Raw genomic sequence first — 42,954 nt, forward strand, 5'->3', positions numbered from 1 at the left:
CCCCACCCTACCCCCGCCCCCCCATTGCTCTTTTTTGGCTCGTTCGCTGGCCACCCCCCCCCTTTTTGGGCCACTCGGGGGCCCCCCCCCCGGGGGGGGGGGGCCACCTCGATGCCGGGGTCAGCGCACCGTGCGGTACGCGTTGTGGACGGTGCCGGTGTAGGTGTTGCCGTCGGTGTCGGACAGGGAGGCCCGGAGGGTGACCGTGCCGGCCTTCTTCGGGTGGGTGAGGGTCAGGTACCGCTTGCCGGTGCGGTCGGTGTGCACGGCCGCGGACCTGAAGGTGTGCCCGCCGTCGTACGACACGCTCACGGTCAGCGACTTCAGGTGCCCCTTGGCCGCGGCCGGACCCTGGAGGGTGAGCGGCACGGTGAGGCGGGCGCCCGACTTGGCGGTGGCGGTCAGGCTCAGCTTCGGGTGGAAGCGGACCACGGAGAGCGGGAAGTGCACGGCCGTGGTCCCGCCCGCGTCGGCGGAGGTGAAGGTCCACACCGCGTCGACCCGGTCGCTGACCTTGACGTCCGCACCGCGGTCCGCGCTGATGGACAGCCGGTAGCGGGTCTTCTGGGCGAGCAGGCGGCCGTACGTGATCGGGCAGGTGTCCTCCGTGGAGGAACCGATGACCCGGGAGCCGGTGGTCAGCCGGGTGGTGATCTCGGTCCTGGGGAAGTAGCCGAAGTTCCCCGCGCCGTCCGCGAACATCGGCACGCACACGTTGTAGTAGCCGCCGGACCGCACGGCCCCGATGCTCGCCCCGACAGCCGGTCCGGCGACGCCGCCGCCGAACGCGACCCGGTAGGCCCGGTTCGGTGCGAAGCGGCGCGCGGTGAGCGCGGAGACCGCGTCCTCGTTGTGCATGCCGTTGGCGATCCGGGCACCCAGGGACCAGTTCAGACCGCGGTCGGCGCTCAGGTACTGCACGAGCGAGGCGGTCGGCGCCGCACGCAGCACGCCCGTCACCCCGAGGGAGGCCCGGCCGAGCTGCGGCCAGCCCGCGTAGGACCAGTCCGCCTGGGGAGCGGTCTCGGCCCGGGACAGCGCGGTGGCGACCGAGGCGGTCACCTTGGCCATGCCCTTCGTGGAGGCGAACGTGCGGGTCAGACCGTTGAGGTAGCCGCCCTTACGGGTGCTGACCAGGTCGTACACCGGCGAGGTGGCCGTGCGCTGCCACATCCCGCCGAGCTGGGTGACGAAGGAACCGGCCAGCGCACCGGAGCCGATCTGACCGAGGTAGGTGGTGCTGTCGACGGTGGTTCCGCCGACGTAGTCGTAGGCCGACTTGGCGCCACGGGCCGCGAAGAGGACCTGCGCGTCGCGCAGCTTCGCCCTGCGGTCGGGGGCGGTGACCTTCACCGGCTTGGTCCTGCGCCCGTCGAGGGCGAGCGAGGTGTCATGGTCGAGCACCAGGCGCGGCGCCACCATCAGGGCCTCGCGTCCCGTGTCGTCGATGCTCTGGGCGTCGATCACGTAGTGCCCCTTGGGCAACCGCACGGTGGCCGTGCCGCCGGGGTGGTTCCTGCCGTCGTCGAAGGGCGTGTACTGCCTGCCGGTGTCCAGGTTCGCCACGGTGAGACTGGGAGCGTCGTCGCGCTTGCCGTCGCGGCGGGTGACCGTCAGCTTCAGCTTGTACGACTCTCCCGCCCGGACGACGCCCAGTGCGGTGCGCGTGCTCTGCCCGCCGCCGCTCGCGGTGACCGCGCCCGAGTAGGCACCGTCGGCGCTGCCGAGGCGGGGATCGGCGGTGGCCGTGGCCTGGGCGGTGCCGCCGGCCGGGACGGTGAGCCGGGCCGGGGAGACGGTGAACATGCCCGTGGGCGCGCTCTTGCCGTCGGGGCCGGCGCCGGCGGTGGTCAGGTCGAGGGTGACGGGCCGGGTGCCCGCGTTGCGGTAGGTGAGCGTGCGGTTCACCGGCTTGTCGTCGGTGTGCGGCCAGGCGGCCGTGCCGAGGTCGACGGAGGACGGCTCGGTGGTGACCCCGGTGCCGGTCGCCCGGGTCAGGTCGACGCGGCCCGCGCCGGTCTCGTAGGCGGTGGTGCCGGTCAGCGGCTTCGCGGAGGCCGTCAGCGCGGCCTTGACGCGGTCGCCGGTCCAGTCGGGGTGCTCCTGGGCGAGGATCGCGGCGGCGCCCGCGGTGTGCGGGGTGGCCATGGAGGTGCCCGACATCGTCACGTAGCCGGGTGCGACCTCCTCGCCGAGGGCGCCGTGGACGGCCTCCGCGGCGACGGTGTCGACGCCGGGCGCGGCGATGTCCGGCTTCAGCGTGCCGTCCGCGGTCGGGCCGCGGCTGGAGAAGGAGGCGAGCTCGTCGTTGCCGTCCACCGCGGCGACGGTCAGGGCGGAGGCGGCCGAGCCCGGGGAGTCGACGGTCGTGTCGGACGGTCCCTCGTTGCCCGCGGCGATCACGAAGAGGGCGTGCGAGGAGGCCGACAGATCGTTCACGGCCTTCTCCATCGGGTCCGTCCCGGTGGTGTCGGTGGAGCCCAGGCTCATGCTGACGACCTTGGCGCCCTGGGCCACGGCCCACTGCATCCCGGCGATGATCGCCGAGTCGTCTCCGGCGCCGGTGTCGTCGAGCACCTTGCCGACGAGGAGCCGCGCGCCCGGCGCCACCCCCATGTACTTGCCGTCGCTCTCCGCTCCCGAGCCGACGACGGTGGAGGCGACATGGGTGCCGTGTCCCACCTTGTCGTCGGTGGAACCGGAGCCGGAGAAGTCCTTCGCCTTGAGGATCCGGTCCTTGAGGTCCGGGTGGGTGGCGTCGACCCCGGTGTCCAGGACGGCGACCTTCACGCCCTTGCCGTCGTAACCGGCCTTCCAGGCGGAGGGGGCACCGATCTGAGCGACCCCGCCCTTGGGATCGGGGGCACCGGCGGCGGGAGCACCGGCTGCGGTCTCCGCGGTCGTACGGACCTGCCCGTCCAGCCAGACGTGGTCGATGCCGGGTGCGGTCGTCACGGTGCTGCCCCGGTCCGCGGGCTCGGTCAGGGCCTGCCACACCTTGGCGGTGTCCGGCTTGTCGGCGGTGACCGCCTCGCCGTGGACGGCGGGCAGATCCAGCACCGGGTCGGTGTCGGCCGCAAGGGTGCTCCGGGCGGCGGCCCGGGTCCCGGCGCTGCCCTTGTAGGCGACGATCAGCGGCAGCTGCTCGCGGTGGGCGTCGTCGTACTTGTCCTTGACCAGTTCCGTGACGTCGAAGAGCCGTCGGTCCAGCTTCCCGCGGGCCAGCAGCCGGACCGCGTCCCGGGGGATGACGTAGGTGTGGCCGTTGAAGCTCTGCACCGAGTAGCCGATGCCGCCGCGGCCCCTGCCCGGCCGGACGCCGGTGAGCCGGCCCTGGCTGTCGACGCCGACGGTGTCACCGGTCAGCAGCGTCACCTGGGCGGTGGCCCGGAGCGAACTGCCCGGTGCCGCGGCGGACGCGTCGGCCGCGGCGGGGGTGACGGCGGCGCCGGCGGTGAGCCCGGCGACGGCCAGCAGCGCGGGTATCCCGTACGCGGCACTTCTGCCGGTCCGGCTGTGCTTGTTCAGCAAGGTGAGGTCTCGCTTCCCCGTGGGTCGGTGGATGGTTCCCGGGCACGTCGACGAGGGGGATTGCCGACGGCCGGAACCGAGTCTCGGGCCGCGGGGAATTGGTCAGTAGCCCGTCACGGGCACTGAAAAATGAGAAAGAGACGCGGACGTCGTCAGAGAAGCGCGACCTTCGTGAAGTGGCCCGCCGCCCGGAGTTCCGTCTCGATGCGGCCCGCCGTCAGGCGCAGTTCGGGGAGGAGTTCGCCGAGGCATTCCCCGGGCGTGCGGCCCGCCGCGTGCAGGGCCACGTTCACGGCGGCGACCACCCGGCCCGTACGGTCGCGCAGGGGGACGGCGAGGGTGCGCAGGCCGTCCTCCCACTCCTCGTCGAGCAGGGCGTACGCCTCGGTGTCCGACAGCAGGACCCGGCCCAGGGAGGTCGCCGCGGCCGGCAGCCGGGTGCCCACCCTGATGTCCACGCTCATGATCCGCGGGGACATCGCCCGTGCCGTGTACTGGATCTCCGCGGTCGGCCCCGAGGACACCAGGACCGCCAGTGCCGTCGACTCGCCCACCCGCGCCGACAGGTCGGCCAGGTGCGGTGTCGCGATGCGGGGGAGGGAGGTGCGGGAGAGGGGCGGGAAGCCCAGGGACAGCACCCTCGGGGTCAGGGTGAAGGTCCGGGACTCCGGGTGCTGGCGGACCAGGCCCAGGTGTTCGTAGGTGATCAGGGCCCGGCGGGCCGTCGCCCGCGCCAGTCCCGTCGCCCGCGCCACGTCCGTCAGGGTCAGCGCGGCCCGGCCCTCCCCGAACGCCGTCAGGACGGTGAGGCCCCGCGCGAGGGACTCGATGAAGTCCCGGCCCAGTTCGCTCTTGGACGCGCCGATCCAGGAGGCGAGGTTCGCGGGGGGCGGCCCCGGGTCCGGCTCCGGGGCGGACGCCAGCTCGCGTTCCATCTCCGCCACCGTCGCCCGCAGCCGGGGCAGCAGGGTGTCGCGCAGATCCGTCGCGGTGTGCCGGCTGGTGTGGCTCACGACGTTCGCCACACAGGCGATCCGGCCGGTGCGCGGATCCCGTACGGGCACCGAGACCGCGACAAGGCCCGGCTCGATCAACTGGTCGTCCAGCGCCCAGCCGTCCCGTCCCGCCCGCTCCGCCTGCCGCTCGAACTCCGCGTCCGGGGAAGGGAGTTCCCGATGCGGTACGGCCGGAAAGCCCCGGTCCTGAGGGTCCGCCGCCCGGCGCTCGCGCCAGACCCGCCAGTCCCCGTCGGTCCACTCGGACGCGAACAGGGGCCCCGGCGCGGTGCGTTCGGCGGGGAGCAGGTCGCCGATGCGGAAGCTGAGGGACATCGCGCGGCGGCGGGTGGCCTGGTGGATGAAGCGGATGCCGTCCCGGTCGGCGACCGCCAGCGACACCGACTCGTCCAGCTCGTCGGCGAGCGCGTCGGCCCGCCCGGACAGCAGCGCCGGCAGCCGCAGGGCGGCGAGATAGGCGTTGCCGAGTTCCATGAGCCGGGGGGTCGTCACCGCGTCCCGGCCGTCGAGACGGACGTATCCCATGCGTGCCAGCGTCGAGGTGATGCGGTCGACGGTGGAACGCGCCAGGCCCGTCGCCCGCTCGAGGCCGCTCGGGCTCAGCGTCCCGCCCGCCTCGGTCAGCTCCCGCAGCACCCTGACCCCCCGGATCAGCGGGGCGACCGCCTCGTCGGGCACGACGGGCTCGGGCACCACCGGGGAGGTGGTCGTATCAGCGGGCATCGGTTCTCCGGTACGGCGGTCTGGGCACGCCTACGGTAGTCCGAGCCGTGGCCCCGGCCCGCCCGGCCGCCTCAGTCCGGGTCACCAGGACCCGGTTCCCGCGGCTAACCCCGTGTGACCGAGACCCGGTAGTTCCCCTCCGTGTCCGCCCCCGTCACCCGCACCAGGATCCCCCTGACCGGATCCCGGAACTCCTCCCCGGCCGTGAACGGCGCGTCCGAGAGTTCCGCGTGGACGTTGGGGCTGCGCGTGCAGCCGCCGCTGTCGCGCTGCGAGTCGTACACCCGTACCGGCCCCTGCCCGGTGTCCACGCCCGCGTCGACCTTGTAGACGAGGACCCCGGGCCGGCACACCGTCTCGTCGTTGCCCTCGCGGGTGCGCAGTTCGACGGCGTAGCCGGTGCGGTTGCCGAGCGGGACGAAGAGGAGCTTCGTGCCGGGGCCGGACCGGGCCAGCGGGGTCAGCGTGTACTCCGAGGTCCCGCGCTCCGTCACGCAGTCGACCTGCGTCGCGTCCAGCCAGCCCAGCTTCCACTTGTGCCAGCCGAGCAGGTCGTTGTCGGCGCCCCAGTCCTCGCTCATGATGTCCCAGTGGCCCACCGCGCCCCCGCCCGCCTGGGTGTAGAGGTCGGGCAGGCCGAAGACGTGGCCGTTCTCGTGGGGCAGGACCCGGTAGCCGGTCCGCGGGTAGGAGCCGGAGCCGTCGTCCTGGCGGGAGTAGACGAACGAGGTGTTGGCGACGGGCACGCCGTCGGCGACGGGGGCGTCGGTGTTGCCGGCGAAGGTCACCGACAGGACGGTGTCGAGGGCGGACGGACCGGCGTTCGGGGTGATCAGCACGTTCAGGAAGTCGTAGGACCGGAAGTCCACCTGGGGGTCGGCGGTGGCCACGATGTCCTGCACCAGGCGGCGGTAGCCCGGGTCGAAGGGGGCGCCGCGCTCTATGCCGTAGGACCTGAAGGACCTCGGCATGCGCAGCCAGTCGGTGATCGGGGTCTCGGGGCGGTAGTCGAGACGGCCGTAGGAACTCGTGCGGAACCAGTCCTGGGTCTGCGGGAAGAACTCGTGGAAGCGGTCCAGCGCGCTGCCGGAGCCGGGTGCGTCGGAGAAGTCGACCATCAGGGTCAGGGCGTGGACGGTGCCGGTGGAGCGGGAGTAGCCGCCGGGTGTGGGCAGGCCCTCGGACATCTGGACGGTCGGGCCGCCGCGGATCAGACAGGCGCCGTGGCCGTCGGAGCGGGCCAGGGCGACCGGGCCGGCCGCGGTCGGGGTTCCCGTGACGAGGTGTCCGGTGCCGGCGGAGGTGCTGAGGGCGAGGGTCAGAGCCGTCACGGACGCGAGGGCGGCCACGCGGCGCGGGCGTATGCGACGGCTGGTCCACGGCATGCGGGCACCCTTCGGAGCGCGGCAGCCGCTGGTCGGAAGGGCTGCACCTTTTCGATCACCCTCTGCCGGGGGCGGGGTGGACGCGCGCTGGAGGAGACCGAACGTGGGTACCGCAAACCATGTGACTCAGGTCACATCACCTTTTCTCCTCAACCCGAAATAACCGGGGAGCGTCTCCCCGTTTAGACCAGTGTCCGAGCGAAACGGGGAACGAATCCCCGGATCACCCGTCAACCGAGGAGCACACCGTGCAGACCGCCCTCCCTGTGCAGCGAAAGGCCCCCCGCGCCGACGCCCTGCGCAACCGGGAGCGGATCGCCACCGCCGCCCGTGAGATGTTCACCGAGTTCGGCCCCGACGTGCCGCTCGACGACATCGCCCGCCGGGCCGGCGTCGGCAACGCCACGGTGTACCGCAACTTCCCCGACCGCGAGGCGCTCGTCCGCGAGGTCGTCTGCTCCGTCCTGGACCGGACGTCCGAAGCGGCCGAGCTGGCACTCGCGGAGACCGGGGACGCCTTCGGTGCCCTGGAGCGCTTCGTGCACACCTCCGCCGACGAGCGGGTCAGCGCGCTGTGCCCGATGCTCCAGAGCACCTTCGACCAGTACCACCCCGATCTCGTGGCCTCACGCGAACGGATCGAGCAGCTCGTCGAGCAGCTCATGGACCGGGCAAGGACGGCCGGTCAGCTCCGTGCGGACGTGAGCGTCGGCGACCTGATGGTCGTGGTGTCGCAGTTGTCCCGGCCCCCGGCCGGCACCGGCTGCCTCACCCTCGACGGGTTCGTGCACCGCCACCTTCAGCTGTTCCTGGACGGACTGCGGGCCCCGGCCCCGTCCGTGCTGCCGGGCGCGGCGCTGACCTTGGAGGACCTCCGCCAGGCCTGACCGATGAGTTCAGAGCGTCAGAGCAGTCTCTAGTCACGTCTTTCACCAGCCGTCACCGATGACGGACTGTCCCCGTTCCACGCACTTTTCCGTTCCGAAGTCCCGAAGTGGGTATCCCCATGTCTGAAACAGCCGCAAAGGCTACCGGCGCACCGGCCGTGTCCGGTGACGCCAACCGCTGGAAGGCGCTCATCTTCATCGCGCTCGCCCAGCTGATGGTCGTCCTCGACGCCACCATCGTGAACATCGCGCTCCCGTCCGCCCAGACCGACCTCGGCATCTCCGACGGCAACCGGCAGTGGGTCGTCACGGCCTACGCCCTCGCCTTCGGCGGTCTCCTGCTCTTCGGCGGCCGCATAGCCGACCTGTGGGGCCGCAAGAACGCCTTCGTCGTCGGCCTGATCGGCTTCGCCGGCGCCTCCGCGCTCGGCGGCGCGGCCACCAACGAGGCGATGATGTTCGGCGCCCGCGCCCTCCAGGGCGCCTTCGGTGCCCTCCTCGCGCCCGCCGCGCTCTCCCTGCTCGCCGTGATGTTCACGGACGCCAAGGAGCGCGCCAAGGCGTTCGGCATCTACGGCGCGATCGCCGGTGGCGGCGGCGCCGTCGGCTTCATCCTCGGTGGCGTGCTGACCGAGTACATGGACTGGCGCTGGACCTTCTTCGTGAACATCCCGTTCGCGATCGTCGCCGCGCTCGGCGCGTACTTCGTCATCCGTGAGCCGGAGGGCGGCCGCAACCGCAACCCGCTCGACATCCCCGGCGTCCTGCTCTCCACCCTCGGCCTGGTCGCGCTGGTCTACGGCTTCACCCGCGCCGAGTCCAACGGCTGGGGCGACTCCACGACGGTCGGCATGTTCGTCGCCTCGGCGGTCCTGCTCGTCGCCTTCGTCATCACCGAGGCCAGGGTCAAGGCCCCGCTGCTGCCGCTGCGCGTGGTCACCGACCGCAACCGCGGCGGGATCTACCTCTCGCTCGGCATCGCGATCATCGCGATGTTCGGCACCTTCCTGTTCCTCACCTACTACCTGCAGATCGTGAAGGGCTTCACGCCGATCAAGACCGGCTTCGCCTTCATGCCGATGATCGTCGGCATGATGGTCGGCTCGACCCAGATCGGCACCCGCCTGATGACCCGCCTGCCGGCCCGTCTGCTGATGGGCCCCGGCTTCCTGGTCGCCGCGGTCGGCATGCTGCTGATGACGCAGCTGGAGATCGGCTCGTCGTACGCCTCGACGATCCTGCCCGCCATGCTGCTGCTCGGTCTCGGCATGGGTACGGCGTTCATGCCGGCCATGTCCCTGGCCACCCTGGGCGTCGAGCCCCGGGACGCCGGTGTCGCCTCCGCGATGGTCAACACCTCGCAGCAGGTGGGCGGCGCGATCGGTACGGCCCTGCTGAACACGATCGCCGCGTCGGCCACGACCTCGTACATCAAGGACCACATCGGCTCCGCGACCTCCAAGTCGCAGCAGCAGCTGGTGGCCCTGGAGGGCCAGGTGCACGGCTACACCAACGCGATCTGGTTCGCCGTCGGCATGCTGGTGCTGGCCTCGGTCATCGTCTCGGTCCTCGTCAACGCCGGCCGCCCGGACACGACCACCGTGACCGGATCCGGGGAGGGCGCCGAGCAGGAGCTGGCGATCCCGGTCGTCGCCCACTGACGGCGACCGCCCCGCCGGTACCCCTTCGGGAACCGCGTACGTACGGGGACGGGGACGCTCCGTACGTACGCCACCGGGACCTGGCCCGGCCTCGCTGAGTGAACGGCTCAGCGGAGCCAGGGCAGGTCCGCACCCGCTTCGTTCGGCTGGAGTCCCTCGGCGACGATCTGCATGATCTCGCCGAGGGACTTCTGCTGTTCCGGGGACAACCGGTCGAAGACGGCGTTGCGCACGGCCCTCACATGGCCCGGCGCGGCGCCCCGCAGCATTTCCAGGCCCGGATCCGTGAGCACCGCGAACTGGCCGCGCCTGTCGTCCGTGCAGTCCTCCCGCCGCACCCAGCCGTTGCGCTCCAGACGGGCGATGGCGTGCGAGAGCCGGGACCGGGTGATCTTCGCCTTCATGGCCAGCTCGGTCATCCGCAGCCGCCGTTGCGGGGCGTCGGCGAGCGCGACGAGCAGCCCGTAGTAGATGTGCGGCATGCCGGCGTCCCGTTGGAGCTGGCGGTCGAGGTGATCCTCGAGGAGGGTCGTGGCGTGCACGTAGAAGCGCCAGACGCGCTGCTCTTCGTCGTCGAGCCACTGCGGCTCTTCATCGGGGACGGGGACGGATGCCGTGTTCATGTACTCCACTCTACGAGCTCTCTCCTTGAAGCTTAAACAAATGAGGCGTACAGTCGGATCAGAAAGCTTTAAATTTGAAACACTGTGCCGCATCGTACGTACCGCACGTACCGCAAGTACTGGAGGAGTCCCCGCAATGTCCGTCGACACGCAGGAGCGCATGCCCGCCCTCTACCTGAGCCACGGCGCCCCGCCGCTCGCCGACGACCCGATCTGGCCCGGTGAGCTCGCCGCCTGGTCCGCGGACCTGCCCCGCCCCAAGGCCATCCTCATGGTCTCCGCCCACTGGGAGGAGGCCCCCCTCGCCCTCGGCGCGGTACAGCCCGTCCCGCTGGTCTACGACTTCTGGGGCTTCCCCGAGCACTACTACAAGGTGACGTACGACGCTCCCGGCGCTCCCGAACTCGCCGAGTCCGTGCGCAAGCTGCTGCGCGCCCCCGGCATCCCCGTGCAGGACGTCCCCGACCGCGGACTGGACCACGGTGCCTACGTCCCCCTGGTCGAGATGTTCCCCGAGGCCGACATCCCGGTCCTCCAGGTCTCCATGCCGACCCTCGACCCGGTCCGGCTCATGGAGATCGGCCGCAAACTCGCCCCCCTGCGCGACGAGGGCGTCCTGATCGTCGGCTCCGGCTTCTTCACCCACAACCTCGCCGCCCTGCGCCACACCGGCCCCGGAGTGCCCACCTGGTCCTCGGAGTTCGACGACTGGGGCCGCCGGGCCCTGGAGGCGCGCGATGTGGACTCCCTCCTCGACTTCCTGCACAAGGCCCCCGCCGGGCGCTACGCCCACCCGCGCACCGAGCACTTCGCGCCCCTCTTCGTCACCATGGGCGCGGCCGACGTGACCGGTGAGCTGGACGCGCAGAAGTCCGTCATCGACGGGTTCTGGCTGGGGATGGCGAAGCGGTCGGTGCAGTTCGGCTGAGCCTTTCCGGCTGTCCGTGGCTTTCCGTGGCTTTTCGTACGGGCGGGCCTACAGGTCCTTCTCGTACCAGGCCACGTCCCAGTAGCGGCCGAACTTCCGGCCCACTTCCCCGTACGTGCCGACATGCCGGAACCCGAAGCGTTCATGCAGCCGCGTGGACGCTTCGTTGGGCTGGGCGATGCCCGCGTAGGCGCGATGCAGGTCCTCCCCGGAGAGCGCCGCGAACAGCGCTTCGTAGAGCAGCGTGCCGACCCCGCGGCCGCCCGCGTGCGGGGCGAGGTAGGCGGAGACCTCCACCGAGGTCACGTACGCGGGTTTGGCGCGGAACGGGCTGGACGTGGCGTAACCGAGGATCTCCTGTGAGGTTCCTGTCGGGTCCGCGGCCGTGGCAACCATCAGCCGGTACGGGCCGTCTTCAGGGTGGGAGAGCAGCCAGGGGCGGCGCTCCTCGGGAGTGAGGACGACGGTGTCGAATGTGATGGCAGTCTCACGTACATAGTGGTTGTAGATGTCGGTGAGGGCGACGAGGTCAGCCTCGACTCCCGGTCTGACCTGCACCTCTGTACGTTCCGACGGCATCGGACCCCCTCTTGTGGCGGCACAGGGTACTGCAAGATCAGAAAAATAGGGGGATGCGCCGGGAATTCTGTCCGGTTTCCAGTCGTTGTTTCCAACGGATGCAGGGCACCCGAGGAGAGTCCGGAAGCAACCGGAGACGGGGACCGGCGTCCGAAGCACCACCCGCTGACCGCACACCATCGCAAGGGAGCACGCATGGCAACCCGTGCCGTCGCCCGTCGTAAGTCCGCCACCGGCGGGTCTACCGACGCGGCACGCAGTGTTCGCGTCCATGGCGGCGAGATCGCCGACCGCGACCTGGTCGGCATGTACCTCGACGAGATCGCGCGTACGCCGCTGCTCGACGCCGCCAAGGAAGTCGAGCTGTCCCAGATCATCGAGGCGGGTGTGTTCGCCCGCCAGGTCCTCGACGGGTTCGAGGAAGCCAAGGCCGACGCCAGCCGCGAAGAGCTGGAGGCCCTGGTGGAGGAGAGTGAGCGCGCCAAGGACGTGTTCATCCGCTCCAACCTCCGCCTGGTCGTCGCCGTGGCCCGCCGGTACCCCCGCAGCGGCCTGCCGCTCCTCGACCTGATCCAGGAGGGGAACGCCGGCCTGGTGCGCGCGGTCGAGAAGTTCGACTACCGCAAGGGCTTCAAGTTCTCGACGTACGCGACCTGGTGGATCCGTCAGGCCATCACCCGCTCCATCGCCGACCAGTCCCGCACCATCCGGCTGCCCGTCCACCTCGTGGAGGAGCTGGGCCGCATCCGCCGCGTGCAGCGCGAGTTCAACCGCGAGCACGGCCGCGACCCCGAGCCCGCGGAGATCGCCGCCGAGCTCGAGTCCAACGCGGCGCGCGTGACGGACGTCCTGGACTGGGCCCGCGACCCGGTCTCCCTGAACATGTCGATCGACGACGACGGCGACACGCAGTTCGGCGACCTCCTCGAGGACACGTCGGCGGTCTCGCCCGAGCAGTCCGTCCTGACCCTGCTGCGCAGCGAGGAACTGGACGACCTGATCGGACGGCTCGACCAGCGCACGGCCTCCATCATCAAGATGCGGTACGGCATCGACGACGGCCGCGAGCGCACGCTGACCGAGGTCGGCAAGGAGCACGGCCTCACCCGCGAGCGGATCCGGCAGATCGAGAAGCACGCCCTGATGGAGCTGAAGAAGCTGGCGCGCGACACCGGGTTCGACGCGGCGGCGTGAGCCCGTGCCCCGCGTACGCCGGGTGGCGAAAGACAGCGCAAACATGGCTGTAGGAGGCCGCTTTAACCCGCCGGACTCTGGGCACAAGACTTCAGGGTCCAGATGTTCGGGTCCCGGCCCCGCCTGAACCAAGTCCCGACGCAACCCCCCCCGCGCCGGGACTCTCCCCGAGCCGGACTTCGGCGCCCCACCCCCCCCTGGGCGCCGGGGTCCGGCTCCACCCGTACAGGACCGCACAGCGGAACGGCAGGTCACCCCGTACCTGAACCACGGGGTGCCCTGCCGGACCCCAGATTCTGTCACACGCCCACAACCCCCACGGCTCCCTTCAGGGCCGCGGGGAACGGCGCGACCAGCCCCCACCGGCCGACAGCCGCCCAACTCCCTTGAGGGGCGCGGGGAACGGCGCGACCAGCCCCCACCGGCCGCCAGCCGCCCAACTCCCTTGAGGGGCGCGGGGAACTGCGCAACAACCCCCCACCGGCCGTCAGCCGCCCAACTCCCTTGAGGGGCGCGGGGAACGGCGCAACAACCCCCCACCGGCCGTCAGCCGTCCAACTCCCTTGAGGGGCGCGGGGAACGGCGCAACACCCCCCCCACCGGCCGTCAGCCGTCCAACTCCCTTGAGGGGCGCGGGGAACGGCGCAACAACCCCCCACCGGCCGGCAGCCGCCGAACCCCCCGGCCCGGCACAACCTCACGCGCCCGGCTCAACCGCCCCCGCGGACGCGGACCGCAGCAACCGCCCCCCCAACTCCCGCACAGCCGCCACAAGCGCCGCAGGCTCCCGCACGGTGAACTCCACCCCCGTCATGGCCAACCGCACCGCCATCCACTCCACCGCGTCCCCCACAGTCGCCCGCAACCGGCACCGCCCCTCCCCGAGAGACTCCGGCACCCCCATCCACGCCGGCACCCGCGCACCCACCACCGTCGCATCGGCCTCGAACGTCACGACGACCTCGTACGTCTCCTGCCGCCGGTACATGGACTGCCGCAGATACTCCGCCGCACTCCCCGTCGGCAGCTCCCGCGGAGCGAACCGTGCCCCGGTGGCGAAGGGGTCGTTCACCCGGTCGACCCGGAAGGTCCGCCAGTCGCCGCGATCGAGGTCGTAGGCGACGAGGTACCACCGCTGCCCGGTGGAGACCAGACGGTACGGCTCCACGACGCGTCGCGACTCGGCGCCGTCGCGCGCCCGGTAGCCGAACCGGAGCCGCTCGTGCCCGGCCACCGTGGACGCCATCACCGTCAGCGTCTCCGTCGCGATGCTCGCCCCGTCCCCACTGAGCAGCGGAGTCGTCGCGGCCTGGAGGGTGGACACCCGGTGCCGCAGCCGGGAGGGCAGGACCTGCTCCAGTTTCGCCAGCGCCCGTACGGACGCCTCGTCCATGCCCTCGACCGCGTGCCCCGCTCCCGCCCGCAGCCCGACCGCGATGGCCACGGCCTCCTCGTCGTCGAGGACCAGCGGGGGCATGGCCTTGCCCGCGACGAGCCGGTAGCCGCCGTCCGACCCCTTGGTCGCCTGCACGGGATAACCCAGTTCGCGCAGCCGGTCGATGTCCCGGCGGACCGTGCGGCGGGAGACCTGGAGGCGGTCGGCGAGCTCGCCGCCGGGCCATTCGCGGGGTGTCTGGAGGAGGGAGAGGAGCGTCAGGAGCCGTGCCGGGGTGTCCGTCGTCATGGGTTCGAGGATGCCGTAGGAGTAGGACACGATCTGACCTAATGGGGTCCTAGCTTTACGGCATGACCTCAAGCGAGACCACCCTTTCGGGCACCCCCGGTGCAGAACCCGCCGCAGGCGACCGGCGTCGTTGGTTCGCCCTAGCCATCGTGATGACCGCGGCCTTCATGGACCTCGTCGACGTCACGATCGTCAACATCGCCATCCCGTCGATCCGGCAGGACTCGGGCGCCTCCGTCAGCCAGATCCAGTGGATCACCGCCGGTTACGCCCTCGCCTTCGCCGCCGGACTGATCACGGGCGGGCGGCTCGGTGACATCCACGGGCGCAAGCGGCTGTTCCTCGTCGGGATCGGCGGCTTCACCCTCGCCTCCGCGCTGTGCGGCCTCGCCGCGAACCCCGAGGTGCTGGTCGCGGCCCGGATCCTGCAGGGCGGCATGGCGGCGTTGATGGTCCCGCAGGTGCTGTCGATCGTGCACGCGACGTTCCCGGCGCACGAGCGGGGCAAGGTGTTCGGACTGTTCGGCGCCGTGGTCGGGCTCGGCGCGGTGTCCGGACCGCTCCTCGGCGCGCTGCTGACCGAGTGGAACCTGTTCGGACTCGAATGGCGGCCGATCTTCCTCATCAACCTGCCGGTAGGCATCGCGGGGCTGATCCTCGGCAGCCGTTTCATCACCGAGTCCAAGGCGCCGCGGGCGCTGAAGCTGGACCTGGTGGGCGTGGGCCTGGTGGTGCTGGGGCTGCTGATGCTGCTCTATCCGCTGACCCGCGGCGAGGAACTGGACTGGCCGGTGTGGGGGAACATGTCGATGGCCGCCGCCCCCCTCGTCTTCGCCGCGCTGGTGGCCTACGAGAAGCGGAAGGCCGCGCGGGACGGGTCACCGCTGGTCGAGCTGTCCCTGTTCAAGGTGAAGAGCTTCGCCGCCGGCATCGCCGTGCAGACCGTGTTCGGTGTCGGCCTCGGCATCTTCTTCCTGGTGTGGACGCTGTACATGCAGACCGGCCTGGGCTGGAGCCCGCTGCGGGCGGGACTGACCGGGGTGCCGTTCTCCCTCGCCGTCTCCACGGCCGCGGGTCTCTCGGTGCAGCAGCTCGTCCCGCGCTTCGGACGCAAGGTGCTCCAGGCCGGCGCGCTGCTGATGGCGGTGGGCGTGCTGCTCTACCTGTGGGAGGCCCACCGGTACGGCATGGGGATCAGCTCCTGGCAGATGGCGTTGCCGCTGGTCGTGATGGGCGTGGGCATGGGCCTCATCGTCGCCCCGCTGACGGACGCCGTGCTCTCGGAGGTACCGCGCGAACACGCCGGTTCGGCGTCGGGGCTCATCAACACCGTGCAGCAGATGGGCAACGCGCTCGGGCTCGGCCTGGTGTCGGTCGTGTTCTTCGGAGTCGTCCCGGACGACGTGCGGCCCGCCGACCTGGGACCGGCCTTCGTGGACGCCTTCCAGCACGCACTCGGGTGGGTCGCCGCGGTGATGGCCGTCATCTTCCTGCTGATGTTCGCACTGCCGAAGCGGCCCGCGCAGCATGTGGAGGGTGCCGAGGGAGCCTCGGAGCTTCCGGTGGCGGCGGAGGAGCGTGAGCCGCAGCCGGTGTGACCTCCGCACCCCGGGCCCGGCATCTTTCGAGATGCCGGGCCCTCCTGTCGTGTCCGAATGTCGCGTCCCGGCGCCGCCGGAAGTCCGTTCATGCCCGAACCATGCCCGAACCTGTTTACTTCCTGGAAATCCAGGCGTAGCCTCCGACTGAAACCACACGTTCGGGCACAGGTCGGAGGCGAACGGACATGTACGCACCGGAGCGGCAGCAGGAGATCCTCCGGCTCGCGCGTGACGGCGGGCGGGTGGACGTCGTCTCGCTGGCCGAGGAGTTCCAGGTCACGGCGGAGACGATCCGCCGTGACCTGAAGGCCCTCGACCGCGCGGGCCTGCTGCGCCGGGTGCACGGCGGGGCCATCCCGGCCGGGCGCCTCGACTTCGAGCCGGACCTCGCCGAGCGCGAGACGACCGCGGCCGACGAGAAGGACCACATCGCCAAGGCGGCCCTCGCGGAACTGCCCACCGACGGCACCCTGATCCTCGACGCCGGTACGACCGTCGCCCGCCTGGCCGCCGCCGTACCGCTGGAGGCCTCGCTCACCGTCGTCACGCACAGCCTGCCGATCGCGGCCCGTCTCGCGGACCACCCCGGCATCCAGCTCCACCTCGTCGGAGGGCGCGTACGGCACCGTACGCGCGCGGCCGTCGACGCCTGGGCGCTGCGGGCGTACGGCGAGATCCGGGCCGACGTCCTCTTCGTGGCGGCCAACGGCTTCTCCGCCGAGCACGGTCTCACCACCCCCGACCTCGCCGAGGCCGCGGTCAAGCGCGCGGCGATCGGCGCGGCCCGCCGCGTGGTCCTGCTCGCCGACTCCGCCAAGCACGGCCAGGAACACTTCGCCCGCTTCGGCGACCTGAGCGACGTGGACCTGCTGATCACCGACAGCGGGCTGAGCCCCGAAGACGCCGCCGCCATCGAGCGCGGCGGCACGGAAGTGCTGTGTGTCTAGGAACGAGTGCGCATGATCCTCACCGTCACCCCGAACCCGTCCCTGGACCGTACGTACGAGGTCCCGTCCCTGGAGCGCGGCGAGGTCATCCGTGCCACCGGTGAACGCATGGACCCCGGTGGCAAGGGCGTCAACGTCTCGCGTGCCGTCGCCGCCGCCGGGCAGCGCACGGTCGCCGTCCTGCCGCTCGGCGGTGCGCCGGGAGCACTCGTGGCCGATCTGCTCGACGCGCAGGGCATCGAGGTCGCACCAGTGCCGGTCGCCGGAGCGACCCGGTCGAACATCGCCCTCGCGGAGTCGGACGGGGTGCTCACGAAGATCAACGCACCGGGGCCCGAACTGTCGGCCCACGAGCAGGAGTTGCTCCTGGAGACCGTGCGCGAGCAGTCGCGCGACGCCGCGTGGATCGCGTGCTGCGGGAGTCTGCCCCGGGGGCTCGCGCCGTCCTGGTACGCCGAGGTGGTCGCGCGGGCGCACGCCGGGGGAGCGCGGATCGCGCTGGACACCTCGGGACGCGCGCTCCTGGAGGCCCTGCGGGAACGGCCCGACGTGGTGAAGCCCAACGCCGAGGAACTCGCGGAGGCCGTCGGACGCCCCCTCGCCACGGTCGGCGACGCCGTGAAGGCCGCCGAGGAACTGCGCGAGATGGGCGCCCGCGCCGTACTCGCCAGCCTGGGCGCCGACGGACAGCTGCTCGTCGACGGCACGGGTGCCTGGTTCGGCAGCGCGCACGTCGACGCCGTACGCAGCAACGTCGGCGCCGGTGACTCCTCCCTCGCCGGTTTCCTGATCGCCGGCGGCAGCGGCCCCGACGCCCTCGCCTCCGCGGTCGCCCACGGCGCGGCGGCCGTCCAGCTGCCCGGCAGCGTGATGCCGACCCCGGACGACCTGAACCCGTCCGCGGTGACCGTCACGGCCGAGGTGCCGGTGGACCGCGTACTGAAGGAGCCGGTGACATGACGGCCCACCCGCCGGGCGGAACGGCCCCGGCCCACCCGTCGTGCGGAACGGCGCCGGAGCGGCGCGGCTCCCCGTTACCCGCCTTTCCCGTCCCCGCCTCCGCAACACCCCACCGCATCACCCCCGTCCCCACTCCTCCCGCCCACTGCACTCCCCGGGCGATACGCGTGCGAAGGAGCCCGCGATGAGCGACATGATCACCGCGGACCTGGTCGACCTCGACCTGTCCGCCGAAACCAAGGAAGCGGCGGCGCGTGCCCTCGCCGAGCGCATGGTGGCCCTGGGCCGGGTGACCGACCTGGAGGGCTTCCTCGCCGACGTGGCCGCCCGCGAGGCGCAGATGCCGACCGGCCTCGACGGCGGCATCGGCATCCCGCACTGCCGCAGCGAACACGTCACCGAGCCCACCCTCGGCTTCGGCCGCAGCGCCGCCGGCATCGACTTCGGTGCTGCGGACGGCCCCGCCGACCTGATCTTCCTCATCGCCGCACCGGCCGGCGCGGACGACGCCCATCTGACGATCCTGTCCTCGCTCGCACGGCAGCTGATGAACACCGAGTTCACGGACGCCCTGCGGTCGGCGGGGGACGCGGCGAGCGCGGCGGCGCTGATCCGGGGAGACGAGGCGCCGGCGGAAGGCGCCACCGAAGACCCCGTTGCGGCATCGGCGGCGGCCTCCGCCGATGCCGCAACGGCGGACACCACTCCCGACGTTCCGGCGGCCCCCTTCCGGATCGTCGCCGTCACCTCCTGCCCGACCGGCATCGCCCACACCTACATGGCGGCCGAGTCCCTGGAGAACGCGGGCCGCGAGGCGGGCGTCGAACTCGTCGTCGAGACGCAGGGCTCGGCCGGCTTCGACCGGCTCGACCCGGCGGTCATCGCGGCGGCGGACGGCGTGATCTTCGCGCACGACGTCCCCGTACGCGACAAGGACCGCTTCGCCGGGAAGCCCACCGTCGACGTCGGCGTGAAGGCGGGCATCAACCGGCCCGCCGAGCTGATCACCCAGGTGCGCGGGAAGGCCGAGCGCGGCGAGGTGACGGCGGGTGCCGCCGCGGGCGGGGGGACGCCGGTCGAGCGGGCCGGCGAGTCCGGCGACAGCTACGGCACCAAGCTCCGCAAGTGGCTGATGACCGGCGTGAGTTACATGGTCCCGTTCGTCGCCGCGGGCGGTCTGCTGCTCGCCCTCGGGTTCGCGATCGGCGGCTGGCAGATCGCGAGCGCGCCCTCGGTCATGAAGCACTTCTCCTGGACCGAGATCGACAGCTGGGGCGCCCTGCTGTTCCAGATCGGCCAGGTCGCCTTCGGGTTCCTGATCCCGGTCCTCGCCGGATACATCGCCTACGGCATGGCGGACCGCCCCGGTCTCGTCCCCGGCTTCGTCGGCGGCATGATCGCCTCCAACATCGCCGCGGGCTTCCTCGGCGGCCTGGTCGCCGGTCTGCTCGCGGGTGCCGTGGTCCTCTCGATCCAGCGGATCAGGATCCCACCGGTGCTGCGCGGCATCATGCCGGTGGTGGTGATCCCGCTGATCTCCTCGCTGGTCGTCGGCTTCCTGATGTTCGTGGTGATCGGCAAGCCCATCGCCGAGGCCCAGAAGGGCATGACGGACTGGCTCAACGGCCTCTCCGGCACCAACGCGATCCTGCTCGGCGTCCTCCTCGGCCTGATGATGTGCTTCGACCTCGGCGGCCCGGTCAACAAGGTCGCGTACGCCTTCGCCACCGCCGGAATCGCCGTGCAGGACCCGAGCGACTCCGCGATGAAGGTCATGGCCGCCGTGATGGCCGCGGGCATGGTCCCACCGCTGGGCATGGCACTGGCGACCACCGTCCGCAAGAAGCTCTTCACCGAGACCGAGCGCGAGAACGGCAAGGCCGCCTGGGTCCTGGGCGCCTCCTTCATCTCCGAGGGCGCGATCCCGTTCGCCGCGGCGGACCCGCTCCGCGTCATCCCGGCCTCGATGGCGGGCGGCGCGGTCACCGGCGCCCTGTCGATGGCCTTCGGCGCCACCCTGCGGGCCCCGCACGGCGGCATCTTCGTGGTCCCGCTGATCGGCAGCCCGTTCCTCTACCTGATCGCCATCGCGGCGGGCGTGTGCGTCACGACCGCGCTGGTGATCGTCCTGAAGAGCACGCGCAAGCCGGCGCCGGGGACCACGGCCCCCGCGGCGACGGAGCAGGCCGACGCCGCGACGACCGAGCGGAAGCAGCCGGTCGCCGCGTAGTCCCTGCCCCTTTGGGCGGCTGTGAGTCGTTCACGGCACCTGCGAGATACGTCACGGTCCGGGGCCGAAGTCCCGGACCGTGGTGTCTACTGGACCGCATGCCTGAGCACGTCTCCGTCTACCAGTTGCTGGCGATGACCCTGCTCGTCCTGGTGACCCTCGCCTGGTCGGCCGGTCTGGTCCTCATGCTGCGCCGCGGGCGCTTCGAGGCCACCGTCTGGCGAGCCGCCGCCCGCTCCCTGCCCGCGCTCCCGCACCAGCGCCGGGACGGTCCCCATCTGGAGACCGTCGAGCTGACAACGGCGGAGAAGGACGCGTTCGCGCATCTCGTACGACAACTCGTCACCGGTCGCTGACACTTCACCGGGGGTGGTCGGGTGGGGGTGGCCGGGCGGGGGTGCAGTCGGGGGCAGGCGCTCGCTCAGGAGACCCGCGCGCGCCGCTCCATCGCCTCTCGGGCCGCGTCCTCGCTGACGTACACCTCGCACATGTGCCGTCCGTCGGGCGTCGCCGTGTGCTCGACCTCCCACAGGGAGATCTCCGTACCGTCGTGCAGCAGGAACGCGTGCTCGTACAGCGAGAAGCCCAGCCCGGCGCTCCCCGCCCGGCACGGGCGCCCGAACGCCTGCGTGATCTGGTGCGCGACCGCCTCGGTCAGCAGGGCGGCCGTCTCGTGGCCCGGCCGGTCCGCGTTCTCCGCGCGGCGCAGGAGCCGACGCGCGTGGTCCGCGGAGTCGTCGGGGACGTAGGCGGGGCGCGGCGGGCGCACCGGCGTGAGCTGCACCGTCACCGGCAGCTCGAAGTCAGGTGTGTCGGGCGGTAAGGGCAGTCGCGCGGTCGCCGCCCGCAGCTCTTCCTCGTCGACGTACACCTCGTGCTGCGGGACGCTGTCCCGTGCCGTGTTGTGGACGAGCTCCCACAGAGTGAGCGCCGAGCCGTCGTCGAGCAGCCACGTGTGCCGGTACGTCTCGCGGTGCAGCCCCGCGCTGTGGTGCGCGGAGTGCAGCGAACTGTCGTACGCCAGCGCGCAGTCGAGCCGTCGTATCGTCTCGTCGGGCAGTTCGAAGGAGTTCAGGGCACGACCGAGGAGTCGCGCGAGGTGCTCCTCCGGAGACTCGGGCGACTCGGGTGGTTCGTACGCTGCCGTCTCGTACGGAACGCTCAAGGTTTCTCCCGGCGTTGCTGCATGTCACCTTGTGGGTGCATACCGTAGCCCCTCGGTCGGACATCATGTCCGGGAACCGAGAAAACGTACGCCCGGAAAACTCCCGGGCCGCGCAGGAAGTTCCCACGCGACCCGACGATCCGTCAAAAGGCCCTGTTCAGAAGGGGGTTGCGATGATCAGGACGTGCCGTCCGCACTGCCCGCGACCCACTCGTTCCACGACAGGTTCCAGCCGTTGAGCCCGTTGTCCGGTGCCACCGTCTTGTCGGGCGAGTTCTTGACGATCACCACGTCCCCGACGAGCGAGCTGTCGTAGAACCACTTGGCCGGAGTGTCCCCCTGGCCGCCCTTCACGTCCCGCAGTCCCACACAGCCGTGGCTGGTGCCCTGGCGGCCGAAGGGCGGGTTGGCCGTGTTGTACCAGTAGTTGCCGTGGATGAAGGTCCCCGACTGCGTCAGACGCATCGCGTCCGGAACGTCAGGGATGTCGTACGCGTTGGCGAGGGCGACCGTCCTGCTGTCCATGCGGATCTTCTTGTACTTCTCGGAGATCACCATCTGCCCGTTGTACGTCGTGAACTCCGGGCTGCCCGTGGAGATCGGCACCGACTTGACGGTCGTGCCGTCCCGCACGACCTTCATGGTCTGTGTGTCGGCGTCCACCGTGGACACCTGCGAGCGCCCGATCCTGAAGCTGACGGTCTTCTCCTGCACCCCGCTGATGCCGTTGGCGCCCTCGACCCCGTCCAGGTCGATCTTCATCGTGACCTTGGAGCCGGCCTTCCAGTACTCCTCGGGCCGGAAGTCGAGCCGCTGCGAGTTGAACCAGTGCCCGACCACCTGCTGCCCGCCGTCGGAGCTGACGGTGATGTGCGACTGCACGGCCTTCTTGTCGCTGATCTCCTTGTCGAAGGTGAACGACACCGGCATCCCGACGCCGACGGTCGTCCCGTCGTCCGGCGTGTACGTCCCGATGAAGCTGTTCGCCTTGGAGACGGTCGTGAAGACGGACTTCGACGTCACGGACCTGCCGCCCGAGTCCTTCGCCGTCGCGGCTATCTCGTACTTCGTGCCGCGCTCCAACTGCTCCTTGGGTTTCCAGCTCCCCCCGTTCGCGGCCATCGCGCCCGGAACGTCCCGCCCCGTGCCCGCCACCGTCATCCTCACGCCGGTCAGGGTGCCGTCACTGACCTTCACGCCGGTCGAGTTGATCGACGCACCCGTCGAACCGTTCTTCGCGGAGATGGCGATCTCCGCGCTCGATGCCTTGGCGGCCTCCTTGCCGCCCTTCTCGTCGTTCTCCGCGTTCGAGCTGCCGCCGCACGCCGTGAGGGCGAGGGCGCCGACCATCAGGACGGCACAGGCCCCCAGTGCGCGCCGTGCTGCTGTGTCCGGCGTTGTCACGGGCTGCTCCAGGTTCTTTTGGTGTGCGTTGTCCGCTCCGGTCCGCGAAGGAGGAGGGACCCGGTCCCCGCCCGGGTTCCCCCACAGCCCGTCAAATGCCCCCACGTGACAGAACCGGGACGAAACACGGGCGTGGACGTGGGGTCCACGCGGTTCCGCACACCCCTGCGGGCACCGCGGCCCCCAGGGGCGCAACGCACCCGCGGGCAGACACCCGTCACGCCATGGGCAGCACGCTTCAGCCCTCGCCGACGCTCCCGTACAACTCCTCGTACGCCGGCCACACACCCCCCGCCCCCTCCACCGGCTCCGCCGCCCGGACGCCCCGTACGATCGCCCGCGTCACCACGTCCGCCGCCGCAGCGAGCACGGCGTTGAGCGCGAGGGGATTCCCGACGTCCAGCGGCCGCGCCCCCGTGGCCAGCGTGAACACCGTGTCGCCGTCGTGGAGCAGATGCACCGGCCGCACCGCGCGCGCGATGCCGTCGTGTGCCGTACCGGCCACTTTCTGCGCCTGCGCCTTGGACAGTTCCGCGTCGGTGGCCACCACCGCGAGCGTGGTGTTCAGCGGGGGCGGTCCGGTCGTCGCCGCGGCCTCGGCGAGCCGCAGACGCGCGGCCTCGTGCACCCCTGGTTCCGGACGGTCCACCCGCCCCTGGAACAACTCCCCGTACAGAACCCCCGTCTCCGGATCCATTACCGACCCCGCCGCGTTGACCACCACCAGCGCCGCCACGGTGATCCCCGAGTCGAGCAGCATGCTCGCCGTGCCCACACCACCCTTGAGCGCCCCGGCCGCGGCCCCCGTCCCCGCCCCCACGCAGCCCTCCCGCACCGCCGCACCGACGGCACTGGCCGCGGCGGCCTCGACGGCGGCCCGCCCGGTCGCCGCGTCCGGCCTGGCCCGGAAGTCGCCGCCCCGCCCGAGGTCGAAGACACAGGCTCCGGGCACGACCGGCACCACGTGCGCGGGATCCGGCCCGACGCGCACCCCGCGCCCCCGCTCCTCCAGCCAGGCCATCACCCCGGAGGCCGCGTCGAGCCCGTACGCGCTGCCCCCGGTCAGCACGATCGCCTCGACCTTCTGCACCACGTTGCGCGGGTCGAGCGCGTCGGTCTCCTTGGTGCCGGGACCACCGCCGCGCACGTCCACCGCGGCGACGGCCCCGCCCTCCGGGGCGAGCACGACCGTGGTGCCGGTGAGCCAGCCGCCCCCGGTGCGCGTCGCGTGGCCCACGCGCACCCCGGCGACATCCGTCAGAGCGTCGACTGTCATGGCATCTGTCATGGCACCAGTCTCGACCAGCCGCCCTCCCGCACGGCCCGACGGGATCACACCGCGCGAACCGTGTTCCGCTGCTCCCGTGCCACCATCCGCGCGGTCAGCGTCGTCCCGGTCACCACGGCCAGCGCCGCCACGACGCCCGCCGCGACCACCGCCCGGTCGCCCAGGAAGGTGCAGCAGATCACCAGCACCGCCGCGACCGGCAGCACCAGCTGCTGCGGGACGCCCACCTTGAAGTGACGCGAGTGCAGCAGCCAGACGGTCAGCAGATACAGCGCGGTCGGCAGGGTCACGGCGGCCGACGCGGCCTGTGTGGAGATGTGCGCCTTGCCGACGGCCTGCTCCACGGCGACCTCCAGGCCCGCGCCGATCGCGGCGGCCGAGGCGAAGACCAAGTAGTGACCGTAACCCCACAGGAACGCCTGTCTGTTGGAGCGCAGATGGCCATGGATGGGCACCACGAAGTAGATCCACCAGGCGGCGAAGACGATCAGCAGTCCGCCCGCGGCGATCGGCAGCACTTCGCCGAGCGCGTCGTTCTCGTCGATGCCGGACTTCACGGCGACCGTGGCGGCGGCGATCGTCTCGCCGAGCACGATGATCGTGAACAGCCCGTAGCGTTCCGCGATGTGGTGCGGATGCCACGAGGTCGGGTGGTCCTTCTCGGCGAAGGCCGGCACACACATCTCCAGCGGCGCCATCACCAGGAAGACCCAGGCCCGCCCGCCCTCCGGCAGGACCAGCAGACCCAGCCAGCCGACCTGGCACAGCAGCACGCCGAACGTGTACCGCAGCGCCGTCGTCCGCTCCGCGCCCTCGCTCGAACGCGCCACCCGCAGCCACTGCACGATCAGCGCCAACCGCATGAGCATGTATCCCAGCCACACGGCCAGGAACTCGTGCTCCTCGAACGCCCTGGACACCCCGGCTGCCAGGACCAGGACACCGGCGATCTGGAGCAGGGTGACGACCCGGTAGAGGGCGTCGTCGTTGTCGTACGCCGACGCGAACCAGGTGAAGTTCATCCAGGCCCACCAGATGGAGAAAAAGACCATCGCGTAGTTGAGGAGCCCCTGGCCGGCGTGTGCCTCGGCGACGGAGTGCACCAGGGCCACGCCCGCCTGGGCGATGGCCACCACGAAGCACAGGTCGAAGAAGAGCTCCAGCGGCGAGGCGACCCGATGGGCCTCGTCCCGGCCGCGGGCGGTGAGCCTGCGCAGAGGGCTTTGCCGGCCGGCAGGTCGTGCGGGAGCGGGCGTGGGAGTCGGACTGGACGTCATGCGGCCAAGCACAGCAGATGGCGCGCGGAATTGCTTGGGCGGGGATCCGGGAGAGAGGCCGGGCGGGGATTCGTGACGACGGGTCGAGGTCCGGGAGTGAGACGGCCGGGAAGGCGGCACGGTCGGATACCGGCACGGACTCCGGTTCAGCCGCGAGCACCGGCACCGGCACCGGCACCGGCACCGGTTCGGTCATGAGCGCGAGCGCGAGCACGCGCAAGGACGCACGCACGGACCCGAGGCCGGGAGCGGCGGGGCCGTACCCTGGACGCATGAGTACCGCCCCCGATGCCGAGCCGCGTGAGCCGAAGTCCGCGCTGATCTTCGACGACCCGCTGGACCAGCAGTCCTCGGACGACACCGACCGGGGCTGGGGCGACCGGCCGCGCGCCGACGGTGACAGCGCGGCCGACCTGAAGCGCTTCCTCGACGAGAAGCCGCCCCACCACCTCTGAGCGAGCCGCAGCGCGGCCCGCGCCGGCCGATGGCCCCAAGGGCCTGTCGTCGAATGTCCGCCTGGGTCGCGGCGCCCTGCACGCCCTCTCGCCGCACGGGCCGCAGACCCACGTGCAACCAGTGCGAGGGGTTCCTGCTCCTGGCACGCCGAGAGCACGCACCTGCCGCCACGAGGCCCGCCCGCCGGGCGGACGACGTGAACGTGACGACAAGCCTTGGCGCCTAGCGCCCGTCGTGCCCCGAGCCCCGCTGCGCCACCAACGCGTCGCGGATCTCCTTGAGGACCTCCAGCTCGGACACCTCGATGATCTCGTGCGTGCCCTCCTTCGCCTTCCTGCGGGCCTCCGCCCGGGCCAGGTACTTCGACATCGGCAGGACCATCAGGAAGTACACGACGGCCGCGGTGATCACGAAGCTCAGCGTGGCGCCGAGGACGGAGCCCCACATGATCTGGATGCCGCTCTGCACGGTGCCGTCCGCCGCGACCTTGCACGGGTGTTGGAGACACGAGCTGTAGCTGTCGAGGTTCTTGGTGCCGATCGCTCCGACCAGCGGGTTGATCACGCCCTTCACCACCGACGTGACGATGTTGGTGAAGGCGGCGCCGATGACCACCGCTACTGCCAGATCGACGACGTTCCCGCGCGTCAGGAAGGCCTTGAAGCCCTCCCAGACGTTCGGCTTCTTCTCGCTCACCCAGGGGCCTCTTCTCGCACGTACAGCTTGTGGAACAAACAGCTCCGCAACCTACGTCAACGTGCGGTGACCCTGTCCAATTGGGTAGCTCGAAAGGGCGACTTGGTACAAAGGTGCGCACCGGACGGAACGTTGCGCTCACCACACCGTCACCGCCAGCCGTGCCGTCGCGCTCGCGCCCGCGAGACGGGCCGCCGTCGACCGAGGCACCGTGAGCACGACCAGCGCCCCGCCCTCGCTCACGCCGTCCACGGGCTCCGGCACCTTCGTCACCCGCGCCCCGCGCGCGACCACTTGGGCCTCACCGCCCAGGGCCGAGTCCTCGGCGGCGATGACGTCGACCCGGTCCCCGGGGCGCAGCAGCCGGACGGTCGCCCCGTCGGCGATCCGCACCGGCGCCGACACCGTCTCCACGGCACGGGAGCCTCGTACGGGCTCGGCCACCCGATGCCCCCGTGCCCCGTCGTCGCCCCGTGGACCCGCCGCCACCAGTGCCGCCGCGGTGACGGCGAGACCGACGGCCACGGCACGCCTGCGGTGCCGTACGAGCCGCCGTAGTTGATACCACCCGCCGCGCACCCGCACGGGAGCGAAGTGCGGCACCTCGCAGGTGGGCGGGGCGTCGGCGCCGGGCGGGCGCGGAGCGACGGGGGAGGGGAACCCGGAAGGCGAGGGAGCGAAGGAGGACATGAGGGCCACCACCTGTGACGAGGCATCGGTTTGCCCTGCCACGATGAGGCCTCGCGCCGCTTCCCGCCGGAGCCGGTGGACTACCGACGGGTTGTGGAAAACTCCCTCACCCGAACGAGAACCTCCGCCCCCACTACGGCAGTTCGAACCCCGGATCCATCCCGCCCAGCGCGTTCACGCACAGACAGTCCCGCGCATCCGGCGAGGGCAGCGCGGCCACCGCGTCGAACAGCACGCCCCGCAGCCGGTCCACGTTCGCCGCGAACACCCGAAGCACCTCGTCGTGCGAGACGCCCTCGCCGGTCTCGGCCCCCGCGTCGAGATCGGTGACCAGGGTCAACGACGTGTAGCAGAGCTCCAGTTCACGGGCGAGGGACGCCTCGGGGTGGCCGGTCATGCCCACCACCGACCAGCCCTGCGCCTGATGCCACAACGATTCGGCACGAGTCGAGAACCGGGGCCCCTCGATCACGACGAGCGTGCCGCCGTCCACCGCTTCCCAGTCCCGCCCGCGGGCCGCCTTCAGCGCGGCCGCCCGCCCGACCGGGCAGTACGGGTCGGCCAGGGACGTGTGCACCACGTTCGGTACCGCGCCGTCCGGCAGCGGCAGCCCGTCGAAATACGTTCCCGCCCGGGACTTCGTACGGTCGACCAGCTGGTCGGGCACGAGCAGCGTGCCCGGACCGTACTGGGGGCGCAGCCCGCCCACGGCACACGGGCCGAGGACCTGCCGGGCTCCGACCGACCTGAGTGCCCACAGATTGGCCCGGTAGTTGATCCGGTGCGGCGGCAGATGGTGGCCGCGTCCGTGCCGGGGCAGGAAGGCGACCTGCCGGCCGGCGACCTCGCCGAGGAAGAGGGAGTCGCTGGGCGGGCCGTAGGGGGTGTCCACCTGGACCTCGGTCACGTCGTCGAGGAACGAGTAGAAGCCGGAGCCTCCGATTACGCCGATCTCTGCGTTCGCCATGACCAGCACAGTATCCGGCGCCGAAATGGGGCGGCGAGCGGCTCGGGGAACGCCGAGGACCCGGCCGTCGTACGACGGCCGGGTCCTCGAAGTGAGACCTACGCGGCGGAGCTGCTGCTGGACGAGCTGCCCGAACTCGACGACTTCGACTCCGAGGAGGACGACTTCGACTCGGACGCCGACGAGGTGGACGGCGTGGACGTCGCCGGCTTCGAGGTCGACGGGGTGCTGCTCGACGAGGAGCCGCGGCTGTCGTTGCGATAGAAGCCGGAGCCCTTGAAGACGATGCCGACCGCGGAGAACACCTTCTTGAGGCGGCCCTGGCAATTGGGGCACACGGTCAGGGCGTCGTCGCTGAACTTCTGCACCGCCTCGAGGCCCTCGCCGCACTCGGTGCACTGGTACTGATAGGTGGGCACTGTCTTCCTCCTGGCACTCTCACTCAGTGAGTGCTAACGAGGGTCCATAGTGACGTATTCCCGAGGATCAGTCCACTGCCACCGGCACTCGGTGACCGATGCCACGTGCGACGGTCCGGCTGCGGGGCCGTCCGACAAGGTGGGAACGCAGCGCCAGCAGGGTCGCCAGGGCCAGCAGCGTGCCGCACATCGGCACCAGGAATCCGGCGCCGTCCCAGAAGCGGTCCTCCAGCTGTCCGGCGATCGTGACGGCGGCCGCCTGGCCGAGTGCCACGGCTCCGGTGAGCCAGGTGAAGGCCTCGGTGCGGGCGCCGGCCGGGACCAGGTCCTCGACCAGGGTGTAGCCGGTGATCAGGGTGGGCGCGATGCACATGCCGACCAGGAGACCGAGGCCGGCCAGGACGAACACCGAGTGCGCGGCCCACAGGCCGGAGGCCGTCAGAGCCAGGGCGCCGTACGCGAGGACCAGGCGGCGCTGCGGGGCCACCTTCCAGGCGATGGCTCCGCAGACCAGGCCGGAGAGCATGTTGCCCGCGGCGAAGACGCCGTACAGGACGCCGTTCAGGCCGGGCTCGCCGATCGACTCGCTGAACGCGGCCAGCGAGACCTGCATCCCGCCGAACACGGCACCGATGCCCAGGAACGTCACGATCAGGACCCGTATGCCGGGGACGCGCAGAGCGGAGGAGCGCTCCACGCGTGCGTGCCCGTCGACCGCGGTGACCGACGGCTGCGTGCTCCTCTGCGCGGCGAACAGCAGGCCGCCGAGCAGCGTGAGCGACGCCTCCGTCAGCAGGCCGACGGCGGGGTTCACGGCAGTGCACAGGGCGGTAGCCAGCAGTGGGCCGAAGACGAAGGTCAGCTCGTCCGTGACGGACTCGAAGGCCGCGGCCGTGGTCATCAGGGGTGAGCCCTGGAGCTTCACGCCCCAGCGGGCGCGGACCATGGGGCCGATCTGCGGCACCGAGGCACCCGTGGGCACGGCCGCCGCGAACAGCGCCCACAGGGGTGCGTGCGAGAGGGCCAGCGCCGTCAGGGACAGTACCGACAGGGTGTGCGCCAGCACACCGGGGATCAGGACGGCGCGCTGACCGTAGCGGTCCGCGAGACGGCCGCTGTAGGGGGCGAACAGCGCCATGGCGACGCCTGTGGCCGCCGCCACGGCGCCCGCGGCGCCGTACGAGCCGGTGGTGTGCTGCACGAGCAGCACGATGGAGATCGTGAGCATCGCGAACGGCTGGCGTGCCGCGAAGCCGGGGAGCAGGAACGTCCAGGCGCCGCGGGTGCGCAGCAGCTGTCCGTATCCCGGACGGGAGGTGGTGACCGTGGATGCCACGGCCCGTGCCTTTCTGCCGCCTGGTGGCGTGGTTCCCCTCGGAAGGGATGGCGCCGAGAGCTGTCCTCTTGCGCGGACTGCGGTAGATGCCGAAGGTCACTGCTCAGGGACGTCTCGGCCGCCATACGGTCGCGCCAGCTCTGCGTCAGGCAGAGTTGGTTCGATCAGGGGTGCTTTCATCCTACAGGGAGCGCGAAACGCACCTGTAACAACCACCCTCCGTGGCCGCTCTCAGCGTCCGTTGCCGATGCCGCCTGTACCCAGCCATCCGGCCAGCTTGCCGCCGTGGCCCACCGCGCGCAGCCGCCGCTCCGCGGCGTCGCGGACCGGGTCGGTGGCCACGACGAGCAGTTCGTCGCCGCGCCGCAGCACCGTCGTGGGCAGCGGAACGAACGATTTTTCATCGCGGACGACCAGGGTGACCGCGGCCCCGGCGGGCAGCCGCAGCTCGTTGACCTCGACGCCGTGCATCCGGGACCCCTCGGGGATCGCGACGGACAGCAGATGTCCGCGCAGCCGCTCCAGGGGCGCCGATTCGATGCCGAGGTCGGCGGCCTCGGGGTCCCCGCCCAGCTGCAGCTTGCGCGCCAGCCAGGGCAGCGTCGGACCCTGCACGAGGGTGTAGACGACGACCAGGACGAAGACGATGTTGAAGATGCGACGGCTGCCCTCGACGCCGCTCACCATGGGGATGGTGGCCAGGATGATGGGCACGGCGCCGCGCAGGCCGGCCCAGGACATGAGGGTCTGCTCCTGCCACGGCACCCGGAACGGTGTCAGGCACAGGAAGACGCTCAGGGGTCGCGCCACCATGGTCAGCACCAGCCCGATGACGAGCCCGGGCAGCACGTCGTCGCCGAGTTCGTGCGGGGTGACCAGCAGGCCGAGCAGGACGAACATGCCGATCTGGGCGATCCAGCCGAGCCCGTCGGCGAAGCCGCGGGTGGCGGGCCAGTGCGGCAGCTTGGCGTTGCCCATCGCCATGGAGGCGAGATAGACGGCGAGGAACCCGCTGCCGTGCGCCAGCGAGCCCGCCGCGTACGCGGTGACGGCGATGGCCATGACCGCGATCGGATAGAGGCCGGAGGCGGGCAGGGCGACGTGCCTGAGGCCCCAGGAACCCAGCCAGCCCACCGCGATGCCGATGGCCGCGCCGATGGCCAGCTCCAGGGTTATCTCGCCGATCAGCGCGTACCAGTGGTCGACCGGTCCGGCCTGGGAGAAGGCGACGACGAGGATGACCACCGGGGCGTCGTTGAAGCCGGACTCGGCCTCCAGCGTGCCCGTCACGCGCGTGGGGAGGGGGATCTTGCGCAGCACCGAGAAGACCGCCGCCGCGTCCGTCGAGGACACGACCGCCCCGATGATGAGCGCCTGGCGCCACTCCAGCCCGATCAGGTAGTGCGCGGCCGTCGCCGTGACCCCGACGCTCACCGCGACCCCGGCCAGTGCCAGCGCGGTGGCGGCCGGCAGAACCGGCTCGATCTCCTTCCACTTCGTGCCGAGGCCGCCCTCGGCCAGGATCACGACCAGGGCCGCGTACCCGATGACCTGGGTCAGCTCGGCGTTGTCGAAGTGGATGTCGCCGATGCCGTCCTGGCCCATGGCGATGCCGATCCCCAGGTACACGAGCAGGCTGGGGAGCCCGCTGCGCGAGGAGATCCGGACCGCTGCCACGGCGACGAGCAGGACCAGCGAGCAGACGAGCAGGAGCTGGTTGAGGTGGTGGACAGTCAGCGGCCGTTCCCTTCCCTGGCTCACCGGCATACGCGCGTGTGAGCTCACGTACATAGGACACGAAGTGACGGGACTCCGCATCCAAGTACTTCGTTACCTTACCTAACTCTTGACGATTTCTTGACGCTTCGCGAGGCAAGATCGAACGCCCGTCCGCGCCGGTACCCGACACCGCGTCAAGTGGCGCCGGGCCCTGCGCCTATGGTTGCTCCAGCGCGCAGAGCCTGCGTCACATCCCCTGGCGCGCGACGCCTGGCCGGGGACGTGACGCAGGCTCCCCGTCAAAAGCACAGCCCGCCCTGCCGCTCGCGTTAGGACAGCAAGGACAGCGATGCCCCCCACCACCACCGCCTCATCGGGTCAGCAGCCCGGCAAGTCCGGCAGGAAGAAGGGGCGCAGAGCCCGCCTGATCGTTCTGGTCCTCGTACTGGCCATCATCGGTGGCATCGCCTACGGCGGGTACTGGTCGGTGAGCACGGTCCGCGCGTCCCTTCCGCAGACCAAGGGCTCGATCGAGCTCCAGGGCCTGTCGGGCCCCGTGGACGTCCAGCGCGACAGCTACGGCATCCCGCAGATCTACGCCTCCTCGGACGCGGACCTGTTCATGGCGCAGGGCTACGTCCAGGCGCAGGACCGCTTCTACGAGATGGACGTTCGCCGGCACATGACCTCCGGGCGCCTGTCGGAGATGTTCGGCAAGGGCCAGGTCGACGACGACGAGTTCCTGCGCACGCTCGGCTGGGACCGGGTCGCGAAGAAGGAGTACGACACCAAGCTGTCGGCCTCCACCAAGAAGTACCTCCAGGCGTACGCCAAGGGTGTCAACGCCTACCTCCAGGGCAAGAGCGGCGAGGACATCTCCCTGGAGTACGCGCCGCTCGGCTTCAAGAACGACTACAAGCCCCAGAAGTGGACCCCGGTCGACTCGGTCTCGTGGCTGAAGGCGATGGCCTGGGACCTGCGCAGCAACATGCAGGACGAGATCGACCGCGCCCTGATGACCAGCCGCCTCGGCCCGAAGCAGATCGCCGACCTCTACCCCGACTACCCGTACAGCCGGAACCAGACGATCGTCCAGGAAGGCCAGTACGACGAGCTGACCGGGACGTTCGAGCAGGACGGCAGCTCGGAGGACAACGGGCTGTCCGGCACGGGCACCTCCGGCACGGGCACCTCCGGAACCTCGACGAGCGGCGCCACGGGCACGTCGGCCTCTTCCTCCTCCTCGACCTCCACCGCGGCCTCCTCGGCCCTCCAGAGCCAGCTCTCGGGCCTCTACAAGGTCCTGGACGACGTCCCGACGGCCGTCGGCGTCAACGGCCAGGGCATCGGCTCCAACTCCTGGGTCGTCGCGGGCTCGCACACCATCACCGGCAGCCCGCTGCTGGCCAACGACCCGCACCTGTCGCCCTCGCTGCCGTCCGTCTGGTACCAGATGGGCCTGCACTGCCGGACCGTCTCCAGCAAGTGCCAGTACGACGTCACCGGCTACACGTTCGCGGGCATGCCCGGCGTGGTCATCGGCCACAACGGGAAGATCGCCTGGGGCATGACCAACTCCGGCGTCGACGTCACCGACCTCTACCTGGAGAAGCTCTCCGGCGACGGCTACCTCTACGACGGCAGGACCAAGCCCTTCACCTCGCGCGAGGAGACCATCAAGGTCGCCGGCGGAGCGTCCAAGAAGATCGTCGTCCGTGAGACGAACAACGGCCCCCTGCTGTCCGACCGTTACGACGAGCTGGTGAAGGTCGGCAAGAAGGCCACCGTCGACAACGCGGCCCCCGACCGAGGCGACGGCTACGGCGTCGCCCTGCGCTGGACCGCGCTCGACCCCGGCACCTCCATGGACGCCGTGTTCGCGATGGACAAGGCGTCGAACTGGAGCGACTTCCGCGCGGCGGCGGCCCTGTTCGACGTGCCCTCGCAGAACCTCGTCTACGCCGACGCCGAGAACATCGGCTACACCCTGCCCGGCCGCATCCCGATCCGCGCCAAGGGCGACACCGGCGCCATCCCGGCCCCGGGCTGGGACTCCAAGTACGCCTGGACCGGCAAGTACATCAAGCAGGACGAGCTGCCCTACGAGTACAACCCCTCGCGCGGCTTCATCGTCACCGCCAACCAGGCCGTCGTCGACAAGGACAAGTACCCCTACACGCTCACCACGGACTGGGGTTACGGCGCCCGCAGCCAGCGCATCACCGACCTGATCGAGCAGAAGATCAAGGGCGGCGGCAAGATCTCCACCGACGACATGCGGCAGATGCAGCTCGACAACAGCAGCGAGATCGCCAAGCTGCTCGTGCCCAAGCTGCTGAAGATCGACATCAAGGACAAGGACGTCCGTCAGGCGCAGGAGCTCCTGGAGGGCTGGGACTACACCCAGGACGCCGACTCGGCGGCGGCGGCCTACTTCAACGCCGTCTGGCGCAACATCCTCAAGCTCGCCTTCGGCAACAAGCTGCCCAAGGAACTGCGGGTCAAGGGCCAGTGCCTGTGGGTCGACCCGGTCGACCCCACCGGGCCGGCCGACGAGACGGACAAGGTCCGCGAGTGCGGCCAGCGCGACGCCGACCAGGCGCAGCCCGACGGCGGTGACCGCTGGTTCGAGGTCGTGCGCAAGCTCATGGACGACCCGAACAGCGACTGGTGGAAGACCCCGGCCGGAGTGGGCGACCGTCCCAAGGCCGACAACCGCGACCAGCTGTTCGAGCGCGCCCTGATCGACGCCCGCTGGGAGCTGACCGCCAAGCTCGGCAAGGACATCGACACCTGGAGCTGGGGCCGGCTGCACCGCCTGTTCCTGAAGAACCAGACCCTGGGCACCGAAGGTCCCGGCTTCGTGAAGTACATGCTCAACCGCGGCCCCTGGAAGCTCAGCGGTGGCGAGGCGACGGTCAACGCGACCGGCTGGAACGCGGCGGGCGGCTACGGCGTCGTCTGGGTGCCGTCGATGCGCATGGTGGTCAACCTCGGCGACCTCGACAAGTCGAAGTGGATCAACCTCACCGGCGCCTCGGGGCACGCCTACAGCGCGCACTACACCGACCAGACCGGCAAGTGGGTCAAGGGCGAACTGCTGGACTGGGCCTTCTCGAAGGACGCCGTCGACAAGAGCACGAGCGACACGCTGCTCCTGAAGCCGTGAGCCTGCGGCGATAGACCGAGCCTTCGACGTCGGGGGCCCTCCACACACGTGTGGAGGGCCCCCGCCTCATGAGCGCCCGCCTCACGCGGGCCGGTTGAAGCGGCGCACGCCCGACGGCGTGACCACCGCGTGCACCGGCCGGTCGTGCGCCTCCTCCGGCACCCGCGCGACGACCTCGGCGTCGTACAGGAGCACCACCAGCGCCGGTCGTGCGCCCGCGCGCTCCAGGCGCGCGAGCACCCGGTCGTACGACCCCCCGCCGCGCCCCAGGCGCATCCCGCGCCCGTCCACCGCCAGGCCGGGCAGCAGCACGACGTCGGCACCGGTCACGGCGTCCGGGCCCAGACGTTCGCCGGAAGGCTCGAAGAGGGTCATTTTTCCGCCGTGTTGGACGCGGGCGAGAGAGCCCTCGCCGGTGTAGGCGCCCCAGTCCAGATCGTTGTCCGGCAGAAGCGCGGGGAGCAGGACGCGCACGCCCCGCTCGCGCAGCGCGTCCAGGAGCACCAGCGTCCCGGGTTCGCCCCCCACGGAGACATACGCGGCCACCGTGCGCGCGCCCGTCAGCTCGGGCAGTTCGAGTGCCCGGCGGGCCAGCGCGACCGCCCCTTCTCGCACGTCATCGGCCGTCAACCTGTTTCTCACCGCCAGGTAGTCTCGCCGCAACGTTCGCTTGTCAGGCTCGGCCGGACGCCCGAGGTGACTCAAAGTCTCCACCCGTACCCTTTCAATGCGCTCATATAAGAGCTTATTAACCGGACCCACAGATTCCACGCAAAGGCTCCGGATAAGGTGCGGACATGACTCAGTCGCACCCTCGGATCAGCAAGGCTGTCATCCCGGCAGCCGGTCTCGGCACCCGCTTCCTGCCGGCAACCAAGGCCACTCCCAAGGAGATGCTGCCGGTCGTCGACAAGCCGGCGATCCAGTACGTGGTCGAGGAGGCCGTCTCGGCGGGCCTCGATGACGTCCTCATGATCACGGGACGCAACAAGCGCCCCTTGGAGGACCACTTCGACCGCAACTACGAACTCGAGTCCGCCCTCCAGAAGAAGGGTGACCGCAGCCGGCTCGCCAAGGTCCAGGAGTCCAGCGACCTCGCCACCATGCACTACGTCCGCCAGGGCGACCCCCGAGGCCTCGGCCACGCCGTCCTGTGCGCCGCCCCCCACGTGGGCGACGAGCCCTTCGCCGTCCTCCTCGGCGACGACCTGATCGACGCCCGCGACCCGCTGCTCCAGCGGATGATCGAGGTGCGCGGGCAGTACGGGGGCAGCGTCATCGCGCTGATGGAGGTCGCGCCCGAGCAGATCCACCTCTACGGCTGTGCCGTCGTCGAGGAGACCGAGGACGGCGACGTCGTCAAGGTGAGCGGCCTCGTCGAGAAGCCGGAAGCCGCCGACGCCCCGTCGAACTACGCGGTCATCGGCCGCTACGTCCTCGACCCGCACATCTTCGAGATACTCCGCAAGACCGAGCCGGGCCGCGGCAACGAGATCCAGCTGACCGACGCCCTCCAGCAGCTCGCCCAGGACGAGAAGGTCGGCGGTCCGGTGCACGGCGTCGTCTTCAAGGGCCGCCGCTATGACACCGGGGACCGTGGCGACTATCTGCGTGCCATTGTCAGACTCGCGTGCGAACGTGAAGACCTGGGCCCGGACTTCCGGACCTGGCTTCGCAGTTTCGTAGCCGAGGAGATGTAGCGAGTTGAGCAGCGCCGCGACCCGTCCCGCCGACCAGGACCACCTCTGGTCGGTGGACGAGCACCTGGAGGACATCCTCGCGACGGTCCGCCCCCTCGAACCCATCGAGCTGCAACTGCTCGACGCCCAGGGCTGCGTCCTGGTCGAGGACATCACGGTCCCGGTGTCCCTGCCGCCGTTCGACAACAGCTCGATGGACGGATACGCGGTCCGGGTCGCGGACGTGGCGGGTGCGAGCGAGGAGTTCCCGGCCGTTCTGGACGTCGTAGGGGATGTCGCGGCGGGCCATGCGGAACTGCTGCACGTCGGCCCCGGACAGGCCGCCCGCATCATGACCGGCGCCCCGCTGCCGCCCGGCGCCGAGACCGTCGTCCCCGTCGAGTGGACCGACGGAGGCCTCGGCGAGGGCCCGGTGACCGGGATGCGCGCCCGCAGCCTCGCCCCCGAGGGCGCCGAGGGACAGGTGCACGTGTACCGGCCCGCCGAAGCACGCGCGCACGTGCGCGCCAAGGGCAGCGACGTCCGGGCGGGCGACCGCGCCCTGGACGCCGGCACCGTCCTCGGCCCGCCGCAGATCGCCCTGCTCGCCGCGATCGGCCGCGGCAGCGTACGCGTGCGCCCGCGTCCGCGCGTGGTCGTCATGTCCACCGGCAGCGAACTCGTCCAGCCCGGCGAGAGCCTCGGCAGCGGCCAGATCTACGACTCCAACAGCTTCGCCCTCACCGCGGCCGCCCGGGACGCGGGCGCCATCGCCTACCGGGTGGGCGCCGTCGCCGACGACGCCGAGACCCTGCGCTCCACCATCGAGGACCAGCTGGTTCGCGCCGACCTGGTGGTCACCACGGGCGGCGTGAGCGTCGGGGCGTACGACGTCGTCAAGGAGGCGCTGTCGCACGTCGACGACGAGGACGAACCGGGCAGCGGCGTCGACTTCCGCAAGCTCGCCATGCAGCCCGGTAAACCCCAGGGCTTCGGCTCCATCGGTCCCGACCACACCCCGCTGCTGGCCCTGCCCGGCAACCCGGTCTCCTCGTACGTCTCCTTCGAGCTGTTCGTCCGGCCCGCCATCCGCGCCCTCATGGGCCTCGACGACGTCCACCGGCCCACGACCAGGGCGACCCTGACCGCGGACAAGGCGCTGACCTCACCGAAGGGACGACGGCAGTTCCTGCGCGGTACATACGCCGACGGCGCGGTCACCCCCGTCGGCGGCGCCGGATCCCATCTGGTCGCCGCCCTCGCGCAGGCGGACGCGCTGATCGTCGTACCGGAGGGTGTGGAGTCCGTCGAGCCCGGCACCGAGGTCGAAGTGGTCCTGCTCGGCTGAGCACTCCTGGTTGGCGGTACCGTGTCGCGCACAACAGGCCGGACCGGGAGCGCCGCACAATCATGAGTACGCAGGACCGACTGACTCACATCGACGAGGCGGGCGCCGCCCGCATGGTCGACGTATCCGGCAAGGACGTCACCGCACGCACCGCGCGTGCCAGCGGACGCGTCCTGGTGTCGCCCCGGGTGATCGAGCTGCTGCGCGGTGAGGGCGTCCCCAAGGGGGATGCCCTGGCCACCGCGCGGATCGCGGGCATCATGGGCGCCAAACGCACCCCGGACCTGATCCCGCTCTGCCACCCGCTGTCGGTGTCCGGTGTGAAACTGGACCTGTCGGTCGCGGACGACGCCGTGGAGATCACGGCCACCGTGAAGACCACGGACCGCACGGGCGTCGAGATGGAGGCCCTCACCGCGGTCTCCGTCGCCGCGCTCACCGTGATCGACATGGTCAAGGCGGTCGACAAGGGAGCGGTCATCACGGACGTACGGGTGGAGGAGAAGTCGGGCGGTAAGTCGGGCGACTGGAGCCGGGCATGACATATCGCGCTCTTGTGGTCACCGCCTCCAACAGGGCGGCCGCCGGGATCTACGAGGACAAGGGCGGTCCGCTGATCGCCGACGGCCTGAAGCGCTTCGGCTTCACCGTCGACGGCCCCCAGGTCGTCCCCGACGGCGACCCCGTCGAGGCCGCTCTGCGCGCCGCCGCGGACGCCGGATACGACGTCGTCGTCACCACCGGCGGCACCGGGATCTCGCCCACCGACCGCACCCCCGAGGCGACCCGCGCGGTGATCGACCGCGAGGTGCCGGGCATCGCGGAGGCCGTCCGGGCGTTCGGGCGGGAGAAGGTGCCGACCTCGGCGCTGTCCCGGGGTCTGGCCGGGGTGGCCGGGCGCACTCTGATCGTCAATCTTCCGGGTTCCAGTGGCGGGGTGAAGGACGGACTCGCCGTCCTGGAGCCCCTGTTGGTCCACGCCGTCGACCAGATCCGCGGCGGCGACCACCCGAGACCCGGCGCCGGCACTGGGGGTGCGAGCTGAACAGCCCGTCATGGCCCGCCGTACTGGCGGACGGCGATGTCGTCCTGAGGCCGATAAGGATGCGCGACCAGCGGATCTGGCGCGAGGTCAACCGCCGCAACCGGGACTGGCTGCGGCCCTGGGAGGCCACCATTCCGCCGCCCACCCCCACCGGGCCGATCGCGCACCGGCCGACCTTCCGTCAGATGGTCCGCCACCTCAGGTCCGAGGCGAACGCGGGGCGGATGCTGCCGTTCGTCATCGAGTACCGGGGGCAGCTGGTCGGCCAGTTGACGGTCGCCGGGATCACCTGGGGCTCGATGTGCTCGGGACATGTCGGCTACTGGGTGGACCAGTCGGTGGCCGGGCGCGGTGTGATGCCGACCGCCGTGGCGCTTGTCGTGGACCACTGTTTCCGTACTGTCGGACTGCACCGCATCGAGGTCTGCATTCGGCCCGAGAACGGACCCAGCCGACGGGTCGTGGAGAAACTCGGATTCCGCGAGGAGGGACTGCGCCCGCGCTATCTCCACATCGACGGGGCCTGGCGCGACCATCTCGTGTTCGCGCTCACCGCCGAAGAGGTGCCCGACGGGTTGCTCAGGCGCTGGCAGCGGGCACGCTCCAGCAGCACGCCCCACGACAATCCCGCATAGCTCCGGAAATGGAATGCGTGTTCGAAAATGATCGGTGCATGACCGTCTCAGGGCATTGAATTCGCGACTGAGGCGGCCTGTTGATCGGATCGGTCACAAAAAAAGCTCGAAATATCAGCCGGATCGTGCGACACACCGACTCAATTGGCAGATGGCCTCACGCAAACCCCTCTACCGTGTGAGGCGTGAGCAGCAGCGGCCTCATCTACGCAGTCATTGTCGGGGCCTGGGCCGCCTACTTGGTGCCGATGTGGCTCCGTAGGCAGGACGAGCTGAACGAGGCCCGTCCGACGGAACGCTTCAGCACCGCCATCCGGTTGCTGTCCGGACGGGCGGGCATGGAGCGTCGGTACGCCAAGGACCTGCGCGCGCGCTCCACCGACGAGGGGGAGCACGGCGCGGACGAACCGGGTGTCGTCACCGAGTCGGTGGACGTCCGGGCCTTCGCCATGCCTCCGACCCGTCCGCAGGCCCAGGCGACGGTCCAGCCGGCGGCATCGGGACGCCAGGAAGCAGCGCGTGACGCGGTGCGCGAGCCCGCGCGGGAGGCGGGACGCGAAGCCGGACGTGGCGAACCGGCACGCGCCAAAACCAACGCTCCCGCGCCCGAACACGGCGGCGCGCCGACGCGCAAGCAGGCACCCGCCACCCCGGCACAGGCCCAGGGTCAGGTCCCCGCCCGGCGCACGCCCTCCGCCGAAGCGGCCGCAGCGCGCGCCCGGCGTGTGAAGGTGCTCGCACGCCGTCGGCGTACGACCATGATGCTCTTCCTGGCCTTCACGCTCGGCGCGATCGTCGCCGCCATCGGAGGGCTCGCGTTCCTGTGGGCACCCGGCGTGCCCGCTGTCATGCTCAGCGTGTACATCGCATACCTGCGCTCCCAGGAGCACCGCCGCTTCACGTACCAGATGGACCGGCGCCGGGCCGAGGCCGCCGCGCAGCGACTGCGGGAGCGTGCCCGCCAGCCGCGCCGACGCGCCTCCGTCACCACCGGCGCGGACGCCGACGAATCGGACGAGGGACCGGCGACGGAGACCGACCCCGGGCTTTCGGCGCTCGCCGCCGACCGGCGCGCCCTCGTCGAGCAGACCGACCACGCCGAGTGGGTCGACCAGCAGCGCGAGCGGCAGCGCGGACCGGGACACGGGGACAGCTGGGACCCGGTGCCGGTGCCGCTCCCCACGTACGTGACCGCGCCGGTCGCTCCGCGCGCCACCGCGGACGTGGACCTCGGGGCGCCGGACGCGTGGAGTTCGGCGCGGTCCAGCGCCGCCGCGCCGGAACAGTCCGGTCAGGAGGCGACGCCCGCCGCGCAGGACGGGGGATCGGAGGACGGGTCCGCCGACGCGGATGACCAGCCGGCGGCGGACGAGCGCAGTGACGCCCGCCGCGCCGCCTCCGCACGCCGGGCACGCGAGCGTGGCCGCACACCGCTCTTCGACCAGTACGAGGAAGGCGACCGGCCGCGCGCGGCCAACGAGTGACGCACGGGGCGGCCTTGCAGCCCGCCGCCCTCGCACCGATGCCCGTCCCTGACCAGCCGGGAACGGATTTCCAAGCACCCTGATGGGGATGCTAGAGTTTCACTCGTTGCAAGGGCCTGTGGCGCAGTCTGGTAGCGCACCTCGTTCGCATCGAGGGGGTCTGGGGTTCAAATCCCCACAGGTCCACCGCAGCTCAGAGCCCCAGTCGGAGTGATCCGGCTGGGGCTCTTTTTGCGTCGCGCAGGAAGCGGGTGAGGAAGCAACCGTGATGCCGCACACCGCGCGCCGGGAGCGCGCCCTTCGAAGGCTCGACGTTCCGCTGCTGCTCGTGCTGTGCGGGGTGCTGCTGACGGCCGCCGTCGCGCTGGTGGTCCGGCCGATGGTGTCCACCACCCTGAGCATCCCCGCGCCGCCCAGGACATCCTCCTCCGGGATTCCCGATGCCGCGCTCCAGAGGACCTTCCGGCTGGCGGTGCCGGACGGTGCCCGGAGCGCCTCCTACCTGGTGATCCCGGGCGACGGCAGCGCGGAGAGCGGACAGGACCTCTATCTGTGCTTCCGCACCACCCCCGAAGGCCTCAAGGAGTTCTTGACCTCCCTGCACAGGACCACCGGGGATCTGACGGCCGGTGACGCCGTCCTGGACCAGGACGACATCGACTCCGTCGAGCTTCCCTGGAAGATCGGAACCAAGGGGCGCCTCGCCGGCCTCTACGTGGACATTCCCGAGCAGGGCGACGAGGCCGGCACAGCCCTGCTGACCGTCGACGAAACCGACAGGGCCGCGCCCTTGGTCTACGCCCATGTGACGGTGTAGGGCGCCTTCCTCACAGCGCCTTCGCGAAGCAGCGGCTCTCCTCGTGGAAACGGTAGTACCCGAACTTCACGCAGGGTTCGTAGCCGCTGGACGTGTACAGGGCGATGGCCTCCGGCTGCTTGGTGCCGGTCTCCAGAACCATGCGCAGGCGGCCGGCCGCGCGGGCGTCGTCCTCCAGGGCGGACAGGACGCGGCGGGCGAGACCGCGGCCGCGCATCTCCTCGATCACGTACATGCGCTTGAGTTCGGCGTCGCCGTCCAGGTTGCCCTCGCCGTTTGTGTCCTGGGCGCGCCAGCCGCCCGTGGCCACGGGGCTGTCCCTCTCGTCGTACGCGATCAGATACACGCCGTTCGGGTGCTCGAAGTCCGTCGGGGCCAGCTCGGTGGCGTCGCCGCCGTCGCCGTAGCGGACGTGGTACTCGGCCTGGACCTGGTCGTTGAGCTTCACGGCGTCGGGGTGGTGGAAGGGGACACGGCGGATCATCATGCCCTCCAGTGTGCCGGTATCGTGCCGGGGTGCTGACTGTGACCTCCGCCAATGTGAACGGGCTGCGTGCCGCCGCGAAGAAGGGCTTCGTGGAGTGGCTCGCGGACACCTCCGCCGATGTGCTCTGCCTGCAGGAGGTGCGCGCCGAGCCGCAGCAGCTGCCCGAGGCCGTCCGCGCGCCCGAGGGCTGGCACGTGGTGCACGCGCCCGCCGCCGCCAAGGGCCGCGCGGGCGTCTCCCTCTACACCCGCCGTGAGCCGGACCGTGTCCAGATCGGCTTCAGGTCGGCCGAGTTCGACACCAGCGGGCGCTACGTCGAGGCCGACCTGCCCGGCGTCACCGTCGCCTCCCTCTACCTGCCCTCCGGCGAGGTCGGCACCGAGCGGCAGGACGAGAAGGTGCGCTTCATGGACGAGTTCCTCGCGTATCTGAAGGACCTGCGGGAGCGCGCCGCCGCCGACGGCCGTGAGGTCGTCGTCTGCGGCGACTGGAACATCGCCCACCAGCAGGCCGACCTCAAGAACTGGCGCGCCAACCAGAAGAGTTCCGGATTCCTGCCCGAGGAGCGGGCGTGGCTGAGCCGGGTGCTCGACGAGACCGACGGCGGTTACGTCGACGTCGTACGGTCGCTGCATCCGGACGTGGAGGGGCCGTACTCGTGGTGGTCGTACCGGGGGCGGGCCTTCGACAACGACTCGGGTTGGCGCATCGACTACCAGATCTCCACGCCCGGCCTCGCCGCCAAGGCGGTCAAGGGGTTCGTGGAGCGCGCGGCCACGCACGCCGAGCGCTGGTCGGACCATGCGCCGGTGACGGCCGTCTACGACCTCTAGTAGTGCTTCGTTAGGTTCTGGTTCTGCTGGTGGTGAGGGGGCGGCCGCAGGTGCTGCAGGTGCCGGTCCAGCACCTCAGCAGGTCTTGGAG

Annotated in this window: 37 protein-coding genes and 1 tRNA gene; 20 read left to right on the forward strand and 18 right to left on the reverse strand. The window is 71.0% G+C overall.

Annotated elements, in window-relative coordinates:
- Positions 1-120 precede the first annotated feature (120 nt).
- The 3 genes from ACFYRX_RS31295 to ACFYRX_RS31305 all read right to left on the reverse strand — a co-directional run bounded on the left by ACFYRX_RS31295 (position 121) and on the right by ACFYRX_RS31305 (position 6,655).
- On the reverse strand, positions 121-3,531 hold the full coding sequence (locus tag ACFYRX_RS31295) for a S8 family serine peptidase (protein WP_389106836.1): 3,411 nt from the start codon (positions 3,529-3,531) through the stop codon (positions 121-123).
- Positions 3,532-3,683: 152 nt separating this feature from the next.
- The gene (locus tag ACFYRX_RS31300; RefSeq protein WP_389106837.1) at positions 3,684-5,270 is read right to left on the reverse strand and encodes a helix-turn-helix domain-containing protein; all 1,587 of its coding nucleotides are present in this window, start codon (positions 5,268-5,270) and stop codon (positions 3,684-3,686) included.
- A 104-nt stretch (positions 5,271-5,374) separates the two neighbouring features.
- Positions 5,375-6,655: a M6 family metalloprotease domain-containing protein gene (locus tag ACFYRX_RS31305; protein ID WP_389106840.1), complete on the reverse strand. Its 1,281-nt coding sequence runs from the start codon at positions 6,653-6,655 to the stop codon at positions 5,375-5,377.
- A gap of 248 nt (positions 6,656-6,903) precedes the next feature.
- Between ACFYRX_RS31305 and ACFYRX_RS31310 the strand changes: the two genes are divergently transcribed.
- Positions 6,904-7,542 carry a TetR/AcrR family transcriptional regulator gene (locus ACFYRX_RS31310; protein ID WP_389106843.1) on the forward strand — a complete coding sequence of 213 codons (639 nt, stop codon included), beginning with the start codon at positions 6,904-6,906 and terminating at the stop codon, positions 7,540-7,542.
- A gap of 119 nt (positions 7,543-7,661) precedes the next feature.
- Positions 7,662-9,203 carry an MFS transporter gene (locus ACFYRX_RS31315; RefSeq protein ID WP_389106846.1) on the forward strand — a complete coding sequence of 514 codons (1,542 nt, stop codon included), beginning with the start codon at positions 7,662-7,664 and terminating at the stop codon, positions 9,201-9,203.
- A 107-nt stretch (positions 9,204-9,310) separates the two neighbouring features.
- Here ACFYRX_RS31315 and ACFYRX_RS31320 read toward each other — a convergent pair whose 3' ends face one another.
- Complete coding sequence (locus tag ACFYRX_RS31320; RefSeq protein ID WP_389106848.1) at positions 9,311-9,826, reverse strand: MarR family winged helix-turn-helix transcriptional regulator; 516 nt, start codon at positions 9,824-9,826, stop codon at positions 9,311-9,313.
- 136 nt (positions 9,827-9,962) lie between these two features.
- Between ACFYRX_RS31320 and ACFYRX_RS31325 the strand changes: the two genes are divergently transcribed.
- Positions 9,963-10,754 carry a dioxygenase gene (locus ACFYRX_RS31325; RefSeq protein ID WP_389106851.1) on the forward strand — a complete coding sequence of 264 codons (792 nt, stop codon included), beginning with the start codon at positions 9,963-9,965 and terminating at the stop codon, positions 10,752-10,754.
- 48 nt (positions 10,755-10,802) lie between these two features.
- Here the strand turns inward: ACFYRX_RS31325 and ACFYRX_RS31330 are convergent, their stop codons facing one another.
- The gene (locus tag ACFYRX_RS31330) at positions 10,803-11,333 is read right to left on the reverse strand and encodes a GNAT family N-acetyltransferase (RefSeq protein WP_389106853.1); all 531 of its coding nucleotides are present in this window, start codon (positions 11,331-11,333) and stop codon (positions 10,803-10,805) included.
- A gap of 195 nt (positions 11,334-11,528) precedes the next feature.
- Here ACFYRX_RS31330 and ACFYRX_RS31335 point away from each other — a divergent pair, with 195 nt between their 5' ends.
- Positions 11,529-12,527: an RNA polymerase sigma factor RpoD/SigA gene (locus ACFYRX_RS31335; protein ID WP_389106856.1), complete on the forward strand. Its 999-nt coding sequence runs from the start codon at positions 11,529-11,531 to the stop codon at positions 12,525-12,527.
- A 697-nt stretch (positions 12,528-13,224) separates the two neighbouring features.
- On the opposite strand, the gene ACFYRX_RS31340 is transcribed toward ACFYRX_RS31335, so the two are convergent.
- Positions 13,225-14,211 (reverse strand): helix-turn-helix transcriptional regulator, encoded by a 987-nt coding sequence (locus ACFYRX_RS31340; protein WP_389106940.1) that lies wholly within the window; start codon positions 14,209-14,211, stop codon positions 13,225-13,227.
- A gap of 62 nt (positions 14,212-14,273) precedes the next feature.
- Here ACFYRX_RS31340 and ACFYRX_RS31345 point away from each other — a divergent pair, with 62 nt between their 5' ends.
- The 5 genes from ACFYRX_RS31345 (at position 14,274) to ACFYRX_RS31365 (ending at position 20,305) form a co-directional block, all read left to right on the forward strand.
- Positions 14,274-15,809, forward strand: a complete 1,536-nt coding sequence (locus tag ACFYRX_RS31345) for an MFS transporter (RefSeq protein ID WP_389106859.1) — start codon at positions 14,274-14,276, stop codon at positions 15,807-15,809.
- Between the two features lie 188 nt (positions 15,810-15,997).
- Positions 15,998-16,759, forward strand: coding sequence for a DeoR/GlpR family DNA-binding transcription regulator (locus tag ACFYRX_RS31350; protein WP_389106861.1), 762 nt, complete (start codon positions 15,998-16,000; stop codon positions 16,757-16,759).
- A 12-nt stretch (positions 16,760-16,771) separates the two neighbouring features.
- Positions 16,772-17,719: a 1-phosphofructokinase gene (gene pfkB / locus ACFYRX_RS31355; RefSeq protein ID WP_389106864.1), complete on the forward strand. Its 948-nt coding sequence runs from the start codon at positions 16,772-16,774 to the stop codon at positions 17,717-17,719.
- A gap of 184 nt (positions 17,720-17,903) precedes the next feature.
- Positions 17,904-19,949 (forward strand): fructose-specific PTS transporter subunit EIIC, encoded by a 2,046-nt coding sequence (locus ACFYRX_RS31360; RefSeq protein ID WP_389106867.1) that lies wholly within the window; start codon positions 17,904-17,906, stop codon positions 19,947-19,949.
- 98 nt (positions 19,950-20,047) lie between these two features.
- Positions 20,048-20,305: a hypothetical protein gene (locus ACFYRX_RS31365; RefSeq protein ID WP_389106869.1), complete on the forward strand. Its 258-nt coding sequence runs from the start codon at positions 20,048-20,050 to the stop codon at positions 20,303-20,305.
- Positions 20,306-20,370: 65 nt separating this feature from the next.
- Here the strand turns inward: ACFYRX_RS31365 and ACFYRX_RS31370 are convergent, their stop codons facing one another.
- From ACFYRX_RS31370 to ACFYRX_RS31385, 4 genes are all read right to left on the reverse strand, one after another.
- Entirely contained in the window at positions 20,371-21,114 is a 744-nt protein-coding gene (locus ACFYRX_RS31370) for a DUF6227 family protein (RefSeq protein ID WP_389106872.1), read from the reverse strand.
- 177 nt (positions 21,115-21,291) lie between these two features.
- Positions 21,292-22,518, reverse strand: coding sequence for an Ig-like domain-containing protein (locus tag ACFYRX_RS31375; protein ID WP_389106874.1), 1,227 nt, complete (start codon positions 22,516-22,518; stop codon positions 21,292-21,294).
- A gap of 238 nt (positions 22,519-22,756) precedes the next feature.
- Positions 22,757-23,794, reverse strand: coding sequence for a P1 family peptidase (locus tag ACFYRX_RS31380; protein WP_389106877.1), 1,038 nt, complete (start codon positions 23,792-23,794; stop codon positions 22,757-22,759).
- A 56-nt stretch (positions 23,795-23,850) separates the two neighbouring features.
- Positions 23,851-25,083: a low temperature requirement protein A gene (locus tag ACFYRX_RS31385; RefSeq protein ID WP_389106879.1), complete on the reverse strand. Its 1,233-nt coding sequence runs from the start codon at positions 25,081-25,083 to the stop codon at positions 23,851-23,853.
- A 272-nt stretch (positions 25,084-25,355) separates the two neighbouring features.
- Between ACFYRX_RS31385 and ACFYRX_RS31390 the strand changes: the two genes are divergently transcribed.
- The gene (locus ACFYRX_RS31390; protein WP_389106881.1) at positions 25,356-25,538 is read left to right on the forward strand and encodes a hypothetical protein; all 183 of its coding nucleotides are present in this window, start codon (positions 25,356-25,358) and stop codon (positions 25,536-25,538) included.
- Between the two features lie 223 nt (positions 25,539-25,761).
- On the opposite strand, the gene mscL is transcribed toward ACFYRX_RS31390, so the two are convergent.
- The 6 genes from mscL to ACFYRX_RS31420 all read right to left on the reverse strand — a co-directional run bounded on the left by mscL (position 25,762) and on the right by ACFYRX_RS31420 (position 31,414).
- A complete protein-coding gene (gene mscL, locus ACFYRX_RS31395; RefSeq protein WP_389106884.1) occupies positions 25,762-26,235 on the reverse strand; it encodes a large conductance mechanosensitive channel protein MscL in 474 nt (157 codons plus the stop codon).
- A 138-nt stretch (positions 26,236-26,373) separates the two neighbouring features.
- Positions 26,374-26,925 (reverse strand): hypothetical protein, encoded by a 552-nt coding sequence (locus tag ACFYRX_RS31400; protein ID WP_389106886.1) that lies wholly within the window; start codon positions 26,923-26,925, stop codon positions 26,374-26,376.
- A gap of 133 nt (positions 26,926-27,058) precedes the next feature.
- A complete protein-coding gene (locus tag ACFYRX_RS31405) occupies positions 27,059-27,892 on the reverse strand; it encodes an S-methyl-5'-thioadenosine phosphorylase (protein ID WP_389106889.1) in 834 nt (277 codons plus the stop codon).
- Positions 27,893-27,990: 98 nt separating this feature from the next.
- Positions 27,991-28,311, reverse strand: coding sequence for an FmdB family zinc ribbon protein (locus ACFYRX_RS31410; RefSeq protein WP_389106892.1), 321 nt, complete (start codon positions 28,309-28,311; stop codon positions 27,991-27,993).
- Between the two features lie 67 nt (positions 28,312-28,378).
- Positions 28,379-29,647 carry an MFS transporter gene (locus ACFYRX_RS31415; RefSeq protein ID WP_389106894.1) on the reverse strand — a complete coding sequence of 423 codons (1,269 nt, stop codon included), beginning with the start codon at positions 29,645-29,647 and terminating at the stop codon, positions 28,379-28,381.
- A 231-nt stretch (positions 29,648-29,878) separates the two neighbouring features.
- Complete coding sequence (locus tag ACFYRX_RS31420) at positions 29,879-31,414, reverse strand: potassium/proton antiporter (protein ID WP_389106943.1); 1,536 nt, start codon at positions 31,412-31,414, stop codon at positions 29,879-29,881.
- A gap of 301 nt (positions 31,415-31,715) precedes the next feature.
- On the opposite strand from ACFYRX_RS31420, the gene ACFYRX_RS31425 reads away from it, so the two are divergent.
- Entirely contained in the window at positions 31,716-34,535 is a 2,820-nt protein-coding gene (locus ACFYRX_RS31425) for a penicillin acylase family protein (protein ID WP_389106896.1), read from the forward strand.
- A gap of 81 nt (positions 34,536-34,616) precedes the next feature.
- On the opposite strand, the gene ACFYRX_RS31430 is transcribed toward ACFYRX_RS31425, so the two are convergent.
- On the reverse strand, positions 34,617-35,240 hold the full coding sequence (locus tag ACFYRX_RS31430; protein WP_389106946.1) for a 5-formyltetrahydrofolate cyclo-ligase: 624 nt from the start codon (positions 35,238-35,240) through the stop codon (positions 34,617-34,619).
- Between the two features lie 92 nt (positions 35,241-35,332).
- On the opposite strand from ACFYRX_RS31430, the gene galU reads away from it, so the two are divergent.
- The 8 genes from galU (at position 35,333) to ACFYRX_RS31470 (ending at position 41,543) form a co-directional block, all read left to right on the forward strand.
- Complete coding sequence (galU, locus tag ACFYRX_RS31435) at positions 35,333-36,235, forward strand: UTP--glucose-1-phosphate uridylyltransferase GalU (protein WP_389106899.1); 903 nt, start codon at positions 35,333-35,335, stop codon at positions 36,233-36,235.
- Between the two features lie 4 nt (positions 36,236-36,239).
- Positions 36,240-37,562, forward strand: a complete 1,323-nt coding sequence (gene glp / locus ACFYRX_RS31440; protein ID WP_389106902.1) for a gephyrin-like molybdotransferase Glp — start codon at positions 36,240-36,242, stop codon at positions 37,560-37,562.
- A gap of 62 nt (positions 37,563-37,624) precedes the next feature.
- Positions 37,625-38,104, forward strand: a complete 480-nt coding sequence (moaC, locus tag ACFYRX_RS31445; RefSeq protein WP_389106904.1) for a cyclic pyranopterin monophosphate synthase MoaC — start codon at positions 37,625-37,627, stop codon at positions 38,102-38,104.
- A complete protein-coding gene (locus ACFYRX_RS31450; RefSeq protein WP_389106906.1) occupies positions 38,101-38,607 on the forward strand; it encodes a molybdenum cofactor biosynthesis protein B in 507 nt (168 codons plus the stop codon). Before moaC ends, ACFYRX_RS31450 begins: the two co-directional genes overlap by 4 nt.
- Positions 38,604-39,242, forward strand: a complete 639-nt coding sequence (locus ACFYRX_RS31455) for a GNAT family N-acetyltransferase (RefSeq protein ID WP_389106949.1) — start codon at positions 38,604-38,606, stop codon at positions 39,240-39,242. The genes ACFYRX_RS31450 and ACFYRX_RS31455 overlap by 4 nt, the downstream gene beginning before the upstream one ends.
- 185 nt (positions 39,243-39,427) lie before the next feature.
- Positions 39,428-40,726 (forward strand): gephyrin-like molybdotransferase receptor GlpR, encoded by a 1,299-nt coding sequence (gene glpR / locus ACFYRX_RS31460; RefSeq protein WP_389106909.1) that lies wholly within the window; start codon positions 39,428-39,430, stop codon positions 40,724-40,726.
- Positions 40,727-40,838: 112 nt separating this feature from the next.
- Positions 40,839-40,912, forward strand: a tRNA-Ala gene (locus ACFYRX_RS31465).
- An 82-nt stretch (positions 40,913-40,994) separates the two neighbouring features.
- Complete coding sequence (locus ACFYRX_RS31470; protein ID WP_389106911.1) at positions 40,995-41,543, forward strand: hypothetical protein; 549 nt, start codon at positions 40,995-40,997, stop codon at positions 41,541-41,543.
- A 10-nt stretch (positions 41,544-41,553) separates the two neighbouring features.
- Here the strand turns inward: ACFYRX_RS31470 and ACFYRX_RS31475 are convergent, their stop codons facing one another.
- Positions 41,554-42,030, reverse strand: a complete 477-nt coding sequence (locus ACFYRX_RS31475) for a GNAT family N-acetyltransferase (protein ID WP_389106913.1) — start codon at positions 42,028-42,030, stop codon at positions 41,554-41,556.
- Between the two features lie 29 nt (positions 42,031-42,059).
- On the opposite strand from ACFYRX_RS31475, the gene ACFYRX_RS31480 reads away from it, so the two are divergent.
- Complete coding sequence (locus ACFYRX_RS31480) at positions 42,060-42,863, forward strand: exodeoxyribonuclease III (protein WP_389106916.1); 804 nt, start codon at positions 42,060-42,062, stop codon at positions 42,861-42,863.
- Positions 42,864-42,954 lie beyond the last annotated feature (91 nt).

Origin of the sequence: Streptomyces sp. NPDC005374, assembly GCF_042872225.1 — a bacterium.
Taxonomy (GTDB): Bacteria; Actinomycetota; Actinomycetes; order Streptomycetales; family Streptomycetaceae; genus Streptomyces.

Excerpts from the sequence above, each read along its gene's own strand:
- ACFYRX_RS31300 (WP_389106837.1), bottom strand. The coding sequence starts at position 5,270 with ATGCCCGCTGATACGACCACCTCCCCGGTGGTGCCCGAGCCCGTCGTG.
- ACFYRX_RS31305 (WP_389106840.1), bottom strand. The coding sequence starts at position 6,655 with ATGCCGTGGACCAGCCGTCGCATACGCCCGCGCCGCGTGGCCGCCCTC.
- ACFYRX_RS31315 (WP_389106846.1), top strand. The coding sequence starts at position 7,662 with ATGTCTGAAACAGCCGCAAAGGCTACCGGCGCACCGGCCGTGTCCGGT.
- ACFYRX_RS31320 (WP_389106848.1), bottom strand. The coding sequence starts at position 9,826 with ATGAACACGGCATCCGTCCCCGTCCCCGATGAAGAGCCGCAGTGGCTC.
- ACFYRX_RS31325 (WP_389106851.1), top strand. The coding sequence starts at position 9,963 with ATGTCCGTCGACACGCAGGAGCGCATGCCCGCCCTCTACCTGAGCCAC.
- ACFYRX_RS31330 (WP_389106853.1), bottom strand. The coding sequence starts at position 11,333 with ATGCCGTCGGAACGTACAGAGGTGCAGGTCAGACCGGGAGTCGAGGCT.
- ACFYRX_RS31335 (WP_389106856.1), top strand. The coding sequence starts at position 11,529 with ATGGCAACCCGTGCCGTCGCCCGTCGTAAGTCCGCCACCGGCGGGTCT.
- ACFYRX_RS31340 (WP_389106940.1), bottom strand. The coding sequence starts at position 14,211 with ATGACGACGGACACCCCGGCACGGCTCCTGACGCTCCTCTCCCTCCTC.
- ACFYRX_RS31345 (WP_389106859.1), top strand. The coding sequence starts at position 14,274 with ATGACCTCAAGCGAGACCACCCTTTCGGGCACCCCCGGTGCAGAACCC.
- ACFYRX_RS31350 (WP_389106861.1), top strand. The coding sequence starts at position 15,998 with ATGTACGCACCGGAGCGGCAGCAGGAGATCCTCCGGCTCGCGCGTGAC.
- pfkB (WP_389106864.1), top strand. The coding sequence starts at position 16,772 with ATGATCCTCACCGTCACCCCGAACCCGTCCCTGGACCGTACGTACGAG.
- ACFYRX_RS31360 (WP_389106867.1), top strand. The coding sequence starts at position 17,904 with ATGAGCGACATGATCACCGCGGACCTGGTCGACCTCGACCTGTCCGCC.
- ACFYRX_RS31365 (WP_389106869.1), top strand. The coding sequence starts at position 20,048 with ATGCCTGAGCACGTCTCCGTCTACCAGTTGCTGGCGATGACCCTGCTC.
- ACFYRX_RS31380 (WP_389106877.1), bottom strand. The coding sequence starts at position 23,794 with ATGACAGTCGACGCTCTGACGGATGTCGCCGGGGTGCGCGTGGGCCAC.
- ACFYRX_RS31385 (WP_389106879.1), bottom strand. The coding sequence starts at position 25,083 with ATGACGTCCAGTCCGACTCCCACGCCCGCTCCCGCACGACCTGCCGGC.
- ACFYRX_RS31390 (WP_389106881.1), top strand. The coding sequence starts at position 25,356 with ATGAGTACCGCCCCCGATGCCGAGCCGCGTGAGCCGAAGTCCGCGCTG.
- ACFYRX_RS31400 (WP_389106886.1), bottom strand. The coding sequence starts at position 26,925 with ATGTCCTCCTTCGCTCCCTCGCCTTCCGGGTTCCCCTCCCCCGTCGCT.
- ACFYRX_RS31405 (WP_389106889.1), bottom strand. The coding sequence starts at position 27,892 with ATGGCGAACGCAGAGATCGGCGTAATCGGAGGCTCCGGCTTCTACTCG.
- ACFYRX_RS31420 (WP_389106943.1), bottom strand. The coding sequence starts at position 31,414 with ATGCCGGTGAGCCAGGGAAGGGAACGGCCGCTGACTGTCCACCACCTC.
- ACFYRX_RS31425 (WP_389106896.1), top strand. The coding sequence starts at position 31,716 with ATGCCCCCCACCACCACCGCCTCATCGGGTCAGCAGCCCGGCAAGTCC.
- galU (WP_389106899.1), top strand. The coding sequence starts at position 35,333 with ATGACTCAGTCGCACCCTCGGATCAGCAAGGCTGTCATCCCGGCAGCC.
- moaC (WP_389106904.1), top strand. The coding sequence starts at position 37,625 with ATGAGTACGCAGGACCGACTGACTCACATCGACGAGGCGGGCGCCGCC.
- ACFYRX_RS31450 (WP_389106906.1), top strand. The coding sequence starts at position 38,101 with ATGACATATCGCGCTCTTGTGGTCACCGCCTCCAACAGGGCGGCCGCC.
- ACFYRX_RS31470 (WP_389106911.1), top strand. The coding sequence starts at position 40,995 with ATGCCGCACACCGCGCGCCGGGAGCGCGCCCTTCGAAGGCTCGACGTT.
- ACFYRX_RS31475 (WP_389106913.1), bottom strand. The coding sequence starts at position 42,030 with ATGATGATCCGCCGTGTCCCCTTCCACCACCCCGACGCCGTGAAGCTC.